Raw genomic sequence first — 57,671 nt, forward strand, 5'->3', positions numbered from 1 at the left:
AAAGAGTTATGCACATAAATCCACAACTTATTAACAAAAAAGAAGCAAAAAAAGGAAGTACTAAAAACGTTATACTACAACAACTAAATTTATCTTACAAAGTTACCTTTTATTATGAGTCAACTGGGGGGGATCGAATTTTTTAGAATTTTAAAAACAATTTTATTGCTTAACCAACCATTCCAACGCTTCTTGCTCATCATCAAACGTATTTATTTCACGCCCAGTTAAAGTTAATATCCCTTTAAATATTATCTGATAGTAGCTATTTAAACCTATCAGCGCCGAGGCTTTTACATACGGTTCATTATGGCTCACAAATTCATGCATAGTTTTAATTACATCTTTGTCATATTCTGTTTCAAAAACATTTGTCAAAGCTAAAACTGATTTTTCAGGTTTTGTTCTAACAATCTTTTTGACTTCGTCCATAATAATAAAAATTTGATCTCGTTTATGTTTTGAGAAATCAGTAAATAAAATAGTTTTGGATTTATATTCTATAAATTTGATATGTTTATTTGGCATCTGGAAAGAGATTGATGAAATTTGCAAATATAGTTATCGGATGCTTTAAACAAATAATTTAGTGAATGTAATATTTTAAGGAAAACTTATGGAATGGCGGGCAAGTCATATTTTGGTCAAAGATAAAAAATTAGCTGAAGAGCTTATTAAAAGAATTAGAAAAGGTGGGAATTTTTCCTCACTGGCAAAAGAACATTCAACCTGCCCCAGCAAAGGCAAGGGTGGCGATTTGGGTTGGTTTGGTCCGGGCCAGATGGTTAAGGAATTTGAACAGGCAGTGAGCCGCCAATCAAGCGGATTGGTTGGGCGAGTGATTCGAACCCAATTTGGTTTTCATGTAATAAAAAAAACCGGGCAAAAGTAAGGTTATAAAGACATTTATTTTTTTTACAAAAAAAAAGCCCCGAAACTGTCGGGGCTTATAATTTGTCGATAGTTACTCTGTATACTCTATCTCTGTGTATTCCATTATAGCAGCACTTGTAAATTTTGAAGCAGGCATATAGTCATGGATCATTCCATTCGCGCCAAATTTCAAGCTATATGCATCATAACCTAAAACACGAAGATAAGCTGTTAAAAATGCACTCCCTTGTCCAGTATAGCAATAAGTTACAACAGGTTTATCTGCGGGAAGAGTATTCAGGTAGTTTTCAGATTTAAGGTCATTTCTAGGTATATAGTTGATAGCACCCGGAATGTGACCAGGATCTAAATACTGATCATTTGGCCAGTAATTATTGATATAATGTCCATCAAGATCAGCAAAAACAGCAGCGTTTGTAATTGCACCTGCAGAAAAACCAGCAGCTAATACTTCCTCAACACGTTTTCTTAAAATTGCAGGTCCTTCTTCTTCATCAGTTGATAAGACGGGAGAATCAACAACTGGGCCTTTTGGTGTATCTGTTTTAACAAAATCAACATACCGGCCATTTGAGCAATTATTTGTCCAAGAATCAAATTTGGAATTCCATGAGGTCATTCCAAATTTCATCGAATACACATTATCATGACCTAGTAATTGGAGTAGAGATGTTCCATATGCTGCAGTTTGGCCAGAATAACAAATTATAATAATTTCTGATGGGTTGGTTGTTAATCCTTCAACGTGGGTAATAAGATCACTAAAAGCAACATTAACTGCTCCGGGAATATGTCCCAAAGTATCATAAACACCAGCGCTACGGATATCGATCAAGTATTGGTCTGTACCTAAATCCGTTTTAACATCAGCGGCAGATTTTAATGCAGTATAAGTTGTGTTTATAAAATCACCTGCATCGCCTTCAAGATACTCAAGAAGAACAGCATATTCATCAACTGGATCTGAATCGGTTGAACTTTCACTACATCCCCAGAATAAAGAAAAACTGAAGATTGGGATTAAAATAAATAAGAAAGTATTCTTTCTCATGACTAACTCCTTTGGTTTGGTTTGATTAAATTAGGGTGTGCCCCAGCTCGCCGGTAATTTTCCATCAACTGTTACACTTTGGTTTGCCTGGACTTCCCAGTTTTCATTCATGTCTGAATTAAATAAATAAAGGTTACGGTTTCTGTATGTAACTCCTTCTTTTATGATATGACAATTATCATAACACAATTTCCCTTCTTCAACCTCTGTCCTGGGTGTCCATTTTAGGATATTGTGCGGTGTTGTATATTTATATGTTGGTTCAATATTAAAATTTGTCAGTTCAGTTGTTCCGTATAATTCCCAGCTATCCGGTGCATGAGGTGCCAACCGCAAAGTAGCCATTTTATAAGGTTTAATATCCTTTATCGGGTTTATACCAATTTTAAAATTCTGATGCGAATGGTTACGTGCACCTTCTCCACCAACATGGCAACTTCCACAATTATTATAAGGCTGTGAATGGCATGTCTGGCAATTAAAATCGTTTATGTGGACAGAATGGTAGACGTTTGATTTATCAACGTTTGGGTGACAATCGGAGCATTCCGGTTTTAATTCCATTTCATAACGGCGATCATAAATTTTACCATCGCCATGTACTTCATCTGTTGAATGGCAAGAAAGGCAATTAAAATCAAGATTTGTCAAATGCACATCAGGCTTGGTTCCGGAACCTACTCCAAAAAATGCATGTCCGCCCCGGCTTACATGGCAGGCCACACAATTATCGCGCATATCAGGTTTGCTAAACTTATGACCTTTGTATAAACCGCCGCCACCAGACTTTGGTCGGTTTACGTGGCAATCACCACAGCCACCATGGCATTTTGCACAGTTTTTATCATATCCGGCTTTCATTTCTTCCGGAACATCATCAAAAGAGTCAACACCAAATCTTAAAGCAACTCTTTTCTTTTGTCCCCATCCCTGTTCATGTAGGCTATTATGTGTTCTGTTAACAACTTCTGCATGACAAGGTGCACATTTTTCAGTAGCTGCAACTGAAGGATGGCGAATAAAATCACCGGAGTGTGCCAGTTTTTTATCATCTGTATCATTAATACCATTATGGCAGTCTATACACTTCATATCTCCATGTGTAGAATTGGCAAATTCTTCATATCCATCATCACCAAGATATACACGATCATAAGGTTCATAATGTGGCGCATCGCCTCCACAACCACCAGACTCAACAACTGTATCCGGAGAGGCAATTGATTTTAATACATCATAATTTGTATGACAACCCACGCAAGAGTTAATTGATAAATTTGGATCAACTGTGTTATCATCATCTGCTTTATCTGAACACGCAGTGAAAAGATTCACAAATAGGACACAAAAAAATAACAACAGATACTTACTCATTCTCATTAAATTTCCTCCTCGTTCTTATTCATCCATTTTCGTAATGCAGAAAGTAATTGGTTCATACCGCTAATAAGATCACTATGGATTGAAACATCGACATCTTCAAGTATCTCTTTGTGAATATTCACATAGGCTTTGTTCAGCTGGCTAACCATTTCTTCACCTTTTCCAGAAAGTGTAACCCTCATATTCCGCCGATCCAGCTCTGCTATTTCACGATTGGTATAACCCTTTTCAACTAGCCCATTTACTATACGCGTAAGTCTTCCGGGGCTTAGGTTTAGTCTTTTTGCCAGATCTTTATTATTTACCACTTCTCCCAAATTAAATAATCTCAGGCACCTAAATTCTGATGGTGTTAAACCATATCTTTCGGCCAACCTCATCTCTTTTTGATGACAATCTTCAAGAAGGTGAAATGTTAAATCCGCTAATTTTGCTGCATTGGAATTTGAATTATTCATTTTGATTTCCATTACCAATAATTGTTAGTGACAAATATCGACAATAACAATTGTTTTGTCAACATTTTTTTGTTTTTTTTACTTTTTTGATCAGTTTTACTTAATCACCTAGTATGTTACATTATTGAAACTTTTAATCAACGCCACCTGTCCTATATCTATGTACACACTTTACACTCGGAGCTAATAACCATGTCTACCAGAATAACTGTTTTAACTCTTTTACTTGTTTCAGGTCTTTTTGCCCAGCCCGGTGATTATTTCCAGCAGGATGTTTATTATACAATTGATATAACCCTCAATCCTATTACACACAAATATCATGGTCAACAAAAACTTATTTACACTAATAACTCACCTGATGAATTGGAATATATTTGGTTCCACTTATACCCAAATGCATACAAAGACGAATCAACACCATACGCAAAACAGCAGAAACATATGTATCGCAGGCCTTTTCATTACTCTGATGAAAAAGATCGTGGCTACATAAACCTAACTTCTGTAAAAGCTAATGGACTTGAAATTAGCTGGCAATACAAAGAAGACGCTATTGATGAAGCAAAGCTGTTGTTAGACAAACCGCTTAAACCAGGTGAAACTATAACAATCGAACTTGATTTTAATGCACAATTCCCAATTGTATTTTCCCGATCCGGGCATTGGGGTGAACGTTATTTTCATGGGACACAATGGTACCCAAAAGTTGTTGTTTATGATAAGTATGGATGGCACCCAGATTCTTATGTAGAAGTCGGCGAATTTTATGGTGAATTTGGAACTTTTGATGTCAGTATTACCCTACCCAAAAATTTTGTAATTGATGCTACCGGGATGCTACAGGAAAACCCTTTTGAGGAGGCATTTCTGGATTCGATAATTGAGCAGAGTAAAAAACTCACAAAAATAAAAGATGTTGAAGAGCGAAATAAATTCTGGCAGAGTTGGCAAAAATCACATCGAAATAATACAAATTATGATTCTTTAAAAACAGTTCGTTTTGTAGCCGAAAATGTACATGATTTTGCCTGGTTTGCCGGGGAAGATTTTATGATCCATCAAAAAATTACCCAAGATAATGTTTTAGCAAGAGTGTTAACCTTACCCCAAAATGCTTATGACTGGAAAGATGTACCGGACTGGATTGATAAAACTCTCTGGTTTTATGGTGACAAAGTTGGAAAATATAAATATCCAAAAGCCACTGTTGTAGATGGATCACACGAAACAAGTGGTGGTATGGAATACCCAATGATCACTTTGATTACAATGGATTATCAGTCATGGACAAATATGCTGGAAATGGTTATCGCCCATGAAGTTGGCCATAACTGGTTTCAGGGAATGATTGGCAATAATGAGCGAGCCAGTGTTTTTCTTGATGAAGGTCTTAACGATTACCATGAAGTAGCATATATGAACCATTATTATGGCTTTTACAATTTAACTAAGTTTGACAGTTTGCTTGGTAGCTGGAATATTCTGGATGATTTGGGTGAGTGGCATTATCACAATCTCGTTTACGGATCTATGGCCAGGCAACACAAAGAACAACCTATGAGCCTTCGAGGCGAACAATTTACACGAAATAGTTATTCTTCTTCTAATTATTCAAAAGCCGGTTTTATGCTTAATGCCCTTAAATGGATGATGGGAGAAAAAGAATTTGAAGAAGCCATTAAAACCTATTTTGAACGCTGGCATTTTAAACATCCGGGACTAGATGATTTCTGGAATACAATGCAGGAATATACCAAAGAAGATATAAACCATTTTAGAAAAGAGTGGATGGAAACTACGCATTATAATGATTTTGAATTAGAGGATTATGAAACAAGCAAATCTGGAAGTGAATTTACAACAAAAGTTTTTGTAAGCAATCAAGGTACGATAAAAGGACTGCCTGCTCCTGTTCATTTAGTCACAGCCCAAAATGATACATTAGAGGGACGCTGGAGTGGCAATGAATCCGATCCTGTTATATTTAAACATTTTAGCCCGGTAGAGAATGTGGAGGTAAATTTAAAACGGCTTTTCTTCGAGACAGATTATTATAATAATAGTAATTTTCCTGAATTTGAGTTTGCTTTCTTACGGCCAATACCTTCATTTGATAAATATAAGGTTACCTTTTATCCATATCTCGGGTATGAGTATTTTAAAGATGGAACGCGACTTGGAACGGGTTTTTGGTCTGGCAATCCTATTTTTAATCACTATTTCTTTAAAGGGAACGCCTATTATGCTCTTGAATCCGGAAACATCGGGTACTCCCTAAAATTGGATCACCGGCTACCAGGTTTTATTCTTAATTACAGCGATGTCTACCTGGGAATAGAAGACAAAGACGGTCTTAAAAATATTGATGCAAAATTAAAAATGGTTTATCGCAATCCAAACAGCTTTGCCGTCCGCTACAACATTCAACTTGGGCTAAGTAATATAAAACTGCATGATATGATTTATCATGAACCCGGAATTTATCAAAAAAGCAGGTATACATCAGCAAAGATAGAATTTAATTCCCGGTTAAGGCGAATGGTATATTGGGCTGACTTGAATATCAGATTTGAAAAAAGTATTGATGTATTAAACTCACAAGCCGATTTTTTTAAGTTTGAAATCAAAGAGAAATTTACATTCTTTCTAACTAAAAAAGTTCGCTCAAAGCTGGATGTGTATATTGGTTCGGTTACAGGTGATAATGTGCCATCCCAGGAGCTAATTTTTGCAGGTGGTGATGTTGATCCTAAACATGAAGCATTTGTACCTGGCTACCGGGGAAGTGCTGCCCCTATAAGAAGTTATACTTTAGAAAAAGGAATGGGCATGCTTGGCCATGGCCATCAAAAAGGAAATTACTTAAAAAATAAAAGTGGTTTTGCAGTGGGTATCGAGTTTGACGTACCCATAATTCCAACTATTTATGGACGTGCTGGAACTATGGCTTCAAGTTTTAATACTCTTGGGGATGATAAATACTTTTTTGAATCTGGTTTTAAAATTGATAGTGGATTTCTTTCGCTGACATTTCCTATGTACATTAGCGATCCTATACCTGGAGAAGAGAATTTTGAATTTCGCACTTTCTTCAACTTAGAATCGCCAATTAATTTTGACTAAAAATGAACAACAGAAAAACAAATATCCGTTACAATTTTGACATTCTTCAGCTACGATGGTTGTCTATTTGGTCTAATGTATCGCCATAAACAACATGTTTTATTGCATCTTGCTGTAGGAAATCGTGAGGAAAACCAACTTCAATTTTGCTGACATTATTTAGCTTGTCCATCTGTTCCGGGTTAAGCACAAAATCTGCTGCATTCAGGTTATCTTCAATCTGCTCAAGTGTGCGTGCACCTACAATTGGGATAACCACCTGATTTTGCTGCATAGTCCAGCGGATAGCAACCTGCGCCGGGGTTTTTCCAATTTGCCCGGCAACTTCAACCACCGCTTCTGCTATTTTGGTATTTCGTTCATTACGCCTTTGACTGTGCTCTTTAACCCGGCCTTCTGCTTCTCGGTTTTTTAAATACTTTCCCGTTAATGCGCCTCCGGCAATTGGCGCCCAGGCAGTTATACCAATATCAAAAGCTTTGGCCATTGGTAAAAGATCGCGTTCGGGTGTACGCTGCATCAAACTATATTCTACCTGCAATCCTATAAAGGGCGATAATCCTCGCAGATTGGCAATTGTATTTGCCTGTGCAATTCTCCAGGCCGGTGTATCGGAAATAGCCGCATAAAAGATTTTACCCTGGCGGATCAGATCATCAAAAGTGCGCATTATTTCATCTACAGGAGTTAAAAAATCCCAGGCATGCAAATAAAGTACATCGATATATTCTGTGTTTAATCTTTTTAAACTTGCCTCTACAGACTGAATCATGTTTTTGCGGTGGTTGCCTGCACGGTTCGGGTCACCTGCTTGCTCGTACAAAGTATATTTTGTTGCCAGGACAAAGTGTTCTCTTTGCGATTTAATAAACTCACCAACATATTTTTCACTAGTGCCGTTTGTATACCGATTGGCAGTATCAATAAAATTTCCGCCTTTTTTTGAATAGGTATCAAAAACTTTTTTACTTTCTTCTTTGTTGGCGCCAAAACCCCATTCTTCGCCAAATGTCATTGTTCCCAGACAGATTTCTGAAACACGTAAGCCGCTTTTACCTAATAATTTATATCGCATCTTTTTTCCTTTCAAAAACCTAAAAATGTATTTACCAATCAATTACTTTTCTGTCCCGCAAAAATTTTCCATCTGGAATTTCATCTGCAGAAGCCAGCCAAACTGCAGTATCTGCCCCTTGCTCAACACTGCGTGATGCATTTGATCCACCCATATCTGTTCTTACCCATCCGGGACAAATACTATTTACTTTTATGTTTTCCGAACTTAAATCTTGAGCTAAAATAGCTGTAAATGAATTCAAAGCCGTTTTTGACATCCTGTACGCGGCGTACCCAGAGCCCATTTCACTTAGTGAACCCATTCCGCTGGAAACATTTACAATTCGGGCTTCTTTGCTTTTTTTTAATAGGGGCAGAAAAGTTTGGGTTAATTCTACAGGCCCAAAAAAATTGGTTTCCATCACCGATCGGATTTCCTCCATTTTAGCAGTATCAACGCCTTTGCCGCTACTGATAATCCCGGCATTATTAATTAGCACATCCAACCTGCCATATTTATTTTCAATAAAATCCTTTGCCGATTCAAACGTAGAATTGTTATTCATATCAATCTGTAAAAACTCAACCCCTGATGGAAGTTTCATAAGAGCTGTTTTTCCTTTTTCCTGATCTCGGGCAGTTAAAATAACATTGTGATTTTGTTCCGCCAATTGCCTGCAAATTTCAAGACCAATCCCACGATTTCCACCTGTTATTAACATTACTTTTTGCATTATTTCCTCCATAAAAGCTTTTTATTAAATCATATTTTTAATTTTATTTTGCAAAATGCCATAACTATAAATCATCAAACTACAACTTACCAAATTCCTGTTGGATCCCTTATAAAACAGACTTTTGCAAAGTTAATCTACTTATTGTTACGGAGCATTTTGTTTGATCAATATACTTTCTCATCCCTCAAGATAGTAAGAAATAAGTATTTATAGCCGAATTATAAGCCTGAGGGGATTAAATCAGGATATAATATTGTTTCGATCTGTTCTTTTTCTATTACTATTTTTCTCAATTTCTTTCAGCCAGCACCCACAAGATGTTAAAGTGCCTGTTGGAATTCCTTTTAAACAGACCTTTGTTTCTAAGGATTATAATGCAGGATCTCAAAACTGGGCTATAACTCAAGATAAACGTGGTATAATTTATGTTGGAAATAGTTTAGGCATTTTGGAGTATGATGGTGTTGAGTGGAGGGTAATTGAAACACCCATTGGCTCTGATGTGTTTACCTTAGCGGTGGATACCTTTGGCATTGTCTATGCGGGATTAACAGACCAATTTGGTTATATATCTGCCGATTGGAGTGGCAATCCTGTTTATAAATCTTTGTCAGATTCAGTTGAGGGATTTTTTGGACAAGTTTTCAATATAATCCCGGTAAAAGAGGATGTTTATTTTGTAACAGAATATGACAGGATTTTTAAACTATCCGGGAAAAAAGTTACTGAGGTTTTTAATACAAAATATTCATTCACCGGAAAGCTTAACGGTTCACTTATTATCCAAAAGCGAACTGGAGGACTTTACGAAGTAAAAAATGATACCCTAAAAAAAATTCCCAATCTGGATAAGCTTGCCAACAAGAATATAATGAACCTTTTGCCTTATAACCCAAAAGGCAACCGCAACAGAAACCTGTTTATTACTTCCAAAGGAGAGTTTTATATTTATGATGGACAACAACTCTCTGAGTTAAAAACTGAGATAAGCCCATTATTTAAAAAATACTTTCTATATGATTCGGAAAAACTGGCCGGCAATTACTATGCTCTCATTCTGGATCCATTTGGAGTTATTGTTATTAATTCACAGGGTAAAATTGTTTATACTTTTGATATTGAATCTAACCTGATAAGTCAATCTGCCCTGACCCTTTTTAAAGACATGCAAAATGGTCTTTGGGTAGGAACCAATGAAGGCCTAAACCGTTTTGAATTCCCTACACCTTTTCAAAGCCTGTTTTCTGAAACGGGTATTCGCGGTGGCGTTACGGACATTAAGAAGTTTAATAACCAATTATATATTTCAACTCTTGGCAGATTTTACCAACTGAAAGAAAAACCTGATCCTGCAAATCAATTCTCTGCAAATTTTGCAAAGCGCTTTGGATTGAATACGATAAAGGAGATTAATGCCTGGACATGGGCCATGTTGGTTTTTAAAAATAAATTACTTTTAGCTACAGATCTTGGCTTGTATTCCATAGATACAAAAAATAAAACCAGGCATTTGTTCAAAAATATTGAGTATACATCAATATGCCAATCTGTAACTGATGAAAACCGCTTTTTTCTTACATCTTACGATTCACTTTTCAGTGTTAAATACAATCATGGTAAATTACTTTTAGAAAAATCTATTTTTATTGGTCACAATGGCAATTTTTCAACTTATGAGACTGCTGATAGTCTTATTTGGATTAACTCGTACGAGCAGGGTTATTACAAAATTGATATTAAAAAAGGAATTGAAAATGCTGAAATAAAACAATACACAACAAAAAATGGTTTACCTCAAAATAATTTTAACTTTATGTCAATGTTAAACAATCAATTACTTTTCCTGGCCAAGGACGGCTTATATAAATTTAACTCCTCTTCCGATTCATTTAACATCGATACGACCTCCAGTATTGGAAAAACATTTTACAAGAAAGGAATTAATGATATTGTTGATGATGGAAATGGAAACATTTTTGCTACAACCCTTAAAAATTTGAGCTATTACAAAAAAAACAAGATCGGCGGCTTTACAAAAGATGACTCAACATTTGCACGAATTTCGGATTTTGCTACAGAAAAAATTCTAATTGAAGATAATGGTAGAATTTGGTTTGGCGGAAGCCCCGGTTTAATTAATTATGATCCATCATATTCATTTAAAAGCCAAAACAGTTACAAAACTTTAATCCGTTCAATTTATTTCGGTGGAGAACTATTTTTTAATGGTGATTGGATAATCCCCAGAAAGCATAAACCTCAATCCAAAACAGCCCGTAAAAAACGATACCATCAAATTGATTATGACTTTCGAAGCGCAAAGTTTACATATTCCATAAACAGTTTTCACCACTTGGAATACAACAAATACCAGTATTTCCTTGAAGGCTTCGAAAAAGATTGGTCGAAATGGAGCAATAAATCTGAAAGGGAATATACAAATCTTCCTGTCGGGAAATATATTTTTCACATAAGAGCAAAAAATGTGGACAATTATCCGGCTAAAGAAGCTGTATTCTATTTTGAGATTATTCCGCCCTGGTATAAAACAACGTGGGCTTATCTTGGTTATATTTTTGGCACAGTACTATTCATTATATTGATTGTAAAGTGGCGCTCCTTTGGATTAAAGCAGCTTGTCTCTGAACGGACAAAAGAACTAACAAATGCAAACTTGCAACTTATTTCAGCAAAAGCCGAAGCTGAGCAAGCCGTACGTTCAAAATCGATTTTCTTAGCAAACATGAGCCATGAAATTCGCACTCCTCTTAATGGCATTCTGGGAATGAACCATCTTCTATCAGGAACACCCCTTTCAGATGACCAGAAAGAATATGTCGACGCCATAAATTATAGCGCAGATTCCCTGCATAAATTGATTAATGAAATTCTTGATTTTTCAAAAATAGAAGCGGGTAAAATGGAAATAGAGATCATTGAATTTGATTTGGTTTCTTTCATGGAGAATGTGTTTAAAATATTGAAAGTAAGCGCTGAAAAGAAAGGATTAAAAATATCTTTAACTCTAGATAAAGATCTCCCCAAAACAGTAAAAGGCGATCCACATAGGATTAAACAGATTCTTTTAAATTTTGGCAGTAACGCTATAAAATTCACTAAACAAGGTGAAATTGCAATCAGCCTTTCCATTAATAAAATCGCTGATAAGAAAATAGATAATGAGGCTAAAGTTCCTTTACAGTTTATGGTTAGTGACACCGGTGTTGGAATAAAGAAAAAGAAACATAAGCAAATATTTTCAAGCTTTTCTCAAGCTGATTCATCGACTACACGTGAATATGGCGGTACCGGATTAGGCCTTTCCATTAGCAAACTGCTAGCAACTTTAATGGGCGGTACAATTGAGTTTGATAGTAATTTTGGTAAAGGTTCGGTGTTTTGGTTGAATTTATCCCTGGAGCATAATGAGCTAACCATTGAGAAGAAATTGCTATCTGAAAAACAAAAAGTTTTTATAAATGATCTGAATAAATTAAAAATATTAGTGGCCGAAGATAATTCGATCAATCAAAAGTTTATTAAACGATTATTAGAAAATAATAATGCTTTGGTTGAGATTGCCAACAACGGTCATGAAGCTGTTAATATGTATAAAAGCCAGAGCTATGATTTAATTCTTATGGATATAAATATGCCAGTGATGGATGGTTACAAAGCCACAGAGCTTATACGTTCATTTGAAACTGACCAGGGTGGCCATATTCCAATTATTGCTTTAACCGCAAACGCTATTAAGGGGGATCGTGAAACATGCCTGGCCGCTGATATGGATGATTATCTTACGAAACCGGTAAAAATTGACGACTTGATTAACATAATAGAAATGAACCTCAACAAAAACTAATCTTAATAGAGATCCTTCCCTTTTAAGGAGCCTTTGCTAATTGTCAATCTTATGTAACCAGTGATTATTTCAATAAAATAAGTTTTTGTACTCTGCTAAAATTATTAAAACGTGCATGTGAATCCCACCTTCAAGTTCATTCCAACTTACATTTTCCCAGAATCATTAAGCTCAGCCATATCTATTTAACCTATCACTTTATTTTCGTCAAGATTGTATAAACTGTTTTTTTGATTAATAATTTCCCCATTTGGATCAGTCTGTGTAAAACCAACCTCGCTGTTTTCAGCACTAATCTTAAACGATGTTTGCCCATACGAAAAAGAAATAAACGCTAAAAATAGTGCTGAGACTTTTAAAAAATTGCTCATACCTTTTTCCTTCTATGATCTTTTTTAACGTAATATATATAATCTTTATTCGAATAGAAAGGGAAAAATAAGTATTAAGATAGGTAGTTATAAAAAAATAAAGTAAATATTTGGGAACAATGTTTTTTTTTATTTGTTGTTCTGTTTTTAGTGGGATTAATCTTTCTTTTTTGTTATTTTTCGCTTTTGGTATTTTGACAGCACACCATTAACAATTTACACAACATTGAAGCATTTAACGGTATACTTTTATGAACCAGCTTTCCAGGGAAAAAGCGGAAAAGTTAATCGAAGATAAAAATGTTGTTAGTTCAAAAATTAAACAAGATAAAACTGAACTTTGTGTTTATTTGAAATTAACAGATGGCAGGAGCTGTCTTGTAAAATACGACAAGCTAAAAAAGACAAAAAAATATTTCTTAGAATAATTAATATACCTTCCAGGTTTTAAAACCCGGAAGGATTTAAGAAAACGTTCTATTTACTCATATCAAATTTCACACCAAATGTAACACCTAATGCGCTAACATCTGTTAGATTATATTTTGCTTCGGCAACACCTGCCATACCACCAAGTGGAAATTCATAGCCTACTAAAGCCGTTATTCCAAAATCTGTGTTTGATGCTGTTGCTGTACCTGTATTGCCAAAACCAACAAATGTTGGAACCTCAATACTTACAAAATTTAACACCAGGCCGGCACCAGCATAAAGTCCTTTAATATTATTCAGTGCATAATGAGCTTCAGCCCCTAATTGAAAATTCGATAAGGAAAAATCAACTCCGCCAATACTATACCCGGAGCTCCAGTATTCCAGAACCGGATTTAAATGGACATTTTCCATAATTTCTCCCAAATCAGCTTTTGCACCAATCTGAAACCCGCTGTCCCATGGATCTTCCGGCAAAACAATCCCTGCTTTACCTGTAATTGATTTCAATCCCAATCCTTGTCCATAAGACGATGTAATCATAAAAACTGTTATAAAAATTAATACCAATATCCTTTTCATTTTTCACTCCTTATTAAATCTATTTTATTAAAACCATTCGTTTTGTTTGAACAAAATCACCTGCTGTAAAGCGGTAGATATATGCTCCGCTCGCTATCCCATTTGAATCCCAATTAATAATATATTTACCAGTATTTAAATTTTCCTCAATAACTGTCGCTACTAATTGCCCGGTTAAGCTAAATACTTTCAAAGAGACTTGACTTGTTTTGGGTAGCGAAAACTCAAAATTAGTATTTGGGTTAAATGGATTTGGGTAATTTTGGGTAATATTATACTTTTCAGGAATGGCTCCTATTTCGGGATTTTCAACCGCGCTGACTGTGCCATCCAGGGAAAGATCATCCAAGTAAAAAACCGAGCCCACATTGTGGTCACCATCCGGGTTCCCTCCAATAGCAACGGATATGTGCACAACTTCTGCGGTTATATCTGCCGGTTCATCATATACAAATGGTACCTCAAAAAATGTATACGATTCTGCGACCGGTAAATCAATCTCCGCTATTGCAACTCTTCTCCCGGCTGTATTATTATTAAGGGCAACCCTAACCTCAAAACGCCCGGCAGCCGAATCGGGGTTACCCAAAGTATATTTATAATAGCCACTGAATTTTGCATAATTTTGTGATACAAGAAAAGGGTTTTCAATAACAGAATTATCCTTACCTGTAAAAACTCCCGGTTCAGAAGGTGCATTCAAGAAAAGAATCGTTTCTCCTTTTACAGCATAAGCACCGGAGTTTGAATCTGTAGTTTGTGTAACATCAATTATAGATAGTGCAGGAACATTTGACGTAAGCCAATGATCCGGTTTACCGTTTGCCCAATCTTCAAAACCAGCATTTAGTATCCCATTTTGTGCAAAAGACAATAGCGGGATTAGGACTATAATTATTAAATATTTTCTCATTTTGTTTACCCTTTTCTTCATTACTTACTTGTTATTCCAATGTAATATTATCAAGTAAAAAAGTGGCGCCAACAGTTGCGATAGATGCCACAGATATCTGAATCAGTTTTGGAGTTTCTGCTTGGATAGGCATGTCAAGGCTGAGCAATGTATAGTTGCTTGCTGCCTGATCAATCTGATATGTTTCAAAACTCAAAATTCCACTTGGGTAACTCGAGTAGAGAGATACCTGAACAGACAAATATTCGCCTGTATTTGCAGGAGAAAATTTATAATAAAAGTTGACTTTTGATACATTCTGGTCAATTTCAAAATACGGCGCCAGGGCTGTTCCTGAGGTAATTGAAGCATTTATCGGGGCACCTTGAAATGAAAGAACTTCTGCTTTAATTGCTGCTGATCCTGATTGCGCATCACTTGACTTGGTAACATTTGTATATGCATTGGGGATATTGGAAGTTGTCCAGTTTACCGGTTCTCCCCCACTCCAATCTTCAAAACTAAAATTATTGCCAGAGCCATTGTTATTATTATTGTTGTTGTTATCATCGTCGTTTGACCCTGTACTGCTTTCGCTACACCCATTAAAAGCAAACAACAAACCAATACCAATAAATGTTAAAAATAAACGTCTCATATCTCTCTCCTTCTTTCTTTATGAATGTTTTACTGTCTCAAAAATGATAGTGTTGATAATACGGTTTCAATTCCATGGCCATATTCTTGAACCTGAAATGTTGAATTAATTGCTAGTATGATAGGACGGTAAAAAGGCAGACTCAATCACGCAGGTGGGGTATTTTTGTTTATTGATTTATTTTCAATTGATAATTGAATATTTCTAAAATATTTATCTAAATATTAAAAATTAAACGATGGATTTGAAACAAGGTTGATTGTGTTTAAATCGTCAATCATCAATATTCAATCAGATGAGTTTATCGCTGATGGCTTTTCTTACTGCTTCTGCGCGGGTAGAAACATGTAGTTTTTTGTAAATGTTTTTAAAGTGTGAGCGAACTGTATGTCCACTAATGTGAAGTTTCTCTGCAATCACTTTGTAGTTTTCACCATCGCAAAGGTGTCTCAATATTTCAACTTCACGACCGGAAAGGATTGTTCCTTTTTCCGGTTTAAATGAGCTTATAATGCGCCTTGCAATACTTGCTGTCATTGGCGAACCACCGTTATGAACTTCCTCAATAGCTTTAAGAATCTCTGTTGGTGAGGTGTCTTTAAGCAAATAACCTGTTGCCCCAACACAAATGGAATTGAAGATAGAATCATCATCATCCTGAACTGTAAGCATCAAACAATCAATCTCAGGAAGTTCATCTTTTAGGCATTTCACACCTTCAATCCCGGACATGCCCGGTAAATCTATATCCATCAGAACAACATGCGGTGGTGACTTTTTAAGGTTATCCATTGCCATTTCGCAACTGCTGTAAGAATGTTTGCATATATAACCAGGCGATCCGTCTATTATCAATGTCATTAATTGACGGATTTCATTATCATCTTCTATTATTGCTACTTGTATTTCTTCGGCCATGGCTAAACTTGGTTAATTTCTATCCTTGTTATCAATCACCCAAATGCGGTATTCTTAAAATCAGCTTTTTGCATCCAGATTTTTGATAAAAATAATTTGGGTTTCTTTTTTGGGGATTGAATCTATTTCCAGCACGGCATCAACTTTTTCTGCACGACTGTTCATATTAGTAAGACCATATCCGTTTTCAATGGTATCTAAATTAAAACCAACTCCATTATCGGAAAAAATAATTTTCAATTTTTCATTTTCATGATCAATTCTTAAAAAAGCTTTTTTAGCTTTTGAATATTTTAAACAATTATTCATAGCTTCTTTAAAAATCAAAACAATTGCCCGCCTGTCATCAAGGGCAAGGTTTATGCTAGAAAGCTTCTTTTTTAATCCAATTGCCCTAAATTGGATATCGCTGTACTCAAACATGGAATTTCCAAAGTCTTCCAACCGGGACATCGTATCCAGCAAATTGTCTTTACCCGGATCAAGCGACCAGATAAAATCGCGCATCCCGCCGGACAGTTGTTTTGTGTTTTCTTCAATTTTTTCCAGATAACCCTTTGTTTGCGACTCTTTTTTTTCGGTCCGCTTAGCCAGCTCAACAAATAAGGAAATCTTGGTGATCAGATTACCGGCTTCATCATGAAAATCTGCAGAAGCTTTTTTGCGAACCATGGCCCGTTCTTCGGATTTTGCCTTCTCGATCCGTGCAAACATTTCCAGCTCTTTGTCTTTTTCACGAACCTTAAACTGGATATAACTAAAAATCGCCGCTGATAAAAAGATAAAATACAATATGTATGCCCACCAGGTTTGCCAGGGTGGTGGCGTAATGGTAATTCCAATCGATGTTCCTTCTTCGTTCCAAATGCCATCGTTATTTGAACCCCGCACACGAAATATATATTCTCCGGGATCGAGGTTAGTATACGTGACAAAGCGTCTGCTTCCGGATTTGATCCACTCATCATCAAATCCTTCCATTTTGTAAGCAAATTGATTTTTCTCAGGTGTGGTAAAGTCTAATGCGGCAAATTCAAGGGAAAAGACATTGTGTGTCCACGGCAACGTAAAAGCTCTTGTTTCGGTAATACTCTTTGTAAGAACCGAACCATTAACAGAAGAGGGCTTTACCTCTTTGTCAATAATTTTAAGGTGGGTTAAGCGGACTGGCGGTTTATGTTCATTTAATCGAATTTTGCCCGGATCAAAAACATTATAACCGTTAATACCTCCAAAGTACATTTGCCCGGCTTTGTCAATAAGCGCATTTTGATTAAACTCATTATCCTGTAAGCCATCATCCTTTGTAAAAGAACGAACAGAAATATTTTCTGAAGATATATCTATTTTTGCGATGCCTTTATTTGTGCTTATCCACAAATAACCTTGCTCGTCTTCAAGGATTCCATAAATCACTTCATTTGGCAGACCATCTTTTGCAAGATATTGGATAAATGAATACTTAGCGGCCCCAGTCTTTTTCTCATCAATAACCAGCTTATTCAAACCCTGAGCCGTTCCAACCCAAATCGTCCCGTCCCTTGTTTCTAAAAAACTGATGATACGGTTGTTGGAGATGCTGTTTTTGTCTTCAGGGTCATTTAGGATGTGCTCAAAAGTTCTGTTTTTTTTATGAAAAATATTTATGCCGCCTGCCGCAGTACCAACATAAAAAGTCCCTTGGCTGTCAATAAAAAGAGAGAATACAGATAAATCATTCATCTCAGTTGTAGGATCGATAATATTAAAAGGCATTTGTTCAAAAGTGTCTTTCGTTTTGTCATAAAAAAACAAGCCGGCACCGTTTGAGCCTACCCAAATATCATTATCCTCATCTTCAATAATTGAAAGAATTGTTCCTATACTAATACCCGGCAAACCGGCATTTGTGAAATGCTTAAATAGCCCTGTTTTTCTTTCCCAAAGGCAAACACCGCCTCCACGCGTACCAATCCAGATATTTTTATTTGAATCTTCAAAAAGAATAATAATATAACTTGAAGAAGGGCCACGCATCGGGTTTTCTGTATTTTTAAAATAATGCTGGTATTTCCCTGTTTTTGGATTGTAACGATTAAGGCCGTCACTGGTGCCAATCCAAAGAAATCCAAAGGAATCTTCAATAATAGATATAACGCTTGAGCTAGACATGGAATTTGGCGAATGCGCCCTAAAATGGATGTGTTTAAATTTTTCTGCTGCCGGTCTGTAATAATCCAAGCCACTTCGGGTTCCCAGCCAAATTAATCCATTTCTGTCCTGGTAAAGGCTTGAAATATAATCGTGGCTCAAGCTGCCCGGATTAAGCTGATCATGCTTTAGTTGCTGATAATTGCCAGACGGATAAATTAACGTCAAGCTTGTTGTAGTCCCGACCCAAACAACACCATTATCTGCTTCTAAAACTGAAATGACACTATTATCAATAATACTTTTTTCAGGATTTGCGGGATCGTTGATATAATGTTTTACTTCCGCCGTTTTTTTGTTAAAGCGGAACAATCCTTCACCGGAGGTTATCCACAAATAATCTGATTTTGCTTGATTAGAACTCCCCTGATAGCGATGAAAAATGTCTGTCTCGGGGGTCAAATCATAAAAAGTATAGGTTTTGGTTTTAATCTCAAACTTGTATAAACCCATCGGTGAGGTAAGCCATAAGTAGTCACCCTCAGCCAGAACAATTCTAAAAACATTATTATTAACTGTATCATGAGGAAGGTATTCAAACTCAGCCTTTAAAATATTTCCATGTTTATCTTTTTCAATAAACATCTGGTTTAAACCATTATTGGTAGCAACCCAAAATGTCCCTTTTGGATATTCAGCAAAATCCCAGGCTGTGTCGTGGCTGATACTTTTGGGATCATCCGGATCATTTTTGAATGTTATAAATTCTTCCGTGTAGCGATCAAAGCGGGAAAGGCCTCCTCCAAATGTGGATGCCCAGATGTGGCCGCTGCTGTCTTCCTCGATACTCCAAATCCAATTTGCACTGATCGATTTTTGATCATCACGGTCATGCCGGAAAACCCGGAACTCGTATCCATCATAGCGGTTAAGACCATCTTGTGTACCAAACCACATAAATCCACGGCTATCGTGATGAATGGCTGAAATAGTATTTTGGGAAAGCCCATCGGCAACAGTTAAGTGCTTGAAATTTATATCTTCCTGAGCAAAAGCTGTAGAAAAGAAAACAGTAAAAAAGAAAAAGAGTGCAATTTGAAATTTCATCGGCATCACGTTAGTTTTAAACTAAAAACAAAAGACCTTATAAATATCTATAATTGCGCTGTTTATAACAAAAAAAGAAAGGGAAAAACACAATGCAGAATTTCAGCTTAAAAAAGTCCATTGAAATTTTAGAGAAAACTCCTTCCGTTTTGGAAAACCTGCTTACCAATTTATCCGATAACTGGATTAATCAAAATGAAGGTGAGAATACCTGGAGCCCTTTTGATATTGTTGGCCATCTGCTACATGGTGAAAAAACGGATTGGATTACCAGGACGGAGAGAATAATAAAATATGGCACAGAGAAAGCTTTTGATCCGTTTGACCGCTTTGCCCAATTGGAGACATCGAAAGGAAAAACAATTAAGCAGCTTTTGAATGAGTTTGCCCGTTTGCGAAAAGAAAATCTGGCAGTATTATCAGAAATGAATATCCAGGAAAAAGATCTTGAAAAAAAAGGAATTCATCCAAATTTTGGTGAGGTGACTTTAAAGGAGCTTTTGGCAACGTGGGTTGTGCACGATCTTGGACACATCAGCCAGGTTGTGCGGGTTATGGCCAAACAATACAAGGAAGAGATTGGCCCCTGGAAAGCGTTTTTACCGATTGTAAATATGTAACCATCAAGAATTTAACCACGGATTAACACTGATTTCCACCGAAAAGAGCATTTTTTTGTTCATAGGTTTTTAGAATCAGTGGCTAAAAATTTACCTTAAGATTGGCGAACAAGGAATGTCGATTGTAGAAGTAGTAGAATACACTGAATTGCCAAACCAGAAATATTTTTGTAGCATGGATTATAACTGTTTTTAATGCATATATTCCGTTTCCGGCAGCCACTTATTAAGCATTTCTTTTAAAGCATTTTTTTTGACAGGCTTTGAAATATAATCATCCATTCCTGCTTCAAGACATTTTTCCCTGTCACCGGCCAACGCATTAGCTGTCATTGCCAATATAGGTATTTGGTTTCCATCTTTTGTATCCCGGATATGTTTTGTTGCTTCAAATCCATCCATTACAGGCATTTGAACATCCATTAAAACAAGATCATACGAACCATTTTTAACAGCGTCTACAGCTAACTGGCCATTATCCACACAATCTGCTTTAAACCCAAGATTTTTTAGCATAACACTCGCAACTTTGCGGTTTACTTTATTGTCTTCTGCTACCAAAATATTATATGGACTTTGGGCCAATTCATTCTGTTCAATCTGGCCCTCTTTAATATCATCCATATTGCTGATTTCAGTTTTCTGTAAATCAGTTTCACCAGAGATATTTTTAGCCTCAATTTGCTTTTTTAAGATGACTGTAAACCAAAATGTAGATCCTTCTCCTTCAGTGCTTTCTACGCCAATTTCGCCACCTAACTTTTGCACCAGTTTTTTTGAAATAGCCAACCCGAGCCCCGTGCCACCATATTTTCGAGTTGTAGACGTATCTGCCTGTGTGAATATTTCAAATAGGCCATTTTGTTTGTCATTTGGAATACCGATACCTGTATCTTTTACTTCAAAACGTATTGATTGTGATTTTTCAAAATCCTCAATTTTTTCTACACATATATTTATCTCGCCTTCTTTAGTAAACTTCAACGCATTGCCCACCAAATTAACCAACACTTGTCGGAGTCGCCCAACATCACCAATAACATTTTGATTTACCGATTTTATAGAATATGAAAAACTCAGTCCCTTCTTTTTCACTTCATAATCAACCAAACCTTTAACCTGCTTGATTAAAGCTTCAATATTAAAATTAATGTCTTCTAAAATAATTTTTCCTGCTTCAATTTTAGAAAAATCTAAAATATTATTTATAATCGTTAATAATGTATCGCCGGAATTCACAATAATATCTAAATACTCACGTTGGTCATCCATTAAGCCTGAATCCTGTAAAAGTTCTGCTGTTCCAATGATCCCATTCATGGGAGTTCGGATTTCATGACTCATATTTGCAAGAAAATCACTTTTGGCTTTATTCGCGGCTTCAGCTTTGCGCCGTGATTCAATTATTTCAGCTTCCCGTTTTTTCTGAAGAATCAAAAAATCTCCCAGCATATGAACTGAAGAACTAAGTCTTCTTATCTCCTCTGATGACCTAAGTTTAATATTAGTTTTTAATTCTCCTTTGGACAGCCGGATAAGGCTTCGATTAATCTTGCCAATTGGATTTATTATTATGCGGTGGACAACTAATAAAAATAATAGAAAAAGTGTTGATAAAACGATGGCGATCATAAATCTGGTTTTAATAATATGATTATCAATAACGGCTAATGCTGGATTTAAGTCAAAAGTGATCAAGAGTGAACCAAAGTTTTCTCCTTCATATTCAAGACTCTCCACTAATTGATAGACATTTTCGTTTGCAATCGATGATTCTTTCTTCAATTCGGCAAGGATATTGCCTTCTTCGTTTTCTATTGAAATACTTATAATGTTGGTGTCATTTAGAACTATCCCTTCAGCAATGGTTTGTAAAACCGGGCGGTCTTCTATAATAACGGCATCGATCATTGTTGATGAAAGGACATTAATTGTATTCCTGTTTGATGTCATCATCTTGTCAATAAGAAAGCCTCGTTCAAACTGACGAACGAATCCCGGAACTACAATAATAAAAATGCAAAGGAGCAAAACGAGAATTGTAACTAATTGGCGCCAAATCGGCCATTTCGAGAAGTTGAATTTCAAGTGGTTTAATTCAAACATTGTTTTGCGAATTATTTATTTTTACAAATGATTCTTTGATTAGCTTTTAGACTGTGCACGCTATTTAAAAAATTCCGCGTTTCTTTTTATTGATTCCCTGATTTTCTGAAAATCACTATCGCTGCCTTTTACAAAACCATCTTTTTTTAAAGCTTTTAATGCTTTTGCATCTTTTAATTCCAATAATACATTTTGTATTGCTAGATAAATTTTTTCATCCATATTGCCAGATGCTATCCATGGTTTGGTTACATTTTCAAACCGGGCGATCTCTCGTAGAGATAATCCTTTTTTCACCAGCTTTTTAAATGTACTTTCTTTTAAAGAGCCTGCATCAAAATTTCCGGCAGCCACTTCGGTCCCAACTAAATCATGGCGTCCAAGATACTTGTATTCCAGTAAATCAGAACTCATAACATTGTTATCAATCATGTGTTGTTGGGCCAGGTATCGGCCGATTGTTGAATTTTTATTTCCAAAAGCGAACTTTTTACCCTTTAAATCTTTAACCGATTTAATTGGACTGTTTTCCTGAGTACAGAAAATTCCATAGAAAGTATTTTTACCCTTTATACTTTCAAGTGTGATAATTCTTAATTTATCGTTTTGATCTTTTGCTTTTACATAACTGGCGGGACCAAAGCGGGAAAAATCAACTTTACCGGTAATAAGATCATCAATCCCCTGAGTATAGCTTTTAGCAACATGTATTTTTATTTTTATTGGTTTTCCCAAATATTCACTTAAACCATTTTCCAGCACTTTCATCACAGGCCTAAATTGTTTTATCATTTCTGTCGGCTTATCTGATGCATATATGCCAAATGTTAAATTGGTCTGGCTAAACCCGTTTAAAATGGCCAAAAATACAATCCAAAGAATAGTAAGTTTCATTCTTTTATCTCATAATTATGTTATTTAAATCTTATAACTTATATGTCGGGATAAAATAATTAAACTTAATTTCAACGGAGGGAATGAAAACAATGCGAGCTTTGATTTTTCAATGGATCAGGAATATCATTTCCTTATTTGAAAAAGATTGTATTTGTTTTGATGGGTATAATTCTGGAGAAGGAGTTGTGTACTTGCAGGTCGAATGATAACGAAAATTGGATTTCCCATAAATAAAGCTGGGAAATCCAAAGAAAATTAATTTTTAATATAAGAGGCTTTACTTGCGGGAATACTTCATATCCAAAGTTGAATCCCATTCTGCAACTTTATCTTTTGTCTGGGCAAACAAGGCATCCGTATCACCTTCAATTGTGATAGAATTTATCTCATCGTCCTGGGCAATTGAATCTACCACTTTTTGATCTGCGTCTGAGACTACAGAACCAAAAACAGAATGCTTGCCGTCCAGCCAAGGTGTTGCGCCATGTGTAATAAAAAACTGGCTGCCGTTTGTGCCAGGCCCTGCATTGGCCATGGAAAGAATACCCGGTTTGTCGTGCACCAGCGACGAATCAAACTCATCATCAAACATATAGCCTGGGCCTCCTCGGCCTGTTCCATCCGGACAACCACCCTGGATCATAAAATCCGGAATAACGCGGTGAAAAATTAAACCATCGTAGTAACCACGTTGGGCCAGGTTGGCAAAGTTTGCCACTGTATGTGGAACTTTATCGGCAAAAAGGGTCACATTTATTTTCCCTTTGCTGGTATCAAAAACTGCTTTTATAGCTGACATTGTCTTCCCCTTTTCAAATTTTAATCAAAGGTTTAATATAATAGCCAAACCCAAACTTTGCACATTTATTGTTCAACATTCGATGTTATGGTTAAAAAATGCATAAATGGTCGATTTATTGACATATACAAAAAATCAAATTGAGGTGTTTTATGTTTAATCTGCGTACAAAGGTTATTGTAACAGCGCTATTATTTTGCTTAACCCCGCTCATTATATCACATACCGGCAGTTATTGGGAAAATGAAGAATTGCTGCATTCCCAAGTAAAGCAGAAACTCCATTCCACTGCCTTGTTAAAACAAAAAGCATTAAGTAGCCATTTAGATATGTTAAAACATATGGCCAAGAGCATGGCTTCAACGCAGTCTTTAATCGATTTTGTTAGTCTGGATGATACTAAAAAAGAGCTTTCTTCTAATATTCTACTGCAATTTCAAGAACAACATTGGGGAGTAATGCATCATATTTTTTTATGTGATGCTAATGGAAATGTAATTTTAAGCCCTGACCATAATAATTCTGGAAAATCACACTTGGGTGAAAACATTTCTTCATCACCATTTTTTAGACCTGCACTGCAAAGTACGCAAGTAACCGATTTTTATGGATTCGAGGAAACTGATCATTATCACCAATTGATGCTTGAACCCGTTAAAAATCAAGATGGAAACATTGCCGGTGTTATAGTTTTTGAAATAGACATTGCTCATATCACCAATTTAATTAACGATGGATTTGAAAATGGTGACAATGGAAAAATTTTTCTGACAACTCTCTCCAAAATTCCGGTTGTAAAAACAAAAAAAGAAAACAAAACTGCTGTTTCAAACCCCGTAATTGAATCCGTATTAAAAAAGAATGAATCGTTTGGCATTTATGTAAATAACGATGAAAAAGAAGTACTTGCCTATTATTATAAAGATAACCAATACCCTTGGATATTAGCTCTGGAGATTGAGAAAGATCAGGCATTTGCTGCCCTTGATGGGAGTTTTAGTAAATTTTTAATTAACCTTTTTATTACGATGATAGTAGTTACATTATTAGCATTGGCCATAAGCACAAAACTTTCAAAGCCTATCGAAAAACTTTCCGTTGCTGCTGAAAATATAGCAGAAGGCGATTTATCATATAATATAGATTATTCATCTAAAGATGAAGTTGGCCAATTAGCAGACTCTTTTAGGTATTTAATGGAAACCCAAAAACATAAAGCAAATCAGATCGAAGAAATTGCTAGTGGTAACTTAAATGTGGACATAAAATTAGCTTCCGATAATGATAGTCTTGGCAAATCCATGCAAATAATGCATAAAAGCCTCGTCGAAAGCAAAGCAACGATTACATCTGCCCTGGAAGAAGCACAAAACAAAGCAGATATTTTAAATGAAGTTCCAAACCCAACTTTTGTTGTTGACAAAGAAATGACCATAAAATATATCAATCCTGCTGGAGCAAAAGCTGCCGGGGTAAAAATTGAGCAAGCACTTGGCAAAAAATGTTTTCACCTTTTTAAGAATCCGCAGTGCAATACAGACCAGTGTGCTACGGCATGTGCAATGCGTACAAATAAGCAAACAGAAAATGAAACGGTTGTTGATGCCACAGGAACCCCTATTCGCTATGTTGGGGCACCTTTAACCGATAATGACGGCAATGTTATTGGGGGCATTGAACAAATTTTTGATATTACAGAAATAAAAGAAGTTATAAACAATGTAAACAAAACTACTGAAGTATTGGCAAATGGAAATCTTTCTGCAAGAGTAAATTCAGAAAATGCCCACGGTGATTATCTCCATTTAATAAATGGTGTAAACAAAGTGATCGACGATTTGATTAAACCAACAGAAGAGGCTATTCAAAGTCTTTCCAGGATGGCGAGCGGTGACATGACACAATATATGGTTGGAGATTATAAAGGGGATTATAAAAAACTTCAAAATGCACTTAACTCAAGTTTGGACTCTGTAAATAAAATGTTATACGGGGTCACTACTGCTTCTACCCAGGTTCAGGACGGATCCAAGCAGGTTTCAGACTCAAGCCAGCAACTTTCGCAAGGGGCAACAGAACAAGCCAGTGCTTTAGAGCAAGTTACTGCTTCCCTGACGGAGTTTAGTTCACGGACGGATAAAAATGCTGAAAATGCAGATGCTGCCAACAAGCTCAGCGATGAAGCCCGCCTTGATGCACAAAAAAGTAATGCTCAAATGACATCCATGTTAGGTGCAATGAGTGATATTAATGAGTCTTCTGGTAAAATATCAAAAATTGTTAAAACAATTGAAGACATCGCTTTCCAAACAAACTTATTGGCATTGAATGCTGCCGTAGAGGCCGCACGTGCCGGTGTCCATGGAAAAGGATTTGCTGTCGTTGCAGAAGAAGTCCGTAATTTGGCCCAACGTAGTGCAAAAGCTGTCCAAGAGACTACTGCAATAATTGAAGAGTCTATTGAAAAGGCAAAAAATGGAACCCAGATAGCCAACGAAACTGCCAAATCCCTAAAAGAAATTGACACTAAAGTTACCAGCGTCAGTGAGCTGATTGATGAAATCGCAGTCTCTTCCAATGAACAATCAGCCGGTGTAAAACAAACTGCAGAAGGATTGAGCCAAATAGATAAGGTAACCCAAATCAATACAGCCAGCTCAGAAGAAACTGCAGCTGCCTCTGAAGAATTATCGAGTCAGGCAACAGAACTAAAATCCATGCTTTCTCAGTTTAAAATAAAAACTGAAACATACATTGAGGACTTTGTAGAAAAGGAAGAGGAGCCAAAAGTAAAACCAAAACGAAGAAAAAAAACCACCACATCAGAAAAAAAAGAAATTCAGATAACTTTGGACGATAACGATTTTGGTAGTTTTTAGAATTCAGTTTATTGTGAATGGAACCAAACAAAAGCCTTCTCTTAATTGAGCGGGCTTTTTTATTTTACGCTAGCTGCCTTGCTGATACTTGATGTAATTAACTGCGCCGCAATCAAAGAAACTACGCTCATTAGTGCACCTGCCAAAAATGGAATCCTGTAATCAACAATCCAAGCCAAACCACCAAGTGCCGGGATAACAACAGCGGCAATATGATTTATTGTAAATCCAACCGCCATACTAGGGGCGATGTCACACGGATCACCAACTTTTTGGAAATATGTGCGAATTGCAATTGAGAAGTTAAAGAAAATATGATCCAGAATATACAGAACTGCAACTATAAGTTTGCTTTCAACAAATGCATAAGCTGTAAAAATAAAAATCAAACTAAAATATTCCAGAGATAAAACCTTCTGCTCTCCAAAACGAATAATTGCTTTGCCAATTGCGGGGCTTAAGAAATAATTGATCGCATTATTCAAAACAAAAAGAATAGTAATTTCCTGAATACTAAATTCAAATTTTTGCACCAGTAAAAAAACTGCAAAAGCAACAAAAATCTGACGCCGGGCACCAGACATAAATGTTAAGAAATAAAAAAGACTGTACTTTTTACAGAAAATCATTTTTTTGCGCTGAGGAACTAAATTATCCCTTGTCGGGTTTTGCAGCATACCCCAAAATCCGGCAGATACAATTAAAACCCCAACCAGCAAAAACATTATTTTGTAGCTAAGAAAAAAGCTGATCAGAAAAATGACCAGTCCCATTCCAATGCTTGATGCCGCAGCAAAACTACGTAATTTCCCAAAAACCCAGGGTGATGTATTTTGATCAAAATATTGCAGGGTAAGTGACTGGTTTGTGGTTTCATAATAATGAAAACCAAAACTCATAATAAGTGTTGTAAATATCAGGCCATAATAAGATGGGAAATAACCGGTCAGCGCCACACCTAAACCCAAAGTGGCAATTGAAATAGCTGATAAACGGTGTTCTTTTATAATCAATATGAGGAAGATTGCCAATAATGCCAGGAACCCGGGAATCTCCCGCACAGATTGAATGATCCCAATATGGTTGCCATCAAGATTAACAATCTCTACGGCAAAATTATTAAAAAGTGTACGCCAAGCCTGGAACCCTGCAGTCGATGCAATTGTCATTAAGGCCAGGAAGCGGAACATTGGATCTTTTGTGGCAATTTTCATTTTGTCTCAGATTCTGCAAGAATTTTTGCCACGCCTTTTACAATTGTACCATCTTCAAGATATTTATATAAATCCTTGCCAGGGCAAACTGTCATTTTTGAATAGTCCTTATGCCCAGCAATATTTTCAATGGGAACATTGTATTTTTCTGCCAACCAGGCCGTTAATCCAATAATACTTTTTAACTGCGCTTCAGATATTTTCTGTATTTCATAATTCCCGGCAACGTTTATCAACGCATGTCCTGTTGGATCGTATTCTGTATTTGTATCTCCGGGATATTGAATGGGTCGGCATTCATAAATCTTGCCGGTTAAGTCAATTGTATAGTGATATGGAATATCCATCCATTTCTTTTCCTCCATACTAAAGCGCTGTAAATTTCGCATATATTGTTGTGGATCTTTGTCTGCTTTTAACTCAACGCCACCATGATGAATCGTAATATGGGATATTGAATGCTCAGGCATATCAGCAAAATGCTCTTTGCCACCCCACTGCTCTTTTGTAGTTATCTCCGGCCTGGGAGTTTTTAAATCCTTTGTCCCTGCGCAGGACAATATTAATATCGCCATTAACAACATTGCTAAATGTTTCATTATTTCACCTCTTATTTTGCGCACAGACCGTTTCACTAATCTGTGCTTGATCGCTGGATATTTCAGAGATAACAAAGTGGTCTCTGGAATACTAATTAACCAATTTCACTTCCTGCCATTTACGAACAGAATTTATCAAGAAAATTTTATCTGCTTCATCCAATTCTTTTTTGTGAATTACTTTTTCTTGTAGCTTACCCTGATCAATTAAAAATTGCCGAAAAGTACCGTTTAATAAGCCACAACTTTGTGCTGGTGTAAAAAAATCTCCATCTTTTTCAATCACAAGGTTGGCAATGGTCGATTCTGTAAGCTCGCTATTTTCATTCCAAAGAATTACATCATCCAATTTTGCAGCTTTGGCCTGTTCAATGGCCTTTTGATAAATAACACGATGTGTTGTTTTGTGATACAAATATAGATCTTCTTTAAAAATAGGATCGCTGGCAAGACCCACCAAAACTTGGCCATCGGTATAACTGACTGGCAAAGCTTCTAGTTGTGTGAAACCATCTTTTCTTAGAAGAATCCTGACTTTGTAATCTGAGTTTTCATCAAATGATAACTGGTTAAGTCGCTCAATAATTTGCTGTCTTTCAAATTGATACAAAAAATATTCAGCACTTTCTGACAACCGGTTTAGATGATAATCCAAAAGAAAAAATCCATCTTCTTTGTTCCAAAGTATAGTTTCAAGCAAATCAAAATCTATAACTTTTTGTGACAATACCTTTGCTTTTATTCGGCATTCTTCATATTCATTTTCGTCTTTAGAATCCCAAACGATTCCACCACCGACTCCATATTCTGCCTTTTCGTTTTTATTATCTATTAAAACTGTTCGGATGGCCACATTAAACTGTGCTTTTCTAATAGGGCCAAAATATCCGATTGAGCCGGTATAAATATTGCGTGGTGTCCGTTCCAAATCATTGATTATTTTCATGGTACTGGCTTTTGGCGCCCCGGTAATGGACGCGCATGGGAAAAGGGCTTTGACAATTTCACTAAAAGATGCATTTGTTTTTCCCTGTATATCTGATGTCATCTGCCAAACGGTTGGATAGCGTTCCGTGTTAAAAAGCTTTACTGTTTTCACCGAACCCGGCTGGCAAACTTTGCTCATATCGTTGCGGATCATATCCACAATCATCAGGTTTTCCGCCTTCTCCTTTTCAGATTCTTTCAAATACATTTTTTGTTTTATGTCATCACTGAAAGATAGTCCGCGGTTTGCCGTACCTTTCATTGGACGACAAAACAGCTTATCATTTTTCAATTGGAAAAATAGTTCCGGCGAGACAGAGCAAATTGAATAATTTTCAAACTCAATATAAGCAGAATAGCTGGCCTGCTGGTTCTGAGAAAGATCACAGAAAAAGGAACAGGGATCGCCTGTAAAATTTGCATTTAGGCGCATTGTATAATTTACCTGGTAGGTGTCTCCCGCTGCTATTGCTGATTTAATCTTCGATATGTTTTGATCATAATAAGCCCTGTTTTGAGATGGCTGCCAAGTCCCAATCTTATAACTCAGTTTTTTTTGAGGAAGCTTTTTTACTTTCCTAACCGAATCAAAAACACCAAAAATTAACTTAGGGAATGAAGAATTTGTTTTACAAATAAGCGCGCTATCCAACGCTGATGAAGCCTCATAACTTAAAAAACCAGCTACATAATAGCCTGCTTCTATGCGTCTATCCAACTCTTTTAAAACAGGATTAATTTCATCTTTGCTGAACGCACTGTACAGTTTTACAGGCTTTTCAAAAATCAGCCAGGAAGAAGGTTCCCGGATTACCAGGAAAAATGGTTTGTTCATTTATTTGGTTTTATAAATGCCAAGCGGGTTCTTTTTCTATCTGGGGCATAGGTATCATTTGCAATTAAAAATCCCAGGTCATCTAACCTGGCAAGGCCTTCCCAATTACAATTAACAGGATCGAGGATAATTGTTTTATTTGTTGCAATAGAAATGCGGTTATTATGCAATTGTAATTGAACCAATCTTTTCACTTCGTTTTCTACTGAGCCAATAGTTTTAGGAATAAAACTATCCTCTACAGGCTTTAGCGAATGAATATCACCTTTGTAAAAATTATTAATTACCCAAAATTTATTGTCATCATCAACTCTGGTCGCATCGGTCAACCTGTATTCGATATGATCAAAATTAATTTCTTTAACATTGCTTAAATTCCTATCCAATTTATAACAGATTGCCTGTTTATTTAGGTTTGCACCATTAGCTTCATAAAAAGCATAAATTGAATTATTTATAATTACAATTGTTTCGCAGGCCATTTCATGAATATTGTTTTCGGGTAATGGAATTTTAATCAGACAGCTTTCTTTCAGTTTCAAAGTATCACTGGTAACCATTTGCCCTTTTACCAGCCAGGCTTGCATTTTGTCACCAACATCAGTTTCTATTGCCATAAAAACCGTATCGTTTTTAAAAGCTATCGCCTCATATTCATTATCATGATCAAGACTCGCACTTACTAAATTATCATCCAGATAAATCTCCGATATTTTAACTTTATAACTGCTGTCTTTTAAATGCTGTAAAATGTCTTTTTTGGATACAGAATAAAGCTTTGAATTAAAGTCAGATGGAATTTGGGTCAATAAAACAAGTTGCTCTCCATACCAGTCCAATCCGGATATCTGTAGTTTTGGATTGCTCATATCAGCACCCAGGTCAATATCAATTACTCTATTTTCCTTATAGCTATTTTTATCGAAAACTTCACACGCAACAAGAAAAGAAAGTAAAATTAATAATGGTATTTTCATGAAGAAACCTCATTGTATAATAAGCGGTGCTGTTTTAAAAACTTTTGTACTTTGTACCAAAAATCATTCCAATCTGGCGGAGTATTATTGTGATCCGATTCGTATGTTACAAAAAATGCATCCGGTCTGGCGGCTTTTAGTTTTTCGCTGTGCTCAATTGGAATTGTTCGATCTCTGCTTCCGTGAACAAGCATTAACGGAATTTTATTATTCTCTAAAAACCCAAGATTGTCATAAGGGTCGCGTGCTAAAAATCCGGGTAAAAAATATTGGCTGGCAAAAGAACGAACAGACGTAAACGTTGATGATAATATCAAAGCAGCGGGCTTCCTTTCTTTTGCCAATGAGCAAACGACTCCACCACCAAGGGATCGGCCAAGAAAAATAATTTTGTCCCTATCAACTCTTTTATCTTTCGAAAATATATCATAGGCCTTGACAAATACGGCTGTTATAGATTGCTGAGTTGGATAACCGGTAGAACGGTTATATCCGGGATATTCTATCAGTAAAACATTTACATCCATTTGGTTTGGTCTATCCAAAAAATCTACCCAATGATCAATCAAAGATGCATTTCCATGAGCAATGATTATTAAAGGAGCCTTTGAAGTGTCACTTTTTGATACAGGAAAAAACCAGGCGTCGACTTCATTTTCATCAAAAGAAATTCTACTTTTCTCAAATTTATGAAACTGCGGTTCTGTAACGTGTTGAATATAGTAAACAGGATAAATAAGTTTCCTTTGGAAAAAAAAGAAAAATACTGCATAAATACAGTAAAATAGAATAAAACCGCCGATTATTTTTATAAGCATAAACAGTGTTTTTCCGTTAATGACCAAGAATTGCTTTTTTTGATGATTTTGCATTTCATGTTATATTATCATCATTTATAAGAGATATTACCCCCAATAAAGGAATTATTTATGGCAAATTCACCACGGGATAAATCAAAGGAAAATGTTGAACTCCGGGATAAAATTAGCTCCCTTAATAGAGAAGTAAAAGAACTTAAAGCCGTCAACAAAAAGTTGCAAACTGTTGACAAAAGCGAAAGGCAAGCAAAAAAGAGTTATTACAACATTTTTCATGCAACAGATGATGCCATTTTAATACATAGTGTTGAGACCGGTTTAATAGTAGATGTTAATAAAGCCGTACAAAAAATGTATGGTTATACAAAGAACGAATTACTTTCTTCCCAACCCGGTTTAACAAGTGCTGGAGGCGAATATAATTCTAAAAAGGCTTTTAATTACCTTCAACTTGCCATGACGGGTAAAGCACAAAGTTTTGAATGGCATGCAAAACATAAAAGCGGAAAACTGTTTTGGGTTCATGTAAACTTAAAACTTGTTGAACTCAGTGGAAAAAAAAGGATTCTTGCAGTTGTAAAAAATATTGATTTACAGAAAAATGCTGAATCAGCATTAAAAAAAAGTGAAGAATTATATAAAATGCTTTTTGATTCGTTGCCATTTGGTGGAGAAGTGTTAGATGTAAAAGGAAACATTATTGATTGCAGCGAAAGTACGGCAAATATTTTGGGGTACAAAAAAGCAGAAATTGTAGGCAAACATTTGTCAGAAATAATTGATCCCACGGCTCTTGAGATGTTTAAGAAAAAATTTCCTGCTGTATTAAAGGGAAAACCTCAAACCGCGGAAATAAAAATGGTCCACAAAAATGGCTCCAGGATTGATGTTTTAAGAGCTGGTCACCCTATTTATGAAAAAAACTCAAAAACTGTAAACGGTGTTTTAGCCGTCAATGTTGACATCACAGAAAAGAAAAAGACAGAAAACGAATTAAAACAGAAACTAATTGAAACAGAAGAAATTTATAAAATTACCAATGCCGTAAACAGCGATATTCCAATCGAAGAGATTTACAATATTGCCTTTGAAAGCGTGAATAAGACCCTTGGAGTTAAAAAAGCTTCTATTTTAATTTTTGATGAACAAGGTATAATGCGATTTAAAGCCTGGCGTGGTATTTCTGCAAAATACCGAAATGCAGTTGAAGGACATTCTCCATGGACCCCAAAGAACAAAAATCCACGCCCTATTTTTCTATCGGACATAACACAAGATAAAACCCTTAAAAAATATCAGGATCTTTTTCAAGAAGAAAATATCCAGGGGCTGGCATTTATTCCTTTACCCTATAAAGGATTTGTAAAAGGCAAGTTTATGCTTTATTCAGACCAGCCACGCATTTATACACGGCAGGAAATGCAACTTGCCCAATCCATTGGCTACCAAATCATAATTGCCATTATGCGCCGGCAAGATGAAGACGCGCTAAAGCAAAGTGAGGAAAGATACCGAAATTTTTTTATGGATGATCTTAGTGGTGATTATTTAACAACTGTGGATGGTTCAGTGATTGATTGTAACCCTGCTTTTTTGAAAATATTTGGATTTAAAAATCTTAAGGATGCTAAAAAATATAACATGGGCAATCTTTATCCTGCCCCAAAAGACCGGACTATGTTATTAAGTAAATTACGTAAGCAAAAGTCAATTAAAAACAACCTCACTACAATGATTCGCATCAATGGTGATAAAATAGTTGTAACAGAAACTGTAAGTGGTGTTTTTAATAAGAAAGGTAAACTTACTAAACTGCGCGGTTATTTAATTGACAAAACCAAACAACACAACACAGAGACAGCACTTCGCAAAAGTGAGGAAAAATTTAAACGCATAGCCAATAACGCACCGGATATTATTTATAGGTTCAATACATATCCTGAACCGGGATTTGAGTATATTAGTCCTGCCATAACTTCAATAAGCGGTTATACCCCGCAAGATTATTATAATGATCCACTTTTAGGCACGAAAGTTATCCACCCCGATGACAGGCCCCGGTTAGAAGACTTAGCCAAAGGTGTTTTACCTAAAAGCCCACACGTTAACAGGTGGGTTCATAAAAATGGTAATATTATCTGGATTGAAGACCGCAGTACGCCAATATATGATGAGAAAAAAAGGTTAGTAGCAATAGAGGGGATTGCCAGGGATATTACCAGGCGCAAATTGGCTGAATTAGCTATTAGAAAAAGTGAGGAGCATTTCCGTTCCCTAATAGTAAATAGTAAAGATTGTATCGCACTCAATAATGAAAAAAGTACGTTTCAGTATATAACACCTTCCATAAAAAAAATACTGGGTTACAGCCCAAAGGAATTAATACACACATACAGCTACAATTTAATACATGAAAATGATAGGGATTTGGCATCGGGAAAATTTCAGTTTTTACTAAAAAACCCTGGAAAACAAGTAACCTTTGAGATAAGGTCTTATCATAAAAACGGCTCAGTAAAATGGTTAAATTGCACAATGAAAAACCTTTTAAATGATCCAAATGTAGCAGCCATAGTTATTAATTTTGGTGATATAACAGATCAGAAAAAAGCCGAAGAAGAACGTGAAGACCATATAAAATATTTAGAAAATATCGATAAAATACAGGTCGCTATAAGCCAAGGCAACAATATTGAATCAATGCTTGATATGGTTATAAAAGAAATGCTAAGCATTTTTAACTGCGACCGAGTATGGCTATTATTTCCTTGTAACCCCAATGCAGAGTATTGGCATGTTCCAATTGAAGTTACAACAGATGATTATCCGGGAGCAATGGCCCAGAAGAAAAGAATACCAATGGATAGTGACGTCGCCAAATTATTTAGAAGGGCGTTAAAGTCCACCAACCCATTAGTTTTTGATAGGGAATCTGGAAACGAAGTCCCTGAACTGGCCCAACGGGAGTTTTTGGTTCGTTCACAAATTATGCAAACAATTCGTCCCAAAAGTGGGGATGTCTGGCTTATTGGTATGCACCAGTGTTCTGATGAGAGGATATGGACAAAAAAAGACCAAAGACTTTTTATGGATATTGCAAACAGGGTAACCGATAGCCTCAGCAGTTTTCTTTTTCTTAGCGATTTACAAAAAAGTGAAGAGCTGTTTCGTTCTGTTACGGAACAATCTGGCGAAGGGATTGGCTTGGTAGACTTAAAGGGTAACTATCAACTCGTTAATCCAAAGCTAAGTGAGATGACCGGCTATTCAAAAGATGAACTGCGAAAAATGAATGTCAAAGATTTAATACCCGTAAATCAGGAATTAGTTCTGTTTCCTCAAGTGGTCAAGGGGCATACAGGTAGGCGGGTCAGTTCTTTTGTACGCAAAGATAAAAGCCAATTTTATGCGGAAGTCAGTGCTTTTCCGGTTTCACTTGGTGACCAAAAATTTGCATTGGGAATAATTCGTGATGTAACAGAGAGAATAAAATCAGAACAAGATTTAAAAATATCCGAAGAAAGCTATCGAGGCTTGTTTGATAATGCAAGCGATGCTATTTATATATTAAATGAAAAATCAGTTTTTATCGATGTAAATAAAGGCGCCGAGAAAATGTATGGTTACTCCAGGGAAAAATTAATTGGCAATACCCCTGCTTTTGTTTCCGCCCCAAATAAAAATGATCTACCAAAAGTTGCTAAATACATTGACGAGGCTTTTAAAGGGAATTCTCAAATATTTGAATTTTGGGGATTAAGAAAAAATAAGGAAGTTTTTCCAAAGGAAGTTCGGGTAGATTCTGCAATATATTTTGGCAAGAATGTTGTTATCGCTTTTGCCCAGGATATAACAAATCGTAAAAAAGCTGAGGAAAGCCTTAGGCTTAGTGAAGAACGCTTTAGGAAAATATTCGAAAGCGGCCCATTAGGAATTGCACTAGCGAATACTAAACGTAAACTCGTCAAAGTCAACCCAAAGTTTTGTGATATGCTTGGCTATACGAAAGAAGAACTCTATTCAAAAACCTTTGTGAATATTACTCATCCAGATGATATTGAGGATAGCAAATTATCTTTAAAAAAATTATTCCATGAAAAATTACCATCACTGAAGAGAGAAAAACGCTTAATCACAAAAAGTGGTGACACTCTTTTGATAACAATACTATTGTCTAATATTTATTCAAATGATGGTGATCTTTTATATACAATGGGGATTATAGAAGATATAACTGATCGTAAGAAGGCAGAAGAAAATTTGCAAGCCAGTGAAGAAAAATACAGAGGCATTTTTGAATCTGTTCCAACATCAATAACAATGATTGATGGAAAAGGTATTATTACAGATATAAATCCATATCATGTTTCTCAAATAGCTAAGAACCAAATAGAAAAGAATGCATTTATCGGTGAAAAAATTCTTGAACGGCCAACAATCGTTAAAGCCGGACTTGTTGAGAAATATAGAGAATTGTTAAAAGGAAAGTCAATAGACCTGGAAGAAGTATATTTTCCTGAAACCACAGGTGGAAATGAATTGTATGCCAATGTAAAAGGTGTACCATTAATGGAGAATAATAATCTAAAAGGCGCAGTTATTATTATGGAGGATATTACCGAGCGAAAAAAAGCTGAAGAAGAACGTAATAAGCTTGAAACTCAAATTCAGCATGCACAAAAGCTTGAAAGTCTTGGTGTTCTCTCCGGCGGTATTGCTCACGATTTTAACAACCTGCTAACAGGAATTTTGGGCAATGTAGGATTAGCAGAACTTGAACTATCCGCCACTTCTCCTGTTTTATCAAACTTAAAAAACATTGAAACATCTTCAATCAGGGCGGCTGATTTATGCCGTCAGCTTTTGGCCTATTCCGGTAAAGGAAAATTTGTCGTAAAAGCCCTTAACCTAAATGAAGTTGTGCAAGAAATGGGCACTTTGCTTGAAACATCCATATCAAAAAAAATAGTACTTAAATATAATTTTTCTAAAAACACACCTGTAGTTGAAGTGGATACTGCACAAATAAGACAAGTGATTATGAACCTGATTATAAACGCTTCGGATGCGATAGGTGAAGAAAGCGGGGTTATTTCCATAACTACAGGGGCTATTGAATGCGATGAATCTTACCTTCATAGCACGTATCTTAATGATAATTTGAAACAAGGAATTTACGCTTATCTTGAAGTATCTGATACAGGTATTGGCATGGATAAAGAAACCCAAACAAAAATATTTGATCCATTTTATACGACAAAATTTACAGGCCGCGGATTAGGTCTTGCAGCAGTATTAGGGATTATGCGCGGCCATAATGGTGCAATAAAAATTTATTCTGAACCAGGAAAAGGAACTTCATTTAAAGCCCTTTTTCCAAGTAGTGATAAAAATGCCGTTTCATTGAATACAGAACCTAAATCAACACAAAAAATTGAAGCCGATGGTACTGTTTTAATTGTTGATGATGAAGATACAATCCGCGCGCTGGGAAGACAGGCTTTAGAAAAATCCGGATTTTCAGTACTAACTGCTGAAGACGGCCGAGAGGGCTTGAAGGTATACAAAAAAAGTATGGATGAGATTAGTGTTGTTTTGCTTGATATGACCATGCCACATATGAATGGTGAAGAGACTTTCCGCGAGTTGCGACAGTTAAATCCTAAAATAAAAGTAATTTTATCAAGTGGTTATAATGAACAGGAAGCTACAAATAATTTTACTGGCAAAGGCCTGGCTGGGTTTCTTCAAAAGCCGTACAGGGCAAGTGAATTAATTGAAAAAGTAAGAGATCTTATTAAAGATTGATTTTAAAACTAGCAATTCAATTAACATCATCAATTAGCAATGGGCTTATTATTAATTCCGGGATAACAGGAATTAATAAAGAAATTTTATCTACACAGAATAAGTTTTATATTTCCGGCACATTTTTGATGATATCTCATATTAAAAATAATATAATTTTGTAGGAGAAGAATGTCCGGACTTGAACTAAGGCCACGTTTTAAAATTGAAACTGACTTATCCCCTGAAAATGTTATTCAAAAAATTTGTACAAGCATAGATGGTAAAGACGCTCCATGTGAAGGATCGGTTGTTACCAATCATGCAGTTTTACGCATGCCCGAAAATGAAATACATTTTTGGTCTCCCCAATTAAATCTTGATGTTTCAAAAAAAGACGACGGCTCCGAAATAAGAGGATTATTTGGGCCCAGTCCGGGAGTATGGACATTGTTCATGTTTTTATATATGGGCTTTGCCGTAATTGGCATTTTTGGCTTATTTTACGGATTATCGCAGATGACACTTGATAAAGAACCGGTTGCGTTATGGAGTGTACCCATAATTATTGCACTTGAATTATCCTTATATTTTATTGCTCAAACCGGTAAAAAGTTAGGACAGAAACAAATGCATGAACTTAATTCAATATTAAATCGGGTACTAAAAAATACTAACTCTCTTTCAACCAGGGAAGAAAAATGAAAATAAATAAAAATATTGCAACTATATTTTTACTCATTGTCCTTATTTTAGCAGGATGTACACCAGATTCACAAAACGATAATTATGTAAATGAAATTTTAAAATGGAAACATAAAAGAGATTCATCACTTACAAAACCAACAGGTTGGCTTTCAGTTGCAGGATTATATTGGTTGGAACAAGGTGAAAACACATTTGGATCGGACAGTACAAACCAATTCATTTTTCCGGCAAAAGCTCCAAAATTTATGGGTTCCTTTGTTATGGATGGTACCACAGTTTCAGTAAAAATTAACGACAATGTAGATGTTTTTGTAGATAGCTCGCGCATCAATAAGATGGTTTTGAAAAATGACAATGAAAAAGGGACACACCTCTTAAAACATGGTTCACTTAGCTGGTATGTTTTAAAAAGAAGCGAAAAAATTGGTATAAGATTAAGAGATAGTGAGCATCCTAATATTAAATCTTTTAAAGGGATTGACCATTTTCCAATCGTTAAAGAATGGCGTATTAAAGCCCGGCTGGAACCTTTTGACTCAATTAAAACAATCCGCATAGCCAATGTCCTTGGCCAAATATCGGATTTTGAATGGCCGGGAACACTTGTTTTTGAAATTGATGGACAAACACATAAACTTGATCCTATTATATCAGGAAAGAGGTACTGGCTTCTCTTTGCCGATGAAACCAGCGGTGAAGAAACATATGGTGCCGGACGATTTTTGTACACAGATAAAGTAGATTCAACCGGCTACACTTATATTGATTTTAACAAATCCTATAACCCGCCTTGTGTTTTTACACCATTTGCTACATGTCCCTTACCGCCATTGCAAAACAGGTTATCTGTCCGCATAACTGCCGGCGAAAAAAATTGGGGTATCCATTGATAGTTTTAGAAAGTAAAGATTGTAAGATTAAAAATTACTCCATTTAAAATTCTTATAGACACTATAGATTGTTACTAAACCGAAACGGAGAAAAAAATGTTTGACCCTAGATTTGAAAAATTGGCCGATGTGCTGGTAAACCACTCAACAAAAATTCAACCCGGTGAAAATGCTTTAATTGAAGCGATTGATATTCCGGAAGAAATGGTAATTGCCCTTATCCGCAAGGTTCGTGAAGCTGGAGGCAAACCCCTGGTTACAATCAAGCAAAATCGTATTCAGCGCGAACTGATCCGCGATACCGATGAAAAAACCATGCAACAAATTGCTGATGTAGAAGCATTTAGAATGGACAAAGTCCAGGTTTATTTCGGGTTAAGGGGCAGTTATAATATTGCTGAAATGTCTGACGTTACTTCGGAGAAAATGGGTTTATATGAAGAACATTGGTTAAAACCTGTTCATTTTAAAATACGTGTTCCAAAAACTAAGTGGTGTGTTTTACGCTGGCCAACCCCATCAATGGCCCAGCAGGCACGCAAAAGTACAGAAGAATTTGAAAAATTCTATTTTGATGTATGTACTTTAGATTATGATAAAATGGCCACTGCTTCAGAGAATTTGAAAGCCTGGATGCAAAAAACAGAACGTGTTCATATTAAAGGGCCGGGCACCGATTTGCAGTTTAGCATAAAAGACATTCCGGCTATTCCATGTTCCGGATCGCATAATATCCCCGATGGCGAAGTTTTCACAGCACCCGTACGGGATTCTATAAATGGTACAATCCGATATACCGCCGATACAATCTACCAGGGCACAGTTTTTAGTGATATAAACCTGACTTTCGAAAACGGTAAGGTTGTAAAAGCAACATCCAGTGATACCGAAAAGCTTAATGCGATTTTGGATACGGATGAAGGTGCGCGTTATGTTGGTGAGTTTGCAATAGGATTTAATCCATACATAACCGATCCGATGCTTGATATATTATTTGATGAAAAAATTGCCGGCTCATTTCACTTTACGCCAGGCCAGGCTTATGATGATGCTGATAATGGAAACCGTTCTAATATTCACTGGGACATGGTATGTATCCAAACACCTGAATATGGTGGAGGTGAAATTTGGTTTGATGATACGCTGATCCGTAAAGATGGGATTTTTGTAGTAAAAGAGCTTGAGGCGTTGAATCCGGAGAACTTAAAATAATTGGAATAAAGCTTTTCTTACCAACTAATTTCCAATTACTTCAATTATTTTATCCCTTAAGGATTGCAGGTGATACGGTTTTTGTAAATACCCTGCAATTCCATTTGAAGCAAATCGTTTTATTGCTTCCTGGGCATTAAATCCACTCGACAAAATCACTTTTACAGTAGGATTAATTTTCGTTAACCGTTTATATGTTTCTTCACCATTTAGTTTTGGCATCGTTAAGTCCAGGACAACCAATTTAATTTCATCTGAATATTTTTTATACTTTTTTAAAGCAACTTCGCCATCTTCAGCAAGAATAATTTTAAATCCGCTTAATTCTAATGATTCCTTCAATATTGAACGGACTGATTCTTCATCATCTACAACCATGATTGTACCCTCGCCTTTAAGCTGTTCGTTCCTTTTTTTCTTGGTATGTAGTGGTAAAGCTTTTTTTGAAGATGCAGGAAAAGCTATTTTTACCATTGTCCCAATATGAAAAGTGCTATCAATATCTAATGTGCCTTTGTGCCCTCTCACAATTCCTAAAACAGCTGCCAGACCTAATCCGCGTCCGGTGAACTTGGTGGTAAAAAATGGATCGAATAATTTGTTAAGCGTTTCTTCTTTCATTCCGCAACCGTTATCCAATACTTCCAGAACTATATAAAACCCACCCTCTAATTCTTGTTCTATATAACGCGATTTAAGTTCATCACCAGTAAATTTTTTGGAGTAAGATTTTATCTTTATAACGCCAGCTTCTTTTCCAATAGCATCTGCTGCATTTGTAATTAAGTTCATAATAACTTGACGGGTTTGACTAACATCTGCTTCTATTGCCGGTAGGTTGGGATCAAGATCAACTTGTAAACTTACTTTCTTAGGAATAGAAACATTTAACAGCAGCGCCATGTCCCTTACTATCTCGTTAATATCAATTGGTTGGATAACAAATTTACCTTTACCGGAATAAGCTAACATCTGATTACATAATTCAGCGGCACGTGATGCAATATTTTCAATTTTTAGAAGATTATTTTGGGCAGGTGAACTGGTTTCTGCATGTACCATTGCCAAACCGGTGTTTCCCATAATCCCAGTTAAGAGATTATTAAAATCATGCGCGATACCGCCGGCTAAAACACCCAAACTTTCCAATTTTTGAGTATGTAATATTTGCCGTTCCAGGTTTAGTCTTTCTTCTTCTGCTTTTTTTAGGTTATGAATATCCGATATAAAAACCAGGGTGGCCGTTCCTTCTTCCAATTGAATTACCGTTACATTTATCTGGAATGGAAATGTTGAGCCATCTTTTCTCAATCCAACAGATTCGTAACTTGATGGTCCTTTCTTGTTGTCTTCCCTGCTTTGATTAAGAGCTAATAATTTTTTCCTCTCTGATACCGCGAGGTGGTTCAAAATTGAAGAGCCAATTATTTCAGCTTTATTTTTGTAACCAAATAATTTTAAATAAGCATCATTTGCAAAAAGAATTTTACCCTTTCGAGACATTCCTATGGCAACCGGAGAGTTTTCGATGAGTGTCCTGAAACGCAGCTCGCTTTGCTTTAACTGCTTTTCAGATAATTTCCTTTCGGTAATATCCTGTGCAAAAGCAATAATAGCTCCCTGGCCAAAATAGATTCCCTGGTTTAAGCGGACTTCTTTAGGGAAGACTTCACCATTTTTTCTAATTCCCCAAAATTCAAAAATTTGAGGTTTACCTTTTGAAGCTTCTTTAATAAAATGACCTACTTTTTCCAAGTCATTCTTTCCAGGGGCAGAAAGAATTGCCGGGGATTTACCAATTAGATAATCTCGTTTATAACCATACATTTTTTCAACAGTTTTATTAACATCCAGAAAATTGCCATTGGAATCCTGGATATAAATAGCATCGCTGGCATTATTAAACAATCCGCGATAGCTTTCTTCTGATATGCGCAAAGCTTCTTCTGCTTTTTTCCGTTCAATGGCCCAGGAAATATGCTCTGTCACAAATGTCATTATTTCAAGATCATGCTTAGTATAAGATTCGGCTTTGTTATAACTTTGAACTACAAGAACGCCGGAGAACTGCTCATTAATTTTAAATGGAACCCCCATCCAAATTAAAGCATGCTGGCCAACTAAATCGATTTTTCCCTGTTCAATCATTTTTTTATCTGTATTACTGTCTATTAATAAAGGGGTTCTTTTTTTTCGAACATACTCAGTTAGGCTGTTGCGCATTTCTTCTTGAGTAAAATCGCCACTTAAATCAAATTCATCCATATAATATGGAAACGAATATTCTCCGTTTTCGATGTTATACAAGGCAACATAAAAGTTTCTGCATTCTATTAAGGTGCCCACCTGTTCGTGAATAACACTTAAAAGATCATATAAAGAGCCAACCTCACCGGTCGCTTTAGAAATGTTAAACAGAATTTTTTGAATTTTTTGGGCTTGACTAATTTCTTTGGCCGTTGTTTGGCGTGGACGATTATTGCCATTTTTATGCTTTAACTCATTTCGGAGAGTTTCAATCTCTTCGATCAAGTTTTGTTTGGTTGCTTTTGAATAATTCATGCCGTTTACACGAAAGGATTTAAACGAATGTGTAGATAATTGTGTTAGATTTTCAAGTATCTAAAAAATACTTCATTAGATAGTCGGACAGAAAAAAAGAAATTGAATATCAGTTAAAAAAAAATAGAGTAATAAAATATTATACTTTTTGGATGACCAGAAGAGTTAAATCATCATTTTTTGGTTGACCGGAAAAAAACTTTTCAACATCAGAGGTTAAATCATTTATTATAAATGAGGCATTTTTATTTTTATAAGTGGATAATTTTTGAATCAGTTTTTCTTCACCATATTGCTCTTCTGCATTATTGATAACTCTTGTCGCTTCGATAAGACCATCTGTGTATAAAACCAGTTTGTCGTTTTCATTTAAAACCAACTCATGCTTTTCCAGGCTATTTTTAAAAATTGTAGAATCTTTTGTAAGTCCAATACCTATGCCCTTCATATTCAACTCATTCACTTCACCACCGGCATTTAAATAATATGGGTTATTATGCCCAGCCCTTACAAAAGTAATTCTGCCAGATTTTAAATCAACAACGCCAATAATCGCCGTAATAAATATATGGCGGTCATCCACATGTTTGGTGAAATATTCATTTATTCTTAAAGCAATTTCTTTTGGGAATGCAGTAAATTGTGCGGAAAACCTAAACAAACTGATATACTGGGCCATATAAAATGCAGCCGAAGCACCTTTTCCTGAAACATCCCCAATTGTAAACAACGCTTTATTTTCATCAGAATAAACCACGTCATAAAAATCACCGCTCACTTCCTGGGCAGTTTCCAGGGTGGCTACAATTTCAAATCCTTCCAAATCCGGCAGGATATTTTTTAACAGGCTCAACTGAACATCACGTGCAACAGAAAGCTCCTGATCCAAACGATCCTTTTCCCGGGCCTCGGCAATTGTTTCTTCTAGTTTTTCGCCCATTTTATTAAAATGATGGGCAAGCTCAACAAACTCATCTTCACCGACAAGTTTTAATTTATGTTTTAGGTTACCGCCGGCAATTTCACGAATCCCAACTTTTAAATTCTCAAATTTACTGATAATTGTTTTATTAATTATGGCGCCTGCTTCAGATACCCGACGGATAATAAACGAATTTATCAGGAAAAAAATGAGAGCTATGGCAAATAATATCCCCACCATTGGATCTGAAAAAACCAGCCGTTTATAATTGAACATAATATCAAAAGCAAAGTGCGATATTTGTTGTCCTTGCGGATTATATAAAGGCAAAGTTACCCGTCCAAAACTTAAACCTCTTGTAGGCATTGCAAACAATACAGCATCAAAATCTTTAGTTTTGTCTACCACTTCATAGTGTCCGGTAAACCATCCATCCGCAGCGTCAATAAATGAAAATGGCGAAATTTTATCTGCTTTGCCTCTTTGCCAAAAATCTGCCTTGTTAAGATAGCGCTCCCAGGAACGTAACTTAACCGGATATGCAAGAAGGCCGTTGCCAAATATGGTTTGAGAACTGCTCCATAAATCTTGACAAAACAGACTGTCAATATTTTGATAATAAATAATTTTAGAACTGGCAGAATCTTTGACGAAATAATAATACGATTCCTCTGGATAGGTTTTTTTTATTATTCCGGATAATTTCAATTTGGCCGCATCTTCATCGGAAATGATTTTTGGCTGGGTATTTCCTGTAGAAATGAACCCGCTTTTATTCAAATCCTCTTGTAAATTTTGTGCCTGCCAGGCGGAGACAAAAAAGAAAAAAAGAATCAACGATAACGTCAACTGAAAAATTTGAGGAATTAATGATTGAAATATTCCTGCAAACCACAGCTTCCGGGAAAGGGTCATATGGTTATAAATTATAACAGCGGGTATTTTTACAATCACAGCCAGTGTATAGATTTTTATAAGATCATATAAAAAAAATGGGATTGTAAACCAACTGGCATTTGATGAAAGAACATTCCATTCGGCCGAAAAAGGATTTTTTGAAAGAAGCATAAAAAACAATCCGGCAAAAAAGATAAAGTAAATGCCAAGTGTTTTTTTGTGTAAATCATCCAGCCAAACCGTTCGTTTTAGCAAAACAAAAAACAGTAAAAAATCAAATAAAATGCGGACAACTGTCAGCTCCTGGTAAATCACAAAGTGCGCAAGTATAGCCAGTAAAATATAAATAAAGATTATCCGCTGCTTTTTCTTGTTATTTATAGTTACAACAAGTGCAAACAGCAAAATTTGTAAAGCCACCAAAAATTGATGTAAAACTTCTATAAATAAAGGCACTGTTGCAGATAGAATTTCCTGATCATAAAAGCTGATAAGCTGAAGGTTAAGATAATGGGTTATTACAAAAGAAAAGAATACAATTTCATTGGAGATTTTTACTTCATTCATTAAAAAGCGGTTTAAAAAAAACCAACTTGAAATAACATAAATAACTGCAACTTGCGTGAAAACGGCAATTACCTGATCTTTTTGAAGAAGCAAAACAACAGCAACGATCCAGAGCAAAAGAGTGATATAGATTTTCGGTTTTTTTAATGCATCCAGGTTCATGTGGCGTAACCAATAAAATTATGTCCAGGCACTTAATTCAGGTTTACGTTTATTTTGCGAGAGGTTTCAATTTTCAAATTATTATAGGGGAAATTTACACGAGCGGGATTAATAATCAAAGCAATAAAAAAGGGCCGGATTTTTTAAGACCCGACCCTAAGGTATGAAGGAGATATGACATAATTTGTATTCGCCTAACCACCACTTAAAAGAAGAATTAACAGAAAAGTGGATAATTATTGACCATGATTTTAAAATGATCGAATTTTCACCATGAAGAACAATTTCACTTACACTTTTTGATTGTGCATCTTCTTCTTTCTTTTTCCTAAATGAAAAAGAAACAAAAAATCAGCGCCTTTATGAATTCTGCCTAAATATTTTTCCATAATTTCTGAAAAACAAAAACTCGTCCTCCAGTGACGGACTCAAACAGTTTGTTTTTCTTTCAAAATTATTCCAAATTATTTTAAACGGCATATTTCATGAGGGCGAAAAATAATCAAGGTAAGCGAAGAAATATATTTTTAATATTTTGCTTTGTATATATTACACTCACCTACTCAAAGGCCGGCAATGAAAAAAGAGAAGATGAATCTGAAAAATATAAAGTACACACAGGGAACTGAAAATTATTTTAAACAACGCATATTAAAACGATATGCGGGTGTCTGGTCATTATGGGCGCTTGGTGTGGGCGCAGTTATTTCCGGTGACTTTTTTGGCTGGAATTTTGGATTGGCGTCTGGTGGTTTTGGCGGACTTTTTATTGCCACAGTTATCATTGCCATTATGTATATAGGAATGTGTTATTCCATTGCCGAAATGTCTCCGGCACTGCCACACACGGGTGGCGCTTATTCATTTTCACGGACAGCAATGGGCCCGATGGGCGGATTTATAACCGGGCTTGCAGAAAATATGGAATATGTCTTAACGCCCGCTGTAATCGTTGTTGGCATCGGCGGATATATGGGCACAGTTTTTAATGATCTTTTTGGTATTAATATCTCTGCGCCGCTTTGGTGGCTGCTGGCCTATTTTATTTTTGTAGGATTAAATATTATTGGCGTAGAGCTGACCTTTCGTTTTACAGTTTTTATTACGTTTTTGGCACTTGGTATTTTGTTGGTTTTCTGGATTGGCGCGTTGCCTCATTTTTCATGGGAACATGCACTTAATATTAAACCCGATCCTGGGCAAACAACCTGGCTGCCCAAAGGATGGGGCGGAATTGCCAAGGCGCTGCCCTTCGCCATTTGGTTTTACCTGGCAATTGAACAACTTCCTCTTGCCGCGGAAGAATCTCATGATCCTAAAAAAGATATGCCCAAAGGTTTATTGTGGGGAATTCTGACTTTAATTATTGCATCATTCTTAACACTTTTTTTAAATGCAGGAATTGCGCCGGGAAGTGCTGAAGTTGGAACCTCGGCTGAGCCGCTTTTTTTAGCATTTAAAACTATTTTTGGTGATGGCATTGGTTCATCATTACTGGCGCTTGTGGCAGTGGCCGGATTGATTGCCAGCTTTCATACAATTATTTATGCTTATGGCAGAAATATATTTTCCTTAAGCCGCGCGGGGTATTTTCCAAAATGGCTATCGATTACGCACTCAAAACGTAATACGCCGTACATTGCTTTAATTGTTGGCGCGATAATTGGTTATGTGGTTGCCCTGATAATCGAATTTGGGGAAACATTTTTTGGCAGTGTTCCGGTTGGGGCTGTTCTTTTAAATATGGCTGTTTTCGGTGCCGTAATTGCCTACATAATGCAGATGGCGGCATTTGTTTTACTAAGAAAAAATCACTCCGATATTGAACGGCCTTATCTCAGTCCATTGGGAAATGCAGGCGCTATAATTGCCGGTTTGATTGCCGCTGTAACTCTTGTCTTTTTATTTTTAAATCCGGATTATGTAGTTGGCGTGTATGGTTGCGCCATCTGGTTTTTGGGAGGAATTCTCTACTTCTGGATTTATGCCCGCCACTCTATGATTTTATCACCGGAGGAAGAGTTTGCTTTAAAAAGCCAGGAAAAAGTTAAAGGATAAATTTGTCTACCAAAAGGATTTGATTATTTACCATTGGTTATAAAGGGTTTGAGCTTGAAAATTCTGGTTTATGAAATCAACATCTTGCAAAAATTCCTTTAATATTTTAATTGTGGCAATTAAACCGAATTACAACCAACCTGAGTCCTTTGAGATTAATAGCTCATGTTTTTTTATTAAATGCGTAGTTTGCATTAAAACCTTTTCATAAAATAAATCATACTTCTTAGCGTATGACAATATTTCTTCAGAAAAGTCATAGGTAATTAAAAAATCACCTTTTAGTTTCTTAGAAACTTTAAAAAGTTTTTCATGATCTATTTGAAAATGTTGATATAGTCTTTTCCCGGCCTTTGTATATGGCGGATCAAAAAAGAATATTGCTTTATCATTCGAAAGAAAATTCTTAGTGAATTCAAAAGCATCGTCTTTTACAATGCTTATTCTATCAGCAACTTTACAGATTTTTTTTATTCTATGATTTAGCGTTTGAGGATACCATCTTGAACTAAGGCCCTTACCATTTTCTCCATTTTTAATACGACCAGCTCCAATGGCCATTATTCCACCATGACTAATTCTATTGTTAAGTAATAATGCAAAAGCTTTTTCTTTTGCATCCATCTTTTTCTTATTTAAGGTGTCATTAATGTTCTTTTCTGTAAAATCAAAATCTAGTACTTGATCTGCAAGCCAATCACCATAACCATTTATTAAAGCATCCCAAAAAGAGAAAATGTTATCATCAAGATCAACTAAAATTACATGATCAACCCAACCTTCAATCGCTGCTGCTAAACCTACACTTGCTCCACCTGCAAATGGTTCAATTAAAAACTTCTCTTTTTTATCATGTAACCATTGTTTTGCAAATGGATAGAGCCATGTTTTTCCACCTGGATATCTTAATGGACTGTATTGAGGTACCGAAGCAACATTAGGTGCTTTGTGGACAATTTCCTTTTCAAATAAATGTAATTGTCTCATGTTTTTATTCCGAAATGATATCTATCAATGTAGGGGCATCAGGCGAATTTATGTCAAGTTGATTATCAAGTTTTGATTGTAGCTCTTGAACAAAACTTTCGATTTTACCAGCATTCGGCGTTAATATTTTATTCAGGGCAGGATGAAATTCAGTATAAACAATATCATCAAGTACGAGTTTTAATTTATCAGAATTCTTATTGGATTTTAAATCATAAATAAACCATGCAAAATCTGCATTTTCAGGATTTTTGACAATTGGTAATTTAGGCAAAGTTTCAAAGAATCCCTTTTGAAGGACTACGCATTGCTTCTTGTTCCAGCTTTTGAAGATTCCACCTTTGTAAACAAGTTGGGGAACTAATCTTTTCCTTGAAGAAGATAAAAAATCTGGTCGTGGAAAAAATTTATTCTTTGACCAATCAAAGACCGTCCTATTTGTTCTATCTTCCATATAGTAGTTAAAAGGATTTGTGATATTACCTGAGATATAAACTGCCTGTACTTCTAAAGAACCAAAATCTGTCAAATTACCATTTTCATCATAAGAAACTAAAACATAGTCTATATTTCCTGCGGTTTTATCATTGGCATCGACGAGTTTGATTTCTCTTAAAGTTGTCCACATACCTTTTTCTACAATATTCTTGTTAAAAATAAATTTTGCAGCTTGTTCGGTTATAAGCCATTCTTCAGTGAATCTAATTGGACAAGTAACAATCGTATTTTTTTCGTAAAAGATGCTACAAACTCCCAAAGGTTTTGTAGCGCTATTCTTTGTACATGACGGCACTCTATTGTGAAAAGGACATAATTTGTTTTTTCGATATCGTTCAGCTTCTTTGCTTAAATTATTGATCGGAAAACCGAATACTTCTGCCAAAGGCTGTTTCTTCACAAAAATTCCTCATTTGTGTCTTAATAACTGTGAATTGAATCAATATAAAAAAATCGGGTTTAATAGAAAAGATACAATCTGTCAATAGTGCAAATTAAAAAAGACTATCTGCACCATCTACAATGAGTTTTTATATTGATAAAATTTTTATAACAGTCTAATGGCTCATTTATCGTATTTGGATGATAATGAGAAGTGATCATACTTGGCTCTATAACCAAACAATTATTATATCAAACACCTCTAATTTCTCCTGTATTCTATTCCCTACTTATTCATCCTGTTTCTTAGCATGCTGGCATTAATGCCCAATAACTCATCCGCACCGCCCTCTCCATGAATTTTCCCACCGGTTTTGTATAACACTTTTTTATATGCCGGGCCGTCACTTTATCAAGATTGATAATAAATTCAACCTGCTCATAAAAGGTTTCCTCATCCAAACCATTTATTTAAATAGAATTATTTTTCTGTAATTGATAACAGTTTTTCAAATTTCATTACAGCCGGGCTTCGCCCTTTTGCCTTTTTTATAATAGTTAAAATCCCCGCTTCTGTTAAAAGCTTCAAAATAGGTGTTAAGGTTTGTTTTGCTATTTTAGTGCGCGTTTGTATATCCGATGAGCTGAACATAGGTTTATGAAATAATGCATCTGTAATTTCAATATTATACTGGGTTCTTGCTATTTCGCGGATGCGCTTTGTAGTTGTTTTATACAAATCCAGTGTGTGTTCAATACGCTCTCCGTTTCTTTTGCCCTGTTGCTTTATTGCCTTCAAATAAAATTCAATCCAACTGTTCCAATCACCCTGGCTTGAGATATTTTTCAAATGTAAATAGTATTCACTTCGGTTATTTTCCAAATATTCACTTAAATAGAACATAGGACGCTTTAAGCGTTTTTTAAAAAACAGAAACAATGGAATAAGCAGTCTGCCAATTCTGCCATTACCGTCTAGAAACGGATGGATGATCTCAAACTGGGCGTGGATTATGGCCGACTGCACAAGAACATCTCCATCATCGGACTTTATATACTTCTCCAAGTCATTTAAACAAACCTGTAGTTGATGCGGTTCGGGTGGAATATAAGTTGCCTGTTCTATTGGCAAGCCTGGCCTGCCTATCCAGTTTTGTCTGTCCCGGAATTTTCCCGGTTCACTTTTAGAACCGCGCACGCCGCTCATAAGCTCTTTGTGCATCTGGCGGATTAAGAACAGGTTTAAAGGCCTGCCGGCCATTTCTTTTTCCGCATGGATTAGCATGGATCTATAATTTGCAATCTCCTGAATATCCAGTTTTTTACTTTCTTCATTAATACGTATCCCGGCTTCGTGGTGCAAAACTTCATCCATGGTAGCCTGGGTTCCTTCTATTTTGGAAGATAAAACAGCTTCGTTGGTTGTTAAAGGCGAGAGTAATATTTCCGGGTTAACCACCGCTTGAAGCAAACCATCGTATCTGGCTAACGCAGCATTGGCTTCTCCGGCAATGCGGATCAGTCTTTTAAAATTAAGGTTTTCCGGGGGTAACATTTCTGGGATAAAAGGTTTCATGGCGGCCCTTCTTTTGTGTCCGGTGAAATATACATAAATATATTTGTGTCCGGCAAATTAAATATCACGGGACGCAAAACTTTCTGTGTCCACCACATAGGACGCAAATTCTACTTATTCTTTTCACATTTTTAGCTTTGGAGATATGCTTCCAGTCCAACGGACGCACCTGCCCGGTACACTTCCTTGCGCTCATCGCCAGTTAAATCCAGAGCAGATTCATTAAAAAGTCGTTTATCTGTTTGGTTTGAATTGTTTCATGTCACCTTAATTTTTCCTGTACTCAATCCCCAGCTTATTCATCCGGTTTCTAAGTGTGCTGGCATTAATGCCCAATAAATCAGCTGCACCGCCCTCTCCATGAATTTTCCCATCGGTTTTGGATAACACCTTTTTTATATGCCGGGCCGTCACTTCATCAAGATTATAAGATTCGGGAATCGAATTTTTTATTTCATCGCTATCTTTGTTTATTGGCAAATTCATGTGCTTAAAGGTTAACGGTCCTTTGGGGTTAAGGATAAGCGCGCGTTCAATAACATTCTGCAGTTCGCGTACATTTCCCGGCCAATGATAATCCATCAGCAAATCAATAGCACCGGGTAAAACCGTAGGTACGGCTGCCAATTTTAACTCACGTGATTTTAAACTTATAAAGTGATGCAGCAAAGCAGGAATATCTGCCCGCCTTTCTCTCAGTGGTGGAATCCAAACCGGAAAGACATTTATCCTGAACCACAAATCTTCGCGGAACTGATGGGCCTGTACCATTTTTTCCAGATTGCGGTTGGTAGCGGCAATTATGCGGATATCCAGTGGAATTGTTTTAACCCCGCCAACCCGTTCAATTTCTTTAGATTGTAAAACTTTTAATAAACGCACCTGAGCCTGAAGCGGCAATTCGCCAATTTCATCCAAAAAAATTGTACCCTTATTGGCCCGTTCAAAGCGCCCGCGTTTTTGAGCCAACGCCCCGGTAAATGCGCCTTTTTCGTGACCAAAAAGTTCACTGTCAATCAACGTATCCGGAATGGCGCCACAGTTTACACTTACAAAAGGCCCGTTGCTGCGCGATGATGAATAATGGATTGCATTGGCAATTACATCTTTGCCAACACCGGTTTCCCCTAACAAAAGAACCGGGCTATCCAGCAGCGCAACCTGGCTGATCTTGTGCATAATATCTTTCAGGCCAAAGTTTGCTCCCACAATTTCATCACCATAAAAACGGCGTAGTTCGTTAAGCAGATAGCGGTTATCATCAGCCAGCAAATCTTTTAGTTGATGTACTTCAAGATGTTTAAGCGCATTGGACAATGCAATTGTAAGGGGCTCTTTGAGCGAATGGACGAACTCCACATCTGCCTCAACAAACTTTTTGTCACCAACAGATTGAAGTATTAATAAGCCAGGCAATTCGGAGTGATATCTTAAGGCAAGAATAATTATTGAAGATCCGTCCTTGCCATGGTACTTCATCATTTCCCTGCTTACGGGGAATTTATGCGGATTAGTTATAAGAAAGGTATCTTTATCAGCGGGGATATTTCTGTTTAACTCAATTGCTTCTTTAGAGAGATGTGTGACCTGGTCTAATTTCTTGCAACTTTGTTCATCCGCGTAGGCAATTGTTCTGATGGATTGCAGGCCTTCTTCATAATACTGGAGATACAATCTTGAGACAGGTATAAAATCTTTAAGATAAAGAATCAGGGAATGCATGGATTTTTCAATCTCCAAATTTCCACAAATTCTCAAAGTGGCTTCACGAAAAAATTCATTCTCATCCATATAATGCCCCTTTTTTTGCAGGTTCTATATTTGGCAAATTTACACACGATTACCGCATATGGCAACAGGAATTGCCTTATTTGACAACCCAGTGTTCCTGCCATTTCATAACCTTATGTTTTTATTTGAGATATGACTCTGGCACGGCATTAGTATTATAAATATTCAATTTGTAAAAATTGTAGTAATAAGGATTTGAAATGAACTGGTTGGAAATTATTGAACTGCGATCCACACACAGCAATAAATCATTTGTAAAGTTGCAGCTAAATGAAATGGTAAAGGAAGTAAACAAAAAGTCCCGAACAAAAATCATAATGATGTATAACCGCCTTGCTGTAGATGGCGATTTTCAGATTCACTTGCTGCACAAATCAAAAGAAGCTGATATTAACGGCAGTCCATTAGGGGCTCAACTGGTATCTACCTTAAAAGAATATGGATTGATTAATCATAGTGTATGGATTCAACGATCTTAAGACGAAAAAGAGGTTTGGAAAAATGAATTCTAAAAAAAGTATATTGATAACCGGGGCATCAACTGGAATAGGTAAAACCTGTGCTCTTCATTTAGATGAACTGGGATTTAAAGTATACGCAGGTGTTCGCAAACAGGCAGATGCAGATAATTTAAAAAATGAAGCTTCCGGCAACCTGGAAGCAGTAATTCTTGATGTGACAAATTCACAATCGATAAAGGACACAGCCAATTATATCTGGGAAGAAACAGGTGGGAATTTATATGGCCTGGTAAATAATGCAGGTATCGGACGCGGAGGCGCTTTGGAAGTTACACCTATGGAAGAGATCAGAAAACTAATGGATGTAAATTTATTTGGCCTTTTGGAAGTAACACAGTCCTTTATCCCAATGTTACGCAAAAGTATGGGAAGAATAATCAACATCGGTTCAACATCAAGCTATTTGGCTGTTCCTGGAGCAGCTGCATATTCAGCATCTAAATTTGCCGTAAAAGCAGTTACAGACTCACTGAGGCTTGAACTGATCCCATTTGGTATAAAAGTGATATTAGTATCACCCGGTGCTGTTGAAAGCGCTATTTGGGAAAAAGGCACAAAGTATAAAGAAGAAATGCGTAAATCGGTTAACCCCGAAATCGCTGATCTTTATGCTCCCTTGCGCAAATTTGGCGACAGGTTAAATGAAAAAGTAAAAAAAATCCCAGCAATGGAAGTAGCAAAAGTTGTGCATGATGCTTTTAATAACCAAAAGCCCAAACCCTATTACATTGTTGGCAGCGATGCCAAAGGCGCGGCTAAAGCAGCAAAGTTACCTAAACGAATTCTTGATTGGATTCTTTTAAAACGTATTGAAAAACTTGGGAAATGATTAAATAAACAAACGGAAGGTGAATATCATGAAAATCAAGCATTATCTTTATAACTCATTCATAATTGAAAACGGCAAAACAAAGATTGCAATTGATCCGGGACAAAACCTGTGGATGTTTAAACTTGGCAGTTTGATACCAAAATCAGAATGGGAAAGTATTACTCATCTTTTAATTACACATGGTGATCCTGACCACCATTGGCAATCTGATCGGGTTGCTGAAGCTTCAAAAGCACCGGTGGTTTGTGGTAAAGATTTAACAAAATTTGAAAACGGTAAAACGCTTCTTGTCGACCCTCGGGGTAAAGAATTGACATCTTGGGTCCCATTTGAAAATGTTCATCCATTGGATGTTGGCGATTCAGTCGTTCTTGACGGTGTTAAAATTGAAGCCATTAAATCTGTACATGGCCCGATTGTCGTTCCTATACTGTGGTTTAAGAAGAAAGAATATCCCGGTCCAGGAGAAAGACCAGGGCTTGGTTCTATGGGTTTTAAAATGACTATCAATAGAACAACTATAGTCAATCTTGGGGATTCACTGCTGCAGAAGGAGTGGGAAGGATTGAAACCGGATGTATTGATGCTTCCGATTGGTGGAGCAGGTGAAAATATTTGGACAATGGATGTAACCGATGCAATAGAAGCTGTTAAATTAATATCGCCCAAAAAGGTAATCCCTTGTCATTATAATGTTTCCTTCTTCTGGATCAAAAATGTAAATCCGGCTGATGATCAATTATTCAAAAGCGAAGTAGAGAAACTGGGGACAGAGTGTTCTATTATGAAATATGGTGATGCGATTGAAGTATAACCATAAAGTAATGATTTTAATTTGGAGAACATTATGAAAGTAGAAGAACTGGAAAGTTTTGGCGCAAAACTTCAAATGCCGAAAGAGGCAGTTAGAGAGCAAAACAAAATAATGTTCAGTGCCTTAAAAAAAGAATTCGGTCTATTTGGTATGTTGGGAGTTTTTAAAGATACACTTTTCAATAATCTCAGGTTAAGAAAGCAATATCCCGAAGTTCAGAAGGAAATAGCTGAAATCAATAAGACTTTAGAAAAAGAACTGTTTGTATTTTCTGGTTTGTTCTTAGCTCTTGCTAAAAGATTAGGCAGAAAAGAAGCATATGAGTTTTTCAAGACAAAAGTCATAAATGATATGGCAAAGATATCTATACTTGCCATATATCAATTGAATGATCTGGTTAAGTGCGACGGTGATGTATTTGATAATTTCAAAAAAATGAATATCGCTTTATTCGAAAGAACAACTATTGACAAAACCTGGCACATGGACAGTTATATAGATGAGCCGGATAAGCTGACCATTAAGGTAACAACTTGTGCAAATATTGAGTTCTTTGAAAAGTTAGGTGTGCCGGAGTTAGGCAAGTTCGGTTGTGATCATGATCTTGCCGGCTATCCGGTAATTGAAAAGGATGTAGGTTGTGATTTTAGAAGAATGTGTACATTGGCTAAAGGAGGCGATAATTGTTTGTTTGAGTTTTATCGAAGTGGTACGGCACCTGACAATGCATATTTAAATAAATAGGAACCCATAATGAAAAAAGTATTAGTAGCAGGAGCAACCGGATATCTTGGCAGATATTTGATTCAGGAATTGAAAAAGCAAGGTTATTGGGTTCGCGCCCTGGCAAGAAATTCAAAAAAACTGGAAGATATTAAAGATTTAATTGATGAAGTTTTTGAAGGGGAAGTAACCAAACCGGAAACTTTAAATAAGATTTGTGATGGTATTGATGCCGTCATTTCAGCAGTTGGTATTACGCGCCAAAAGGATGGTCTGACTTATATGGATGTGGACTACCAGGGTAATAAAAATTTACTGGATCTGACAGTACAAAACAAAGTATCCAAATTTATTTTTATCTCGGTTTTGAATGCTCAAAAAATGGGGCATTTAAAAGGTATTGAAGCGAAACTGCTGTTTGAAGAAAAACTGATTGAATCCGGTTTAGATTATGCCGTTATCCGTCCCACAGGTTTTTTCTCCGATATGCTTGAATTTCTGAATATGGCAAAAAAGGGAAGGGTTTCTGTATTCGGCAGCGGCGAAAATAAAATCAACCCGATTCATGGTGCAGATCTGGCGGAAGTTTGTGTCAATTCTTTGAAGCAGAATGAGAAAGAAATAAATGTGGGTGGCCCGCAAATATTTACATTTAATGAAATAGCTGAACTGGCGTTGAAGATCCAAAACAAACCCATAAAAATTTCAAGATTACCGATGTGGATGATAAAAATTATATTACCTTTAATGCGAACATTTACATCATCAAAAACCTATGGACCGCTTGAATTTATGATGACCGTGATGATCATGGATGTCGTTGGCGATATTTACGGTAGCCAAAAGTTGAAAGAATTTTATAAGGAGAAAAGATGAAAATTCTAACTTATTCAATCTTATCATTACTTCTGCCTTTGTCGAAATGGAATCTGCATGAGATATCATAAGGGATATTCAAAACCATTGAAGAATATTCTTTTGAATTTACAGAGAAGGAAATCAGCGGTTTTATTAGTGTTCAATTTTTTAAAGCAAAAAAGTAAAGGGGGAAATGATGGAAAAGGATAAAAGTTTTTGGGCAATGATATCAATCGTAGTTTTTTTAGTAGGACAAACGCTCTCATTATTCAATTGGGACCTCAAAGTAGAATTTGGCCTCCAGGAATCTGAGCAAGAGGTTGGAAAAGTGGGCATTGTAAAATGATACTTTTATTAGTAATGGGAAGGCTGAAAGGCCTGTTAAAACCAGAGGGTGTGGCAAAAAAATCATCAAATGCCGGCGCAGAAAAGAAAATTCCGGACAAAAATATAAAGGAATAATAAATGAAAAATCATAACCCACCAATTTGTAACTGGGATGAAAAAGCAAACTGCCAAAGTATATTATTTACT

Annotated in this window: 43 protein-coding genes (1 of these 43 running past the window's edge); 17 read left to right on the plus strand and 26 right to left on the minus strand. The window is 36.2% G+C overall.

The annotated features are described in order from the left end of the window. Window positions 1-162: 162 nt before the first annotated feature. Window positions 163-432, minus strand: coding sequence for a hypothetical protein (locus HND50_19680; protein ID NOG47469.1), 270 nt, complete (start codon window positions 430-432; stop codon window positions 163-165). A 184-nt stretch (window positions 433-616) separates the two neighbouring features. Here HND50_19680 and HND50_19685 point away from each other — a divergent pair, with 184 nt between their 5' ends. Beyond that, window positions 617-892 carry a peptidylprolyl isomerase gene (locus tag HND50_19685; GenBank protein ID NOG47470.1) on the plus strand — a complete coding sequence of 92 codons (276 nt, stop codon included), beginning with the start codon at window positions 617-619 and terminating at the stop codon, window positions 890-892. A gap of 72 nt (window positions 893-964) precedes the next feature. Here the strand turns inward: HND50_19685 and HND50_19690 are convergent, their stop codons facing one another. Genes HND50_19690 through HND50_19700 form a run of 3 tightly spaced genes read right to left on the minus strand, consistent with a single transcriptional unit; the run spans window position 965 to window position 3,786 of the window. Beyond that, complete coding sequence (locus tag HND50_19690) at window positions 965-1,945, minus strand: rhodanese-like domain-containing protein (GenBank protein NOG47471.1); 981 nt, start codon at window positions 1,943-1,945, stop codon at window positions 965-967. Between the two features lie 30 nt (window positions 1,946-1,975). After that, window positions 1,976-3,319, minus strand: a complete 1,344-nt coding sequence (locus HND50_19695; protein NOG47472.1) for a hypothetical protein — start codon at window positions 3,317-3,319, stop codon at window positions 1,976-1,978. A 5-nt stretch (window positions 3,320-3,324) separates the two neighbouring features. After that, window positions 3,325-3,786, minus strand: coding sequence for a MarR family transcriptional regulator (locus tag HND50_19700; protein NOG47473.1), 462 nt, complete (start codon window positions 3,784-3,786; stop codon window positions 3,325-3,327). 192 nt (window positions 3,787-3,978) lie between these two features. Here HND50_19700 and HND50_19705 point away from each other — a divergent pair, with 192 nt between their 5' ends. After that, the gene (locus tag HND50_19705; GenBank protein ID NOG47474.1) at window positions 3,979-6,912 is read left to right on the plus strand and encodes a M1 family metallopeptidase; all 2,934 of its coding nucleotides are present in this window, start codon (window positions 3,979-3,981) and stop codon (window positions 6,910-6,912) included. Window positions 6,913-6,958: 46 nt separating this feature from the next. Here the strand turns inward: HND50_19705 and HND50_19710 are convergent, their stop codons facing one another. Continuing rightward, a complete protein-coding gene (locus HND50_19710) occupies window positions 6,959-7,987 on the minus strand; it encodes an aldo/keto reductase (GenBank protein NOG47475.1) in 1,029 nt (342 codons plus the stop codon). A gap of 31 nt (window positions 7,988-8,018) precedes the next feature. Continuing rightward, entirely contained in the window at window positions 8,019-8,702 is a 684-nt protein-coding gene (locus tag HND50_19715; protein ID NOG47476.1) for an SDR family oxidoreductase, read from the minus strand. A 256-nt stretch (window positions 8,703-8,958) separates the two neighbouring features. Here HND50_19715 and HND50_19720 point away from each other — a divergent pair, with 256 nt between their 5' ends. Next, complete coding sequence (locus HND50_19720) at window positions 8,959-12,570, plus strand: response regulator (protein ID NOG47477.1); 3,612 nt, start codon at window positions 8,959-8,961, stop codon at window positions 12,568-12,570. A 185-nt stretch (window positions 12,571-12,755) separates the two neighbouring features. Here HND50_19720 and HND50_19725 read toward each other — a convergent pair whose 3' ends face one another. From HND50_19725 to HND50_19750, 6 genes are all read right to left on the minus strand, one after another. Further along, window positions 12,756-12,941 (minus strand): hypothetical protein, encoded by a 186-nt coding sequence (locus tag HND50_19725; protein ID NOG47478.1) that lies wholly within the window; start codon window positions 12,939-12,941, stop codon window positions 12,756-12,758. 477 nt (window positions 12,942-13,418) lie between these two features. Next, window positions 13,419-13,955, minus strand: a complete 537-nt coding sequence (locus tag HND50_19730) for a hypothetical protein (GenBank protein NOG47479.1) — start codon at window positions 13,953-13,955, stop codon at window positions 13,419-13,421. Window positions 13,956-13,974: 19 nt separating this feature from the next. After that, window positions 13,975-14,868, minus strand: coding sequence for a T9SS type A sorting domain-containing protein (locus HND50_19735; GenBank protein NOG47480.1), 894 nt, complete (start codon window positions 14,866-14,868; stop codon window positions 13,975-13,977). A gap of 31 nt (window positions 14,869-14,899) precedes the next feature. Then, window positions 14,900-15,505: a hypothetical protein gene (locus HND50_19740; GenBank protein ID NOG47481.1), complete on the minus strand. Its 606-nt coding sequence runs from the start codon at window positions 15,503-15,505 to the stop codon at window positions 14,900-14,902. Window positions 15,506-15,796: 291 nt separating this feature from the next. Continuing rightward, complete coding sequence (locus HND50_19745) at window positions 15,797-16,423, minus strand: response regulator transcription factor (GenBank protein ID NOG47482.1); 627 nt, start codon at window positions 16,421-16,423, stop codon at window positions 15,797-15,799. Between the two features lie 60 nt (window positions 16,424-16,483). After that, entirely contained in the window at window positions 16,484-19,660 is a 3,177-nt protein-coding gene (locus tag HND50_19750; protein NOG47483.1) for a hypothetical protein, read from the minus strand. A gap of 92 nt (window positions 19,661-19,752) precedes the next feature. On the opposite strand from HND50_19750, the gene HND50_19755 reads away from it, so the two are divergent. After that, window positions 19,753-20,280, plus strand: coding sequence for a DinB family protein (locus HND50_19755; protein NOG47484.1), 528 nt, complete (start codon window positions 19,753-19,755; stop codon window positions 20,278-20,280). Window positions 20,281-20,472: 192 nt separating this feature from the next. On the opposite strand, the gene HND50_19760 is transcribed toward HND50_19755, so the two are convergent. From HND50_19760 to HND50_19770, 3 genes are all read right to left on the minus strand, one after another. Continuing rightward, on the minus strand, window positions 20,473-22,386 hold the full coding sequence (locus tag HND50_19760) for a response regulator (protein ID NOG47485.1): 1,914 nt from the start codon (window positions 22,384-22,386) through the stop codon (window positions 20,473-20,475). A 60-nt stretch (window positions 22,387-22,446) separates the two neighbouring features. Then, window positions 22,447-23,280, minus strand: a complete 834-nt coding sequence (locus tag HND50_19765; protein NOG47486.1) for a PhnD/SsuA/transferrin family substrate-binding protein — start codon at window positions 23,278-23,280, stop codon at window positions 22,447-22,449. Between the two features lie 280 nt (window positions 23,281-23,560). Then, window positions 23,561-24,082 carry a peptidylprolyl isomerase gene (locus tag HND50_19770; GenBank protein NOG47487.1) on the minus strand — a complete coding sequence of 174 codons (522 nt, stop codon included), beginning with the start codon at window positions 24,080-24,082 and terminating at the stop codon, window positions 23,561-23,563. A gap of 152 nt (window positions 24,083-24,234) precedes the next feature. Here HND50_19770 and HND50_19775 point away from each other — a divergent pair, with 152 nt between their 5' ends. Further along, a complete protein-coding gene (locus tag HND50_19775) occupies window positions 24,235-26,961 on the plus strand; it encodes a HAMP domain-containing protein (protein NOG47488.1) in 2,727 nt (908 codons plus the stop codon). Between the two features lie 59 nt (window positions 26,962-27,020). On the opposite strand, the gene HND50_19780 is transcribed toward HND50_19775, so the two are convergent. The 5 genes from HND50_19780 to HND50_19800 form a co-directional block, all read right to left on the minus strand. Further along, window positions 27,021-28,175, minus strand: a complete 1,155-nt coding sequence (locus tag HND50_19780; protein NOG47489.1) for an MFS transporter — start codon at window positions 28,173-28,175, stop codon at window positions 27,021-27,023. Further along, window positions 28,172-28,774 (minus strand): N-acetylmuramoyl-L-alanine amidase, encoded by a 603-nt coding sequence (locus HND50_19785; protein ID NOG47490.1) that lies wholly within the window; start codon window positions 28,772-28,774, stop codon window positions 28,172-28,174. The genes HND50_19780 and HND50_19785 overlap by 4 nt, the downstream gene beginning before the upstream one ends. Before the next feature lie 91 nt (window positions 28,775-28,865). After that, the gene (gene pabB, locus HND50_19790) at window positions 28,866-30,596 is read right to left on the minus strand and encodes an aminodeoxychorismate synthase component I (protein NOG47491.1); all 1,731 of its coding nucleotides are present in this window, start codon (window positions 30,594-30,596) and stop codon (window positions 28,866-28,868) included. Beyond that, the gene (locus HND50_19795; protein ID NOG47492.1) at window positions 30,593-31,573 is read right to left on the minus strand and encodes a hypothetical protein; all 981 of its coding nucleotides are present in this window, start codon (window positions 31,571-31,573) and stop codon (window positions 30,593-30,595) included. Before HND50_19795 ends, pabB begins: the two co-directional genes overlap by 4 nt. Then, window positions 31,570-32,391, minus strand: a complete 822-nt coding sequence (locus HND50_19800; GenBank protein ID NOG47493.1) for an alpha/beta hydrolase — start codon at window positions 32,389-32,391, stop codon at window positions 31,570-31,572. Before HND50_19800 ends, HND50_19795 begins: the two co-directional genes overlap by 4 nt. A 111-nt stretch (window positions 32,392-32,502) precedes the next feature. Here HND50_19800 and HND50_19805 point away from each other — a divergent pair, with 111 nt between their 5' ends. The 4 genes from HND50_19805 to HND50_19820 all read left to right on the plus strand — a co-directional run bounded on the left by HND50_19805 (window position 32,503) and on the right by HND50_19820 (window position 40,988). Beyond that, window positions 32,503-38,199 (plus strand): PAS domain S-box protein, encoded by a 5,697-nt coding sequence (locus HND50_19805; protein ID NOG47494.1) that lies wholly within the window; start codon window positions 32,503-32,505, stop codon window positions 38,197-38,199. Window positions 38,200-38,370: 171 nt separating this feature from the next. After that, on the plus strand, window positions 38,371-38,883 hold the full coding sequence (locus HND50_19810; protein NOG47495.1) for a hypothetical protein: 513 nt from the start codon (window positions 38,371-38,373) through the stop codon (window positions 38,881-38,883). After that, the gene (locus HND50_19815) at window positions 38,880-39,776 is read left to right on the plus strand and encodes a DUF1684 domain-containing protein (protein NOG47496.1); all 897 of its coding nucleotides are present in this window, start codon (window positions 38,880-38,882) and stop codon (window positions 39,774-39,776) included. Before HND50_19810 ends, HND50_19815 begins: the two co-directional genes overlap by 4 nt. Window positions 39,777-39,872: 96 nt before the next feature. Beyond that, window positions 39,873-40,988 (plus strand): aminopeptidase, encoded by a 1,116-nt coding sequence (locus HND50_19820; protein NOG47497.1) that lies wholly within the window; start codon window positions 39,873-39,875, stop codon window positions 40,986-40,988. A gap of 24 nt (window positions 40,989-41,012) precedes the next feature. Here HND50_19820 and HND50_19825 read toward each other — a convergent pair whose 3' ends face one another. Together HND50_19825 and HND50_19830 are read right to left on the minus strand one after the other, a co-directional pair. Further along, entirely contained in the window at window positions 41,013-43,550 is a 2,538-nt protein-coding gene (locus tag HND50_19825) for a PAS domain S-box protein (GenBank protein NOG47498.1), read from the minus strand. Between the two features lie 139 nt (window positions 43,551-43,689). Next, on the minus strand, window positions 43,690-46,098 hold the full coding sequence (locus HND50_19830) for a SpoIIE family protein phosphatase (protein NOG47499.1): 2,409 nt from the start codon (window positions 46,096-46,098) through the stop codon (window positions 43,690-43,692). Window positions 46,099-46,689: 591 nt separating this feature from the next. On the opposite strand from HND50_19830, the gene eat reads away from it, so the two are divergent. Further along, window positions 46,690-48,156: an ethanolamine permease gene (eat, locus tag HND50_19835; protein NOG47500.1), complete on the plus strand. Its 1,467-nt coding sequence runs from the start codon at window positions 46,690-46,692 to the stop codon at window positions 48,154-48,156. 129 nt (window positions 48,157-48,285) lie between these two features. Here eat and HND50_19840 read toward each other — a convergent pair whose 3' ends face one another. The 4 genes from HND50_19840 to HND50_19855 form a co-directional block, all read right to left on the minus strand. Continuing rightward, window positions 48,286-49,143, minus strand: a complete 858-nt coding sequence (locus tag HND50_19840; protein ID NOG47501.1) for a DNA adenine methylase — start codon at window positions 49,141-49,143, stop codon at window positions 48,286-48,288. A gap of 4 nt (window positions 49,144-49,147) precedes the next feature. Then, window positions 49,148-50,041, minus strand: coding sequence for a hypothetical protein (locus HND50_19845; protein NOG47502.1), 894 nt, complete (start codon window positions 50,039-50,041; stop codon window positions 49,148-49,150). Between the two features lie 462 nt (window positions 50,042-50,503). Further along, on the minus strand, window positions 50,504-51,598 hold the full coding sequence (locus HND50_19850; protein NOG47503.1) for a Fic family protein: 1,095 nt from the start codon (window positions 51,596-51,598) through the stop codon (window positions 50,504-50,506). 267 nt (window positions 51,599-51,865) lie between these two features. Then, complete coding sequence (locus HND50_19855; GenBank protein ID NOG47504.1) at window positions 51,866-53,389, minus strand: sigma 54-interacting transcriptional regulator; 1,524 nt, start codon at window positions 53,387-53,389, stop codon at window positions 51,866-51,868. Between the two features lie 200 nt (window positions 53,390-53,589). Between HND50_19855 and HND50_19860 the strand changes: the two genes are divergently transcribed. From HND50_19860 to HND50_19890, 7 genes are all read left to right on the plus strand, one after another. Beyond that, window positions 53,590-53,868, plus strand: a complete 279-nt coding sequence (locus tag HND50_19860) for a hypothetical protein (protein NOG47505.1) — start codon at window positions 53,590-53,592, stop codon at window positions 53,866-53,868. Between the two features lie 22 nt (window positions 53,869-53,890). Next, a complete protein-coding gene (locus HND50_19865; protein ID NOG47506.1) occupies window positions 53,891-54,739 on the plus strand; it encodes an SDR family oxidoreductase in 849 nt (282 codons plus the stop codon). Window positions 54,740-54,767: 28 nt separating this feature from the next. Then, window positions 54,768-55,556, plus strand: a complete 789-nt coding sequence (locus HND50_19870; protein ID NOG47507.1) for an MBL fold metallo-hydrolase — start codon at window positions 54,768-54,770, stop codon at window positions 55,554-55,556. Between the two features lie 33 nt (window positions 55,557-55,589). Continuing rightward, window positions 55,590-56,300, plus strand: a complete 711-nt coding sequence (locus HND50_19875) for a hypothetical protein (protein ID NOG47508.1) — start codon at window positions 55,590-55,592, stop codon at window positions 56,298-56,300. Window positions 56,301-56,309: 9 nt separating this feature from the next. Then, a complete protein-coding gene (locus HND50_19880) occupies window positions 56,310-57,155 on the plus strand; it encodes an SDR family oxidoreductase (GenBank protein ID NOG47509.1) in 846 nt (281 codons plus the stop codon). 178 nt (window positions 57,156-57,333) lie between these two features. Continuing rightward, a complete protein-coding gene (locus HND50_19885; GenBank protein NOG47510.1) occupies window positions 57,334-57,483 on the plus strand; it encodes a hypothetical protein in 150 nt (49 codons plus the stop codon). Between the two features lie 119 nt (window positions 57,484-57,602). Further along, a protein-coding gene (locus tag HND50_19890) for a hypothetical protein (protein NOG47511.1) crosses the window boundary here: on the plus strand, window positions 57,603-57,671 show its beginning. The gene runs 588 nt beyond the window's last position; 69 of the gene's 657 nt are visible here — the first part of the coding sequence; its start codon is at window positions 57,603-57,605; the stop codon falls past the right edge of the window.

This window comes from Calditrichota bacterium, from assembly GCA_013112635.1.
Lineage (GTDB): Bacteria > Calditrichota > Calditrichia > Calditrichales > J004 > JABFGF01.

Bases quoted from the DNA above. Each gene is read 5' to 3' on its own strand.
- HND50_19680 (NOG47469.1), bottom strand. From the start codon at position 432: ATGGACGAAGTCAAAAAGATTGTTAGAACAAAACCTGAAAAATCAGTT.
- HND50_19685 (NOG47470.1), top strand. From the start codon at position 617: ATGGAATGGCGGGCAAGTCATATTTTGGTCAAAGATAAAAAATTAGCT.
- HND50_19690 (NOG47471.1), bottom strand. From the start codon at position 1,945: ATGAGAAAGAATACTTTCTTATTTATTTTAATCCCAATCTTCAGTTTT.
- HND50_19695 (NOG47472.1), bottom strand. From the start codon at position 3,319: ATGAGTAAGTATCTGTTGTTATTTTTTTGTGTCCTATTTGTGAATCTT.
- HND50_19700 (NOG47473.1), bottom strand. From the start codon at position 3,786: ATGAATAATTCAAATTCCAATGCAGCAAAATTAGCGGATTTAACATTT.
- HND50_19705 (NOG47474.1), top strand. From the start codon at position 3,979: ATGTCTACCAGAATAACTGTTTTAACTCTTTTACTTGTTTCAGGTCTT.
- HND50_19710 (NOG47475.1), bottom strand. From the start codon at position 7,987: ATGCGATATAAATTATTAGGTAAAAGCGGCTTACGTGTTTCAGAAATC.
- HND50_19715 (NOG47476.1), bottom strand. From the start codon at position 8,702: ATGCAAAAAGTAATGTTAATAACAGGTGGAAATCGTGGGATTGGTCTT.
- HND50_19725 (NOG47478.1), bottom strand. From the start codon at position 12,941: ATGAGCAATTTTTTAAAAGTCTCAGCACTATTTTTAGCGTTTATTTCT.
- HND50_19730 (NOG47479.1), bottom strand. From the start codon at position 13,955: ATGAAAAGGATATTGGTATTAATTTTTATAACAGTTTTTATGATTACA.
- HND50_19735 (NOG47480.1), bottom strand. From the start codon at position 14,868: ATGAGAAAATATTTAATAATTATAGTCCTAATCCCGCTATTGTCTTTT.
- HND50_19740 (NOG47481.1), bottom strand. From the start codon at position 15,505: ATGAGACGTTTATTTTTAACATTTATTGGTATTGGTTTGTTGTTTGCT.
- HND50_19745 (NOG47482.1), bottom strand. From the start codon at position 16,423: ATGGCCGAAGAAATACAAGTAGCAATAATAGAAGATGATAATGAAATC.
- HND50_19750 (NOG47483.1), bottom strand. From the start codon at position 19,660: ATGAAATTTCAAATTGCACTCTTTTTCTTTTTTACTGTTTTCTTTTCT.
- HND50_19755 (NOG47484.1), top strand. From the start codon at position 19,753: ATGCAGAATTTCAGCTTAAAAAAGTCCATTGAAATTTTAGAGAAAACT.
- HND50_19760 (NOG47485.1), bottom strand. From the start codon at position 22,386: ATGTTTGAATTAAACCACTTGAAATTCAACTTCTCGAAATGGCCGATT.
- HND50_19765 (NOG47486.1), bottom strand. From the start codon at position 23,280: ATGAAACTTACTATTCTTTGGATTGTATTTTTGGCCATTTTAAACGGG.
- HND50_19770 (NOG47487.1), bottom strand. From the start codon at position 24,082: ATGTCAGCTATAAAAGCAGTTTTTGATACCAGCAAAGGGAAAATAAAT.
- HND50_19775 (NOG47488.1), top strand. From the start codon at position 24,235: ATGTTTAATCTGCGTACAAAGGTTATTGTAACAGCGCTATTATTTTGC.
- HND50_19780 (NOG47489.1), bottom strand. From the start codon at position 28,175: ATGAAAATTGCCACAAAAGATCCAATGTTCCGCTTCCTGGCCTTAATG.
- HND50_19785 (NOG47490.1), bottom strand. From the start codon at position 28,774: ATGAAACATTTAGCAATGTTGTTAATGGCGATATTAATATTGTCCTGC.
- pabB (NOG47491.1), bottom strand. From the start codon at position 30,596: ATGAACAAACCATTTTTCCTGGTAATCCGGGAACCTTCTTCCTGGCTG.
- HND50_19795 (NOG47492.1), bottom strand. From the start codon at position 31,573: ATGAAAATACCATTATTAATTTTACTTTCTTTTCTTGTTGCGTGTGAA.
- HND50_19800 (NOG47493.1), bottom strand. From the start codon at position 32,391: ATGCTTATAAAAATAATCGGCGGTTTTATTCTATTTTACTGTATTTAT.
- HND50_19805 (NOG47494.1), top strand. From the start codon at position 32,503: ATGGCAAATTCACCACGGGATAAATCAAAGGAAAATGTTGAACTCCGG.
- HND50_19810 (NOG47495.1), top strand. From the start codon at position 38,371: ATGTCCGGACTTGAACTAAGGCCACGTTTTAAAATTGAAACTGACTTA.
- HND50_19815 (NOG47496.1), top strand. From the start codon at position 38,880: ATGAAAATAAATAAAAATATTGCAACTATATTTTTACTCATTGTCCTT.
- HND50_19820 (NOG47497.1), top strand. From the start codon at position 39,873: ATGTTTGACCCTAGATTTGAAAAATTGGCCGATGTGCTGGTAAACCAC.
- HND50_19825 (NOG47498.1), bottom strand. From the start codon at position 43,550: ATGAATTATTCAAAAGCAACCAAACAAAACTTGATCGAAGAGATTGAA.
- HND50_19830 (NOG47499.1), bottom strand. From the start codon at position 46,098: ATGAACCTGGATGCATTAAAAAAACCGAAAATCTATATCACTCTTTTG.
- eat (NOG47500.1), top strand. From the start codon at position 46,690: ATGAATCTGAAAAATATAAAGTACACACAGGGAACTGAAAATTATTTT.
- HND50_19840 (NOG47501.1), bottom strand. From the start codon at position 49,143: ATGAGACAATTACATTTATTTGAAAAGGAAATTGTCCACAAAGCACCT.
- HND50_19850 (NOG47503.1), bottom strand. From the start codon at position 51,598: ATGAAACCTTTTATCCCAGAAATGTTACCCCCGGAAAACCTTAATTTT.
- HND50_19855 (NOG47504.1), bottom strand. From the start codon at position 53,389: ATGGATGAGAATGAATTTTTTCGTGAAGCCACTTTGAGAATTTGTGGA.
- HND50_19860 (NOG47505.1), top strand. From the start codon at position 53,590: ATGAACTGGTTGGAAATTATTGAACTGCGATCCACACACAGCAATAAA.
- HND50_19865 (NOG47506.1), top strand. From the start codon at position 53,891: ATGAATTCTAAAAAAAGTATATTGATAACCGGGGCATCAACTGGAATA.
- HND50_19870 (NOG47507.1), top strand. From the start codon at position 54,768: ATGAAAATCAAGCATTATCTTTATAACTCATTCATAATTGAAAACGGC.
- HND50_19875 (NOG47508.1), top strand. From the start codon at position 55,590: ATGAAAGTAGAAGAACTGGAAAGTTTTGGCGCAAAACTTCAAATGCCG.
- HND50_19880 (NOG47509.1), top strand. From the start codon at position 56,310: ATGAAAAAAGTATTAGTAGCAGGAGCAACCGGATATCTTGGCAGATAT.
- HND50_19885 (NOG47510.1), top strand. From the start codon at position 57,334: ATGGAAAAGGATAAAAGTTTTTGGGCAATGATATCAATCGTAGTTTTT.